The organism is Metallosphaera javensis (ex Hofmann et al. 2022), assembly GCF_022064045.1.
In the GTDB taxonomy this organism is placed as follows: domain Archaea; phylum Thermoproteota; class Thermoprotei_A; order Sulfolobales; family Sulfolobaceae; genus Metallosphaera; species Metallosphaera javensis.
The window spans coordinates 1-56,530 of the sequence record NZ_JAKNCW010000013.1 but is presented as its reverse complement, the minus strand read 5'-3'; the positions used below and the strand labels follow the sequence as shown (position 1 = coordinate 56,530).

The 56,530-nt window shown below is 47.6% G+C and carries 60 protein-coding genes (1 of these 60 cut by a window edge); 30 read left to right on the top strand and 30 right to left on the bottom strand.

Features of this window, described 5'->3' with window-relative positions; translation table 11 throughout:
• The 3 genes from L3N51_RS08925 to L3N51_RS08915 form a co-directional block, all read left to right on the top strand.
• Positions 1-399, top strand: partial view of a hypothetical protein gene (locus L3N51_RS08925; RefSeq protein WP_238026806.1) — the 3' portion only. Its footprint begins 261 nt before the window's first position; only the last 399 of its 660 coding nucleotides appear in the window; its start codon lies beyond the left edge, outside the window; its stop codon occupies positions 397-399.
• 44 nt (positions 400-443) lie between these two features.
• Entirely contained in the window at positions 444-1,016 is a 573-nt protein-coding gene (locus L3N51_RS08920) for an ADP-ribose-binding protein (RefSeq protein ID WP_238026805.1), read from the top strand.
• A gap of 105 nt (positions 1,017-1,121) precedes the next feature.
• Entirely contained in the window at positions 1,122-1,604 is a 483-nt protein-coding gene (locus L3N51_RS08915; protein ID WP_238026804.1) for a hypothetical protein, read from the top strand.
• Positions 1,605-1,877: 273 nt separating this feature from the next.
• Here the strand turns inward: L3N51_RS08915 and L3N51_RS08910 are convergent, their stop codons facing one another.
• Positions 1,878-2,957 carry an AAA family ATPase gene (locus L3N51_RS08910; protein ID WP_238026803.1) on the bottom strand — a complete coding sequence of 360 codons (1,080 nt, stop codon included), beginning with the start codon at positions 2,955-2,957 and terminating at the stop codon, positions 1,878-1,880.
• A 569-nt stretch (positions 2,958-3,526) separates the two neighbouring features.
• Here L3N51_RS08910 and L3N51_RS08905 point away from each other — a divergent pair.
• Both L3N51_RS08905 and L3N51_RS08900 read left to right on the top strand, forming a co-directional pair.
• Complete coding sequence (locus tag L3N51_RS08905) at positions 3,527-4,537, top strand: DNA double-strand break repair nuclease NurA (protein WP_238026811.1); 1,011 nt, start codon at positions 3,527-3,529, stop codon at positions 4,535-4,537.
• A gap of 109 nt (positions 4,538-4,646) precedes the next feature.
• The gene (locus tag L3N51_RS08900) at positions 4,647-6,212 is read left to right on the top strand and encodes an ATP-binding protein (protein ID WP_238026802.1); all 1,566 of its coding nucleotides are present in this window, start codon (positions 4,647-4,649) and stop codon (positions 6,210-6,212) included.
• Positions 6,213-6,375: 163 nt separating this feature from the next.
• On the opposite strand, the gene L3N51_RS08895 is transcribed toward L3N51_RS08900, so the two are convergent.
• A complete protein-coding gene (locus L3N51_RS08895; RefSeq protein WP_238026801.1) occupies positions 6,376-7,137 on the bottom strand; it encodes a sulfite exporter TauE/SafE family protein in 762 nt (253 codons plus the stop codon).
• Positions 7,138-7,292: 155 nt separating this feature from the next.
• Here L3N51_RS08895 and cobB point away from each other — a divergent pair, with 155 nt between their 5' ends.
• Positions 7,293-8,033, top strand: coding sequence for an NAD-dependent protein deacetylase (gene cobB, locus L3N51_RS08890; RefSeq protein WP_238026800.1), 741 nt, complete (start codon positions 7,293-7,295; stop codon positions 8,031-8,033).
• A 144-nt stretch (positions 8,034-8,177) separates the two neighbouring features.
• Positions 8,178-9,629, top strand: coding sequence for an MFS transporter (locus L3N51_RS08885; RefSeq protein ID WP_238026799.1), 1,452 nt, complete (start codon positions 8,178-8,180; stop codon positions 9,627-9,629).
• A 148-nt stretch (positions 9,630-9,777) separates the two neighbouring features.
• On the opposite strand, the gene L3N51_RS08880 is transcribed toward L3N51_RS08885, so the two are convergent.
• The gene (locus L3N51_RS08880; RefSeq protein ID WP_238026798.1) at positions 9,778-11,052 is read right to left on the bottom strand and encodes an MFS transporter; all 1,275 of its coding nucleotides are present in this window, start codon (positions 11,050-11,052) and stop codon (positions 9,778-9,780) included.
• Positions 11,053-11,289: 237 nt separating this feature from the next.
• Positions 11,290-12,138 carry a HepT-like ribonuclease domain-containing protein gene (locus L3N51_RS12685; protein ID WP_238026797.1) on the bottom strand — a complete coding sequence of 283 codons (849 nt, stop codon included), beginning with the start codon at positions 12,136-12,138 and terminating at the stop codon, positions 11,290-11,292.
• Positions 12,139-12,259: 121 nt separating this feature from the next.
• Between L3N51_RS12685 and L3N51_RS08870 the strand changes: the two genes are divergently transcribed.
• A complete protein-coding gene (locus L3N51_RS08870; protein ID WP_238026796.1) occupies positions 12,260-13,147 on the top strand; it encodes a pirin family protein in 888 nt (295 codons plus the stop codon).
• Positions 13,148-13,253: 106 nt separating this feature from the next.
• Positions 13,254-14,591, top strand: coding sequence for a dihydrolipoyl dehydrogenase (locus tag L3N51_RS08865; RefSeq protein ID WP_238026795.1), 1,338 nt, complete (start codon positions 13,254-13,256; stop codon positions 14,589-14,591).
• Here the strand turns inward: L3N51_RS08865 and L3N51_RS08860 are convergent, their stop codons facing one another.
• On the bottom strand, positions 14,592-14,825 hold the full coding sequence (locus L3N51_RS08860; RefSeq protein WP_238026794.1) for a hypothetical protein: 234 nt from the start codon (positions 14,823-14,825) through the stop codon (positions 14,592-14,594).
• Between the two features lie 123 nt (positions 14,826-14,948).
• Positions 14,949-15,311: a NifB/NifX family molybdenum-iron cluster-binding protein gene (locus L3N51_RS08855; RefSeq protein ID WP_238026793.1), complete on the bottom strand. Its 363-nt coding sequence runs from the start codon at positions 15,309-15,311 to the stop codon at positions 14,949-14,951.
• A gap of 108 nt (positions 15,312-15,419) precedes the next feature.
• Between L3N51_RS08855 and L3N51_RS08850 the strand changes: the two genes are divergently transcribed.
• On the top strand, positions 15,420-16,757 hold the full coding sequence (locus L3N51_RS08850) for an APC family permease (RefSeq protein ID WP_238026792.1): 1,338 nt from the start codon (positions 15,420-15,422) through the stop codon (positions 16,755-16,757).
• 82 nt (positions 16,758-16,839) lie between these two features.
• Here L3N51_RS08850 and L3N51_RS08845 read toward each other — a convergent pair whose 3' ends face one another.
• A complete protein-coding gene (locus tag L3N51_RS08845) occupies positions 16,840-17,250 on the bottom strand; it encodes a hypothetical protein (RefSeq protein WP_238026791.1) in 411 nt (136 codons plus the stop codon).
• A 180-nt stretch (positions 17,251-17,430) separates the two neighbouring features.
• Between L3N51_RS08845 and L3N51_RS08840 the strand changes: the two genes are divergently transcribed.
• The 4 genes from L3N51_RS08840 to L3N51_RS08825 all read left to right on the top strand — a co-directional run bounded on the left by L3N51_RS08840 (position 17,431) and on the right by L3N51_RS08825 (position 20,664).
• Positions 17,431-18,024, top strand: a complete 594-nt coding sequence (locus tag L3N51_RS08840) for a haloacid dehalogenase type II (protein WP_238026790.1) — start codon at positions 17,431-17,433, stop codon at positions 18,022-18,024.
• 262 nt (positions 18,025-18,286) lie between these two features.
• Entirely contained in the window at positions 18,287-18,973 is a 687-nt protein-coding gene (locus tag L3N51_RS08835; RefSeq protein WP_238026789.1) for a DUF929 domain-containing protein, read from the top strand.
• Entirely contained in the window at positions 18,970-19,509 is a 540-nt protein-coding gene (locus tag L3N51_RS08830) for an adenosylcobinamide amidohydrolase (RefSeq protein WP_238026788.1), read from the top strand. Before L3N51_RS08835 ends, L3N51_RS08830 begins: the two co-directional genes overlap by 4 nt.
• A gap of 174 nt (positions 19,510-19,683) precedes the next feature.
• Entirely contained in the window at positions 19,684-20,664 is a 981-nt protein-coding gene (locus tag L3N51_RS08825) for an NAD(P)/FAD-dependent oxidoreductase (RefSeq protein ID WP_238026787.1), read from the top strand.
• Between the two features lie 35 nt (positions 20,665-20,699).
• Here L3N51_RS08825 and L3N51_RS08820 read toward each other — a convergent pair whose 3' ends face one another.
• Complete coding sequence (locus L3N51_RS08820) at positions 20,700-21,629, bottom strand: hypothetical protein (protein ID WP_238026786.1); 930 nt, start codon at positions 21,627-21,629, stop codon at positions 20,700-20,702.
• 213 nt (positions 21,630-21,842) lie between these two features.
• On the opposite strand from L3N51_RS08820, the gene L3N51_RS08815 reads away from it, so the two are divergent.
• Both L3N51_RS08815 and L3N51_RS08810 read left to right on the top strand, forming a co-directional pair.
• On the top strand, positions 21,843-22,367 hold the full coding sequence (locus L3N51_RS08815; RefSeq protein ID WP_238026785.1) for an Hsp20/alpha crystallin family protein: 525 nt from the start codon (positions 21,843-21,845) through the stop codon (positions 22,365-22,367).
• 187 nt (positions 22,368-22,554) lie between these two features.
• Positions 22,555-22,896: a DsrE family protein gene (locus tag L3N51_RS08810; protein ID WP_238026784.1), complete on the top strand. Its 342-nt coding sequence runs from the start codon at positions 22,555-22,557 to the stop codon at positions 22,894-22,896.
• A gap of 219 nt (positions 22,897-23,115) precedes the next feature.
• Here L3N51_RS08810 and L3N51_RS08805 read toward each other — a convergent pair whose 3' ends face one another.
• Together L3N51_RS08805 and L3N51_RS08800 are read right to left on the bottom strand one after the other, a co-directional pair.
• Positions 23,116-23,907 carry a hypothetical protein gene (locus L3N51_RS08805; RefSeq protein WP_238026783.1) on the bottom strand — a complete coding sequence of 264 codons (792 nt, stop codon included), beginning with the start codon at positions 23,905-23,907 and terminating at the stop codon, positions 23,116-23,118.
• Positions 23,908-24,246: 339 nt separating this feature from the next.
• Positions 24,247-24,948 (bottom strand): hypothetical protein, encoded by a 702-nt coding sequence (locus L3N51_RS08800; protein ID WP_238026782.1) that lies wholly within the window; start codon positions 24,946-24,948, stop codon positions 24,247-24,249.
• 189 nt (positions 24,949-25,137) lie between these two features.
• Here L3N51_RS08800 and L3N51_RS08795 point away from each other — a divergent pair, with 189 nt between their 5' ends.
• The 4 genes from L3N51_RS08795 (at position 25,138) to L3N51_RS08780 (ending at position 26,721) form a co-directional block, all read left to right on the top strand.
• Positions 25,138-25,377 carry an antitoxin VapB family protein gene (locus tag L3N51_RS08795; protein ID WP_238026781.1) on the top strand — a complete coding sequence of 80 codons (240 nt, stop codon included), beginning with the start codon at positions 25,138-25,140 and terminating at the stop codon, positions 25,375-25,377.
• A complete protein-coding gene (locus tag L3N51_RS08790) occupies positions 25,343-25,576 on the top strand; it encodes a hypothetical protein (RefSeq protein WP_238026780.1) in 234 nt (77 codons plus the stop codon). The genes L3N51_RS08795 and L3N51_RS08790 overlap by 35 nt, the downstream gene beginning before the upstream one ends.
• Positions 25,573-25,710, top strand: a complete 138-nt coding sequence (locus L3N51_RS08785) for a hypothetical protein (protein ID WP_238026779.1) — start codon at positions 25,573-25,575, stop codon at positions 25,708-25,710. The genes L3N51_RS08790 and L3N51_RS08785 overlap by 4 nt, the downstream gene beginning before the upstream one ends.
• A 318-nt stretch (positions 25,711-26,028) precedes the next feature.
• Entirely contained in the window at positions 26,029-26,721 is a 693-nt protein-coding gene (locus L3N51_RS08780; protein ID WP_238026778.1) for a peroxiredoxin, read from the top strand.
• 390 nt (positions 26,722-27,111) lie between these two features.
• Here the strand turns inward: L3N51_RS08780 and L3N51_RS08775 are convergent, their stop codons facing one another.
• The 3 genes from L3N51_RS08775 to L3N51_RS08765 are packed head-to-tail and all read right to left on the bottom strand — an operon-like array spanning position 27,112 to position 29,518.
• Entirely contained in the window at positions 27,112-28,011 is a 900-nt protein-coding gene (locus L3N51_RS08775) for a hypothetical protein (protein WP_238026777.1), read from the bottom strand.
• A 5-nt stretch (positions 28,012-28,016) separates the two neighbouring features.
• Positions 28,017-28,712: a lycopene cyclase domain-containing protein gene (locus L3N51_RS08770; RefSeq protein ID WP_238026776.1), complete on the bottom strand. Its 696-nt coding sequence runs from the start codon at positions 28,710-28,712 to the stop codon at positions 28,017-28,019.
• Entirely contained in the window at positions 28,667-29,518 is an 852-nt protein-coding gene (locus L3N51_RS08765; protein WP_238026775.1) for a phytoene/squalene synthase family protein, read from the bottom strand. Before L3N51_RS08765 ends, L3N51_RS08770 begins: the two co-directional genes overlap by 46 nt.
• A 128-nt stretch (positions 29,519-29,646) precedes the next feature.
• Here L3N51_RS08765 and L3N51_RS08760 point away from each other — a divergent pair, with 128 nt between their 5' ends.
• The 3 genes from L3N51_RS08760 to L3N51_RS08750 all read left to right on the top strand — a co-directional run bounded on the left by L3N51_RS08760 (position 29,647) and on the right by L3N51_RS08750 (position 32,607).
• A complete protein-coding gene (locus L3N51_RS08760; protein WP_238026774.1) occupies positions 29,647-30,120 on the top strand; it encodes a porin in 474 nt (157 codons plus the stop codon).
• A 1-nt stretch (position 30,121) separates the two neighbouring features.
• Positions 30,122-31,504, top strand: a complete 1,383-nt coding sequence (locus tag L3N51_RS08755) for a phytoene desaturase family protein (RefSeq protein ID WP_238026773.1) — start codon at positions 30,122-30,124, stop codon at positions 31,502-31,504.
• A 197-nt stretch (positions 31,505-31,701) separates the two neighbouring features.
• Positions 31,702-32,607 carry an alpha/beta hydrolase gene (locus tag L3N51_RS08750; RefSeq protein ID WP_238026772.1) on the top strand — a complete coding sequence of 302 codons (906 nt, stop codon included), beginning with the start codon at positions 31,702-31,704 and terminating at the stop codon, positions 32,605-32,607.
• On the opposite strand, the gene L3N51_RS08745 is transcribed toward L3N51_RS08750, so the two are convergent.
• The 4 genes from L3N51_RS08745 to L3N51_RS08730 are packed head-to-tail and all read right to left on the bottom strand — an operon-like array spanning position 32,563 to position 34,964.
• Positions 32,563-32,826, bottom strand: a complete 264-nt coding sequence (locus L3N51_RS08745) for a hypothetical protein (protein WP_238026771.1) — start codon at positions 32,824-32,826, stop codon at positions 32,563-32,565. The two genes, L3N51_RS08750 and L3N51_RS08745, sit on opposite strands and share 45 nt — an antisense overlap.
• Positions 32,827-32,876: 50 nt before the next feature.
• A complete protein-coding gene (locus L3N51_RS08740) occupies positions 32,877-33,410 on the bottom strand; it encodes a hypothetical protein (RefSeq protein WP_238026770.1) in 534 nt (177 codons plus the stop codon).
• Entirely contained in the window at positions 33,407-34,147 is a 741-nt protein-coding gene (locus tag L3N51_RS08735; RefSeq protein WP_238026769.1) for a hypothetical protein, read from the bottom strand. Before L3N51_RS08735 ends, L3N51_RS08740 begins: the two co-directional genes overlap by 4 nt.
• Positions 34,116-34,964 (bottom strand): ABC transporter ATP-binding protein, encoded by an 849-nt coding sequence (locus tag L3N51_RS08730; RefSeq protein WP_238026768.1) that lies wholly within the window; start codon positions 34,962-34,964, stop codon positions 34,116-34,118. The genes L3N51_RS08735 and L3N51_RS08730 overlap by 32 nt, the downstream gene beginning before the upstream one ends.
• 227 nt (positions 34,965-35,191) lie before the next feature.
• Between L3N51_RS08730 and L3N51_RS08725 the strand changes: the two genes are divergently transcribed.
• Complete coding sequence (locus L3N51_RS08725) at positions 35,192-36,187, top strand: AAA family ATPase (RefSeq protein WP_238026767.1); 996 nt, start codon at positions 35,192-35,194, stop codon at positions 36,185-36,187.
• A gap of 59 nt (positions 36,188-36,246) precedes the next feature.
• Here the strand turns inward: L3N51_RS08725 and L3N51_RS08720 are convergent, their stop codons facing one another.
• Entirely contained in the window at positions 36,247-37,440 is a 1,194-nt protein-coding gene (locus L3N51_RS08720; RefSeq protein WP_238026766.1) for an MFS transporter, read from the bottom strand.
• Positions 37,441-37,551: 111 nt separating this feature from the next.
• Positions 37,552-38,541 (bottom strand): hypothetical protein, encoded by a 990-nt coding sequence (locus tag L3N51_RS08715; protein ID WP_238026765.1) that lies wholly within the window; start codon positions 38,539-38,541, stop codon positions 37,552-37,554.
• A 302-nt stretch (positions 38,542-38,843) separates the two neighbouring features.
• Here L3N51_RS08715 and L3N51_RS08710 point away from each other — a divergent pair, with 302 nt between their 5' ends.
• Positions 38,844-39,329 (top strand): CcdC protein domain-containing protein, encoded by a 486-nt coding sequence (locus L3N51_RS08710; protein WP_238026764.1) that lies wholly within the window; start codon positions 38,844-38,846, stop codon positions 39,327-39,329.
• Positions 39,330-39,368: 39 nt separating this feature from the next.
• On the opposite strand, the gene L3N51_RS08705 is transcribed toward L3N51_RS08710, so the two are convergent.
• Positions 39,369-41,390, bottom strand: coding sequence for a xanthine dehydrogenase family protein molybdopterin-binding subunit (locus L3N51_RS08705; protein WP_238026763.1), 2,022 nt, complete (start codon positions 41,388-41,390; stop codon positions 39,369-39,371).
• A gap of 256 nt (positions 41,391-41,646) precedes the next feature.
• On the opposite strand from L3N51_RS08705, the gene L3N51_RS08700 reads away from it, so the two are divergent.
• Together L3N51_RS08700 and L3N51_RS08695 are read left to right on the top strand one after the other, a co-directional pair.
• Positions 41,647-42,477: a DMT family transporter gene (locus L3N51_RS08700; protein ID WP_238026762.1), complete on the top strand. Its 831-nt coding sequence runs from the start codon at positions 41,647-41,649 to the stop codon at positions 42,475-42,477.
• On the top strand, positions 42,477-43,421 hold the full coding sequence (locus tag L3N51_RS08695; protein WP_238026761.1) for an iron-containing alcohol dehydrogenase: 945 nt from the start codon (positions 42,477-42,479) through the stop codon (positions 43,419-43,421). Before L3N51_RS08700 ends, L3N51_RS08695 begins: the two co-directional genes overlap by 1 nt.
• Before the next feature lie 37 nt (positions 43,422-43,458).
• On the opposite strand, the gene L3N51_RS08690 is transcribed toward L3N51_RS08695, so the two are convergent.
• The gene (locus tag L3N51_RS08690; protein ID WP_238026760.1) at positions 43,459-44,055 is read right to left on the bottom strand and encodes a class I SAM-dependent methyltransferase; all 597 of its coding nucleotides are present in this window, start codon (positions 44,053-44,055) and stop codon (positions 43,459-43,461) included.
• Between the two features lie 614 nt (positions 44,056-44,669).
• Between L3N51_RS08690 and L3N51_RS08685 the strand changes: the two genes are divergently transcribed.
• Positions 44,670-45,341 (top strand): GntR family transcriptional regulator, encoded by a 672-nt coding sequence (locus tag L3N51_RS08685; protein WP_238026759.1) that lies wholly within the window; start codon positions 44,670-44,672, stop codon positions 45,339-45,341.
• A 1-nt stretch (position 45,342) separates the two neighbouring features.
• Here the strand turns inward: L3N51_RS08685 and L3N51_RS08680 are convergent, their stop codons facing one another.
• From L3N51_RS08680 to L3N51_RS08655, 6 genes are all read right to left on the bottom strand, one after another.
• Positions 45,343-45,846 carry an NAD(P)-dependent oxidoreductase gene (locus L3N51_RS08680; protein WP_238026758.1) on the bottom strand — a complete coding sequence of 168 codons (504 nt, stop codon included), beginning with the start codon at positions 45,844-45,846 and terminating at the stop codon, positions 45,343-45,345.
• Between the two features lie 5 nt (positions 45,847-45,851).
• On the bottom strand, positions 45,852-46,319 hold the full coding sequence (locus L3N51_RS08675) for a hypothetical protein (protein WP_238026757.1): 468 nt from the start codon (positions 46,317-46,319) through the stop codon (positions 45,852-45,854).
• 24 nt (positions 46,320-46,343) lie between these two features.
• A complete protein-coding gene (locus tag L3N51_RS08670; protein ID WP_238026756.1) occupies positions 46,344-47,240 on the bottom strand; it encodes a DUF6282 family protein in 897 nt (298 codons plus the stop codon).
• A 326-nt stretch (positions 47,241-47,566) separates the two neighbouring features.
• Positions 47,567-48,058, bottom strand: a complete 492-nt coding sequence (locus tag L3N51_RS08665; protein ID WP_238026755.1) for a 4-carboxy-4-hydroxy-2-oxoadipate aldolase/oxaloacetate decarboxylase — start codon at positions 48,056-48,058, stop codon at positions 47,567-47,569.
• A 199-nt stretch (positions 48,059-48,257) separates the two neighbouring features.
• Entirely contained in the window at positions 48,258-48,422 is a 165-nt protein-coding gene (locus tag L3N51_RS08660; protein ID WP_238026754.1) for a hypothetical protein, read from the bottom strand.
• Positions 48,423-48,449: 27 nt separating this feature from the next.
• Positions 48,450-48,590, bottom strand: coding sequence for a PIG-L family deacetylase (locus tag L3N51_RS08655; protein ID WP_238026753.1), 141 nt, complete (start codon positions 48,588-48,590; stop codon positions 48,450-48,452).
• A 381-nt stretch (positions 48,591-48,971) separates the two neighbouring features.
• Between L3N51_RS08655 and L3N51_RS08650 the strand changes: the two genes are divergently transcribed.
• Positions 48,972-49,454 (top strand): MFS transporter, encoded by a 483-nt coding sequence (locus L3N51_RS08650; protein ID WP_238026752.1) that lies wholly within the window; start codon positions 48,972-48,974, stop codon positions 49,452-49,454.
• 121 nt (positions 49,455-49,575) lie between these two features.
• Here L3N51_RS08650 and acnA read toward each other — a convergent pair whose 3' ends face one another.
• Genes acnA through tcuA form a run of 3 tightly spaced genes read right to left on the bottom strand, consistent with a single transcriptional unit; the run spans position 49,576 to position 54,675 of the window.
• The gene (gene acnA / locus L3N51_RS08645) at positions 49,576-52,152 is read right to left on the bottom strand and encodes an aconitate hydratase AcnA (protein ID WP_238026751.1); all 2,577 of its coding nucleotides are present in this window, start codon (positions 52,150-52,152) and stop codon (positions 49,576-49,578) included.
• Entirely contained in the window at positions 52,149-53,288 is a 1,140-nt protein-coding gene (locus L3N51_RS08640) for a damage-inducible protein CinA (RefSeq protein WP_238026750.1), read from the bottom strand. The genes acnA and L3N51_RS08640 overlap by 4 nt, the downstream gene beginning before the upstream one ends.
• On the bottom strand, positions 53,281-54,675 hold the full coding sequence (tcuA, locus tag L3N51_RS08635) for an FAD-dependent tricarballylate dehydrogenase TcuA (RefSeq protein WP_428846161.1): 1,395 nt from the start codon (positions 54,673-54,675) through the stop codon (positions 53,281-53,283). The genes L3N51_RS08640 and tcuA overlap by 8 nt, the downstream gene beginning before the upstream one ends.
• 405 nt (positions 54,676-55,080) lie before the next feature.
• On the opposite strand from tcuA, the gene L3N51_RS08630 reads away from it, so the two are divergent.
• On the top strand, positions 55,081-56,235 hold the full coding sequence (locus L3N51_RS08630; protein ID WP_238026748.1) for a mandelate racemase/muconate lactonizing enzyme family protein: 1,155 nt from the start codon (positions 55,081-55,083) through the stop codon (positions 56,233-56,235).
• Positions 56,236-56,530 lie beyond the last annotated feature (295 nt).

Sequence of the window (56,530 nt, the reverse complement as noted above, 5' to 3'; positions counted from 1 at the left end):
CTGAACCCCGTAAACTTCGTTAAGGCCTCCAGGAAGGCCACAGCCAGGTTCGTGGAGAGCTGTGGGGAAAAGATGGATATCATGAAGCTGTATCATTCGGAGCTTGCAAGAAACGTGGATTTCAGGATATTCATGCTGGATATTGACGTAAGGGAGAGGGAGGTTCTAAGACAACTTAAGGGCATCAGGGCGAGACTGGTGATCACCACCAGGAGGGGATTCCACATTCACGTGTGGAAGGAGGACGTGGATGACCCCAGGAGACTCTTTAAACTTCAGGGAGTTGAGGTCAAGACCAGGGACGCCATAGAGTACGTGCCCCTTTTGGATCAGGGTAACTTCACTCCCCAGGCATATCAGGTGGAGGACGCATCTGAGGTAGAGTCGCTTCTTCAGTGAGGAAAGTCAAGCAAGGGGCTTCGGGGAGATGAGAATTTAAACATGTGCCAGGATTTCCTCTCGTGAAGCTCTTCCGCCTCAATTTCGATGTGGTGCTCACCAGGGGAGATATAACGGAAGTTGAGGTAGATGCCATAGTCAACGCGGCCAACTCTTACCTTTCCCACGGGGGAGGAGTGGCATGGGCAATTGTGAGGAAAGGAGGAGACGTGATCCAGAGGGAGAGCGATCAGTACGTTCTGGAACACGGTCCCGTCCCCGTGGGGGAGGTGGCGGTGACCAGTGCAGGGGCTTTAAGGGCCAGATATGTAATTCACGCCGTGGGACCGAGATATGGGGTCGAGGGCAAGGATAAGCTGTACTCAGCCGTGAGGAGATCGCTAGAGAAGGCAGAGGAACTGGGATTAAGGAGCTTGGCACTTCCGGCCATATCCACAGGAATATTCGGTTATCCTCACGAGGATTGTGCCGAGGTGATGGCCCGCGTGTTCCTGGAGTTTAAGCCGAGGAGTTTGAAGAAAGTGATTGTGGTCCTCTACGACGGGAGGGCATACTTAACCTTTGAGGATGTGTTCATGAGGTTGCTGAAATCGCGGGGATCTCACGAGGAAACATGAGCCCATTCGCGACCTGACTGGCTCCGTGAAGGTCTGAGCAGAGATATCAACGCTGATTGATCAGGATGTTCAATCTTTATATTTTCCTTGCATAAAGAGATGATAATGGCCATAATAGTGAGAAAGGTTCACAAGAGGGACGACGGAACCACCGTGTGGATAAGGGTTGGAGACTCGTCCCCAATTATAAAGGACGGCTCCGTGATAGACGGAGGTTTCTTCATCAGGATTGGAGACGACTCAGGGGACAAGATGATCAGGCTCTCGGATCAGGAGGCACTGGACATCGCCTACAGGATAATCGAGGCATATAGGAGACATGTTAGGACCTTCGCTAAGCTTGACGAGCTCTCCTACGAACAGTACAAGAGGACCAAGAGGGCTGAGAACGAAGAGGAAGAGGAGCTCACCCCTGAGATAATGGAGAGGGAGATCATCAATTTTCTCAAGGACCTGGGTGGGGAAAGCACACTGGAGGAAATAAGGAGTGCCCTGGGAGAGGAGTATGCAGCCTACGCTCGAGGTCCCATGAAGGACAAGAGGGTCAAGATTGAGGGAGGGAAGGTGAAACTCCTGAAGGGTGAGTGAATCGCGGAGATAGCGTTCTCCGGTTTGTGTCCGGATTATGAATTTCACGGGGTTACTCCGTGTCCTGCTTGTCACGCTTCACCAAGTGCCCTTTTTGTGACGCCTCAATCCCGCAAGGGATTTGATGGTCGTGAACCGGACCCCTAACAACATCACAAAATTACATAGTCTTCATCCCTATCTGAACTTTTCTGTGTCAAAATGACCACTTGCGAATGATCCCGCACCCCGTGACCCAACTTTAGAACGCACCTCAACTAGTCCACAGCTTCACTAGAACTCCTCCAGTACAGAGTATCTCACTATGGGATCGGCCACACGATAACCGTCATCAATCTTCTCCAAGAATCCGTTTTTAACCAAGTTTTTGAGGTCCCTTGACAGGGTTGTATTGCTCACGGTTCTTCCGGTGGAGGCAACCAGATAATCCTTTACATTTTTCCACTTTGCCTTCCCCAGGCTGGCCACACACTTTATTATGGGAAGGTAATAGGGACTCTTCATGAACAGTTCCTGCAACTCTTCCCTGATTAACCTGGTGCCCAGCTCCTTCACCTCCTGTATTGCCTCACCGCCCCTCTCCAAGTAGAGCTTTCCGAAATAAACCAGCCAGCCCACAATCCCATCAAGTTCCTCAACAGCCCTCTCGATCAGGGAGTCGCTAACGCTCATCCCCAGCTCCTCAAATCCCCTCCTCAAGAACTCCCTGGATCTCTCCCTGTTAAATGGCTTCAACTCAACCTCAACGTAATATCTTCCGTAGAGCTCTGACCTGGGGTCTTCCGCTCCTAAAAAGTCGTGAAGTAGTCCCACCTCACTCCCGGTTAAAACCAAGTTGATCCCCTTCAAGTGATCGTAGACGTAGGCAAGTATGGACCTCAACCCAATTGTCGAGAATCTCAGGTACTGTGCCTCATCGAACACGAGCGGGATGCCTCCCTGCTTTAGTCCAATCTCGTTCAGGACTGTTAGGATGTTGTTCAACTCTCTGCCCATTTCTCCAGGCCTTAGGTTCACCTTCACTGGCCACTTCACGCTAAGGTTCAGCCTACTCAGTATGTCCCTGACCTGTTCTCCCCTACTAATCTTAGTTAATGAGGAGTAGAGTTCCTCGACCAGCTTTTGAGCGTGAACCTTCCTAGTGTTGGAATCGAAAATCTTTCTAACATCAACGAAAATGTAATTCAACCTGAGCGAGTTGAGCACTGAGAGGATAAGGCTGGATTTACCAACTCTCCTGAGTCCCGTAAGTACAATCATCCTTTCCCTCAGGTTCTCCCGCAGTTTTCTCGTCTCATCTTCCCTGTCGAAAAGATCGTCAAGCGAACCCTTGGGTTGCGTATCGAAGAGCAAGTTACACCCCTGTAACTTAGTTACACCCCTGTAACTTAAATCTAACTGTCCACCAGTTTGGATTTCGTGAGAAACTGATCTTGAGACCACAGCTTAGTTTAACCTTGTTTTGACGTGATCCTTTCAGATACTCTCCGCGTAGCCCTAGGCCCACCAAACTGGGAGCAACGCCATCCTAGTTAGTATGTGGAGTATTTGAATGAATCAAGTTAGGATAAGCCTTGGATGAACCCATGGTGTCATGATAGATAAGGCTCTTTCAGAAAATCCACACTCCACATTCAAGTCGTCATAATTGCGTCTCGATCATCTACCACTGCGTCCGGACGTATTGACACAGACCGTGAAACAATGAAGAGCTTGGCCAGATCGCGTGTGCAACGCCTAACAGTAGGTGCTGTGCGGATTCAACCATCTCAACCTGAATAAATTATCTCCATATTTTCCGTTAAATTTGATTCCATTAGGGAAAGTCCTCACTGACTTATACGCGAACTTGCTACCCCACCCTGGAGGGGTCAGTTGTCCCAATCTTTATAATACTTGTGGAATATACACTTTTGATCAAGGTGGAAGTCCACGAGGTAATCAGGGACCTGATGGCAACGCTTTCCCGACTTTCCAAGGAGAAGCTGTTTCTGGGCGTGACCCTCCAGGAGGTTGAGGACTCCACTTCGGTTGAGGTTGAAGGTCCCCTGGAAAACTGTGAACCCTTCACCTCCTTCTCCTATCTGGATACTTCCTCCCGTTATATGACCGTGAGGGGGGCCAACATATACATGGCCTCCCTTTACGCCAACCTGGAGGGGCAACACATGACTGTGCCCCTAAACGCGTCCCTCCCCTTCCTTGCGATTAAGGGTTCGAAGGACGTTATGGAGATGATAGAGGGCTCACCGCTCTCCTCCATTGTGAGGACCAGGAACGTCAACGGGGTCCCCTACGATCCAGGTTACAAGGATGACAACATTCTGGACGAGCTGAGGATATTCCTTGAGAACAGGGCAATAGAGAGGGCTAGGGTTGCCATAGTGGACGGTCCCGTCTTTCCCGGGCCCTACCTGCCCCTGGTGGGTGAACCATACAGGTCCGCGTTCGAGAAGCTGATCCACGACAGAAAGAGAGATCGCCTGGTGGGAGTAGTGAAGAGGCTCTCCATGTCGAGGAAACTCTCCAGGGTGAAGGACCTGTGGCGAGGGGATGGAGCTCCAACCGATGACGTGCTGACCCTGGAACTGGGAAGGGGAAAACAGGTTTACATCACTCCTGTATTGAGGGAGGAATTCCAGCTCTCCAGCATTTCACTTCAACGTTACATGGTTTACGTGAAGGTGAGGGATTCAGCCTTCAGAGTGGAGAGTCCCTCCAGGGATCTGCTATGTCAGGGAGTGGCCACGTCCCTGGCCCACGCGTCCTACAGGGGTATACCCGCCTTCATAGAGGCTGCCGACAGGCTCTCAAGGAAGTTGAGCGCATCCACCTTCGTTCTGTCGTTCATCTATGCCAGGGGACAGGTTGATGTCACCTATGACGACTGGAACAGGTTCCAGCAGGCCAACATGGATCTGGAGATGGGGTAGTGAAAAGAGGGAATCCCGTTAACGTGGTCTGGATGCTAACTGCCAACCACGGGATGAGGCCTCTTCGTGACTCCCAAAGAGTTAAAAATGAAAAATCTCCTTAAATCCCATGAGCCTTGAGGAAGCCAGGAACAGGGCCAGCAGGTACGGGGAAGTCGTGGGACTGATCAGCAGGGTCACGCCCATCTCCCACGGGAAGGACAACAATGAAATTCGCGCCGAGATCCCCTATGAGGTTTACCTCAAGAGGAAATTCCTCATTGGAAGTTACGTGGGTATATCCATCCCGGTATCCGGTACCCTCATGCTGGGGAGGATAACCTCAGTTGAGAGGGCAGACATCCTTGCCATTTCCAGGATTCCAGCTCTTTCACCCGTGGAGGACACCTCCGCCATAACCACGCCTCTATCCCTCACCATAGAGCTTCTCTCGGAGAAGGTGGAGGGCGAGGTCGTTCCTCCCAGTTCCCCAGTGGATCCCCAGAGTCCCATCTTCGTTCCTAACACGGAGTTCATAAAGGAGATGCTGGGTTTACCACCTGATGGAATCACCGTAGGGAAACTGGTAGAGGGGTATAAGCTTCTGGACGTTCCAGTGAACCTCACCGGGGAGGCATTGCGACACCACGTCCTCGTGGTGGGGACCACTGGCGCGGGTAAGACCAACCTTCTTCGCCTCCTGATAACCAGGAGCAATATCCCCGTCCTCGCCTTCGATATTCAGGGCGATTACGTGAGGACGATGGCCACGATTGGGGGAACCGTCCTGGTTCCCGTGACCAGGGAGATGGGGAGGGTGACAGATTTCATCTCCCTTTTCTTGAGGAGAAGTAACCTGCAGGACTACAAAATAGCCAGCGTTGATGGGCAGAGGGTTACCCTCACCAACGGGGAGAGGACCTTTTACGTGGAACTGATGGGGTTCAGGTTGAGAGAGACGTACAGGGAGATCCCCGATGTCTCGCCCATCTTCTCGGGACAGGGAGCCTACTTCTTCAAGATGATTGCTGAAAACTGCCTCACGGAGATTGATAACTGGATCGAGGAGTGCAACCCTCTTTTCAGCGAGTTTCACGTACATCAAACCACGGCGGAGAACATTAGAAGGTCAGTGATTATGTTGCAGGAAACGGGAATTCTGGACATCCCCCTGGAGGGGGGATATCTGGGAGAACCTGACTACGAGGACCTTGTGAGGAGGAAGGCCATCGTGGACCTGAGGTGGGTGATGGAGAAGGGAGTGTCCACTGCGACAACGACGGCCTTTCTCGTGGTGGATCGGATATTCAGGTTGATAGATTCCAGGTATAAGAACGAGGGAGTAGAGACGCCCTATCTTCTGGTGTTTGACGAGGCTCATGAGTACTTCCCTCAATCAAGGCGAGATGAGGAAAAGGAGGGGCTGGAAAGGCTAATAAACAGAATATTGAGGCTGGGAAGGGTCAGGGGAATTGGAGCAGTGCTAGCTACTCACAGGCCAACGGACCTCAATGATCTCATCCTTACCCTGACCAACACCAAGATTGCCATGAGGGCAGATGAGGATGCACTGGAGAAGATCGGTATGGAAGAGTACGCCAAGATCCTTCAGGCCTCTCCTCCGGGTTACGCGGTTATGAGAACCTTCTCCCTCAAGGTACAGGATCTGGTGTTCAGAACTGACAAGTATCAGTGATGTGCAACGGTCAGACCTCAGCAAAAAAGCATGGAGGCCTGACGCCTGTCGTGGTGATTGGTGCTTTGTGTGGTTTTTAACAGTGTTCTGTGAATAGTGTCCACGCCACTATAAAAGCAATCAAAACTACCAATGTATCTCCCAACCGGCATCCCGTGCTAAATCAGGCGGGAATTATCCTGAGCACCTCGCTGAGGGAAGTTATCACGAAAACGCTACCCAGGAACATGTACATATGAGAGGGCTTCATACCGTTGGCCAGCCTGGCGAAGAAGTAGCCAGAGATAAGCGCGGTGATCCCTATCACCAGTGAAGCAAGGAGGTTCACCCTATCCGCGAGGGAATATGCCAGTCCACCGCTCAATGCAGATAATAACATGGCCAGCGTTGCAGTCCCTATCATTTTCTTCACGTCCATGGAGAAAAGTATCATCATCACTGCAATGAACATGATTCCCCCACTGGCTCCCAGCGTTCCTGTCACGACTCCTATGATCACGCTCATGACAGGAGCCAGTACGTAGCCCCAGAGTCCCAGATTCCTTCTTCTGATCTTCAGGGACGGATTTCTGGATCTCCGGAAGGAGATGTAGGCCATCACTGCGGTGAAGACCGTGAAGGTTCCCTCCAGCAATTTATCTGGAGTGATGAAGGCAATCCTTGATCCAAGCTGGGCTCCCAGAATTGCCCCAACACCCATCAACAGGGAGGTCCTGAGGTCCACGTTCCCGTGCCTGAAATAAACGAATATGACTGAGAGTGTGGTGATTATGTCGACCCAGAGGCTTGAGCCTACGGAATCAACAAAGCTCAACCCAAGGTAGGACAGGGCAGGTACTACGATCAGGACGCCACTTGATCCCGTAATTCCCGTCAACGCACCAACGGCAATTCCAACGAGTACGAGGATTAATATCGATATCATGATAACCATCTAACAAACTAAACGGATTAATATTCCTAGTGATCCAGGTAGCGTCTCGAGTGTCGCGAAAGCATGAACTACTCCGCCCTCAAGGATGAAGTGCTTGCAGGTTAAGACTCCCAAAGAGTTAAAACATGAAGGGAGGAGAGTAACTCATGGAACTCGCTGAACTGCTCCTCACCTCCACTCACGGGATCGCCTTCACCGGTGCTGGGATAAGTACTCCCTCCGGAATACCTGACTTCAGGGGTCCCCAGGGCCTATGGAAGAAATATCCGCAGGAACTCTCCTCCGCCTCTTACCTTAAAAGCGACCCCAGGGGGTTCTGGGAGTTCTACGCCTTCAGGTTAAGGGCCATGGACTCGGTCTCCCCTAACCCTGCCCATTACGCGCTGGCGGAGCTGGAGAGGATGGGCCTCATCAAGTACGTGATCACGCAGAACATAGACGGACTTCATCAGGATGCCGGTTCAAGGAACGTGATAGAGCTTCACGGTACCTCCCGGAGATTCTACTGTGAGGAGTGCGGGAGGCAATTTGAGAGACGGGAGGTTCTGGAGAAGGTACAGAGTGGAGAGTTACCACCCCGTTGCCAGTGCGGAGGTCTCATAAGGCCCGCAGTGGTGCTCTTTGACGAGCCAGTACACCGGATAGGGGAGGCCTTAACAATCGCTCAGGAGTCAGACCTGGTTCTAGTGGTTGGATCTTCCCTGACGGTTTACCCCGCGAACCTGATTCCACAGGTGGTGAAGGAGAACGGTGGGAGGCTTGTAATCATAAACATGGAGGAGACTCCCCTAGATCACGTGGCGGATCTGGTCATTAGGGAGAGGGTGGAGGAGGTCCTTCCCAAAACTGTGAAAAGAGTCAAGGAGATTGTGGGATTAAGCAATTGAGAGGTTTCACCGTTCACTCCGAACGCGGAGTTTTCTTTGGTTCATTTTCCTTCCCTAACTAATCCTGACCGGTTCTTGCGCTTTAAAAACTCGATCTAAAAGATATATCGAAAAGTTTAATTCGCGCAAAAACATTTTCTTGTCATGAATCCCAGGGGAGTTACAAGAACTCTTCTCTCCCTCACCCTCATGTTGATGCTAGTGAACTATGTGGAGACCATGGTCATACCAGCGTTACCCAAGATAGAGGATCAATTCTCCACCACAGCGACGACAGTTGCGTGGGTAACCTCGGCCTATCTCATCGTTGGGGCTGTGGCGTCTCCCATTTTCGGCAAACTAGGAGATAGATACGGTAAGAAGAAGGTTTACCTCATCTCCATTGGGTTCTATTCGCTTGCTGTTCTCATGGCCGGTTTCTCACCCAACATCTACTTCCTTATCTTCTCAAGGGGAGTTCAGGGTATAGGTTACTCCACCTTTCCTCTGGCAATAGCCATAATCACTGACCTCTTTCCCAAGGAGAGGGTTGCATGGGCTCAGGGAATCCTCAGCGCGACGCTGGCCGCAGGTCCTGCCCTGGGCCTTCTTGTGGGTTCATACATAGTTCAGGATCTGGGATGGCCCTACGCCTTTCACACAGCTTTCATCCTATCCGTGATCCTTCTTGCCATCTCGGCCAAGTTCATCGTGGAGATTCCTGAGAAAACTAGGGAGAAGATAGACTACCTAGGTGCAACCTTTCTCATGCTCACTGTGGTGCCCCTTCTGGTTTACCTGTCCAACGGCCCAAACGTAGGATGGACGACCCTGAGCCAGATTTCCCTGATTGTGGTGTCAGTGGTGGCTTTCCCCATTTTTGTGATGGTTGAAAGGAGGACCTCTGAACCGTTAATGAGGCTTGACCTCTTTAAGGTGAGGAATCTCATGGTAGCGAACGTGGCCGGCCTCATCTCAGGCACAGGAATGTTCCTGATGTTTACGGGACTGGTTTACTATCTCCAGTTACCTCAACCCTACGGACTGGGCCTGACCATAATTGAATCTGGCCTTCTCATGGCGCCTGTGGCCCTGGTCATGATGACCCTGGGCCCCGTTGTGGGCAGGGCAATTAACGTAATAGGTCCCAAACCCCTTCTCGTGGTAGGGTCCCTGGTTAGCATGCTTGGATACTTCTTACTGGACACCTTCAGATACAATGAGTATGAGGTGCTGTTTGACGTGATCGTGGCCGCAGCGGGGCTGGTAAACTTGATAATTCCGCTGGTTAACATGGTCGCTGTAGCTCTACCTGAGGAGCAGAGGGGAATAGGAATAGGAATGAATACCCTGATCAGGACCATTGGGAGCGCCATAGGGCCAGTGATATCCACTGTTTTCATGGATACCTACACTACCTGGTTGTTGTATGATGTGAATGGTCAGTTCTTCCCGGTGGCACAGGTACCGGATTACTCGGCCTTTCACTACATGTACATGGTTGCCATAGTCCTCATGTTCTTCAGCCTGATAGCGTCTCTCTTCACGAAGAACTACGTCATAAAGGCTAGACAGGAGGTGAAGAAGGAGGCCATTGAGGCCAGACACCCAGGATGATTTTTCACGTCCTTGGGGATTCTCAAGGTCAGGAACTTTTCAATAGTGAAAATTGATTCTTTCATTTCTTGCAAGCACAGACTTCCCCAGTCTCGTGTTAGACCTTCCCGTAGCAATGGACTTACACTTCCACAGCAAGTACAGGACCTCATTGCCTGCTTTTCACTTCCTTTAATCCCAGGGACACCTCCTCCAGTTCCTTCCTTTTAGTCTCCCTCAACAGGAGGGCCATCCCGAGGGCTATTGCAGAGATTACCGAGAACACCAGAAGTGAACTGGACAGCCCGAGGGCCTTGACCATGCTCGGGAAGAAAACCACCCCCAGGACCGCTCCCATCCTGCTCACCGCAGTTGCGAATCCCTGAGCGGAGGACCTCACAGGGGTAGGGAAAACCTCAGCTGGATAGAAGAGCGTTACGGCCCCTGCCCACTGCTCCATGGCCACGAACACCGCAAAATAGGGTACGAGAGCGACCCCGGTTATCTTGAGGAGGCCTCCTGCGCCAAGGAGCAGGGCCATTACCCCCAATCCAGTCAGGAGGACCGCCCTTCTTCCCATGGAATCTATGGCTACCTCTGCAAGGACGTACCCAACAATTGCCCCAACTGCAATTATCATGGTGGCGTAAATTACCTCGTAGTTGGAGGGAAGCGAGAATTCCCTGAAAATGGCGGGGTAATACAGTCCTATGCCGTAAGATGCCACATCAAACAGGAACCAGATGGTTGAGACGAGGAGGAGGTAGGGAAGTAACTTAATTCTGAACAGGTCCAGGAACCCCCTCACTCCCTTGTTCTCCTCCTCCTGCGTTGGCATACCCTCACCGCTCAGCTTACCCTTACTTATTAACCACCTGGGAGACTCAGGAAGGGAGAACCTGGCCACTATCACTGGAATGGAGAGAAGCGCACCAAACGCGAAGGAATACCTCCAGAAGTATCCCCCTGTGGGGAGAAACACCAGGTTAACCACTGCGGAAAGCAGGGTTCCCACCCAGTACATGGAGACCGCCCCTACCAGATACCTTCCCCTGGACTTTGAGGGTGAGTACTCTGCCATGAGGGAACTGCTCAGGGGATAATCTCCACCAATACCAACGCCTAGCAGTAACCTGGAGAGGAATAGCTCCAGGAAGTTCTGTGAAAGCGCAGAGGTAATGGCGAAAACCGTGAAGATGGCCAGGTCAAATCCCATGAGCTTCTTCCTCCCCATCCTGTCAGAGAGAAGTCCCAGTAGCACTGAACCTACTATCATTCCCATGAGGGATGCTGAGCTCACCAACCCCTCCTGCAGTGGACTCAGATGGAGTTCCTTGGGGAGGAAAAGAAGCGCAAAGGATATCACGGATAGATCGTATCCGTCCAGAAGAAATCCAGCGGAGGAAACGAAGAAGGATTTTAGCTTTCCGGGAGGACTAGACACACTCTTCTCTTTCAGTCCACCCTTAAATGCTTTCAGGGATGAGGATAGAGAATTCGTCAAGACGAGTTTAGTGGGGTGAGTGGAGGTTCATCGTTAAGTGGCCAACCTGGGCTGGACTGGGGAGTTTTTAAGAGTCACAACCCATTCGTAAAAGGTCCAGACAGGAGAGCAAGGTCATCGACTTTCCAGGACTTTAAGCAACTAACACAGCACGTCGCTTTCCCGATCGCCTCTGCCTCAAGGATCCCAGTACTCCCTGGCCTTCTCCTTCAATTTCATTGCTATTTCAAGGAGCTTCATGTACTCCCTTCGGTTCAGTATCTCCTCTACCGTCTTTAGATCCATCTCTGAATATTCATGAACTAAGTTGTTCCTAAAGTTTATGACCCAGTTCATGAAGTTCTTGTCTTCCTTATCAATAAGTCCTTTACTTTCTAACTTTATTGGAATATCTTTGTATTTCTGAGCTTTAACATTCATTTTAAATAAAACACTTGCTCCAAGATCAATGAGAGCCTGAGCCTGTATCTGAAGAGAATGAAGAACTACCATCTGATCCTCCCAACCAGTCAGCCCACCGCGCCCAGATGTAAAGTTATTTAGCTTTTCGGTTATGTTTTCTATGACTTTCAGCAGATCATTCAACGGCCGCGGCTTCATTAACATACCCATTGCCCCTTCTCCCGCATAGTTTGTTATGCTCCACCTCTTCATGTTCGTCTCAATCTTCCTCATGTCCATGAGGAAGTCCTCACAGATGGATGCCCTTCTGTACATTCTGTCGTAATCCTCGAGATAAAGGATTAGGGAGTAGCTAAAGACCTCGTGAACTTGAGAGCAGTCAGTGCTATCAGATATCATGACGAGGTTGACTTTCTCGAGGTCTAGGTATTTCATCAGGTAGTGGAGGAGGGAGCGGTACATTTCTGGGTCATCGCTCTTGAATTCCGCTGCTACACTTACATCTTCGCCCTTACCGTTCTTGGCGAGTGACCCAAAGAGAACTGCGTAGTACACGTTGAAGTCCCTCCAGTTAAAGGCCCTGAGCCTTTCCAGATATTGCGAAAGTTCTAGTAAGTCTGACACACATAAATCAAGCACTGGTCGCTTATTAGCTCTGCCCCCAACTTAACGCCGGGGAGCCATTTACGCATGGACTTGCCCAAGTTGAAGCAAGCTTAAATACTTTACTTGGTAAAGTTAATTTATGCTTAGAAAAGTCTCGTATATGTTAGAGGGTAAGGAAACCAGGGATGGGGCTGGAGTTAAGCTGTACAGAGTTTTCGGCGGACCTCATACCTATTCCTTGACCGATCCGTTTCTTCTCCTGGACTTCTTCGGCTCAGATAACGTGGAGGATTACATAGCGGGGTTTCCGTGGCATCCACACAGGGGTATTGAGACCCTAACCTATCTCATCCAGGGAAAGGTGGAACACGAGGACAGCACTGGAGGGAAGGGGGTTCTTTACCCTGGGGACGCACAGTGGATGACCGCAGGTAGCGGGATATTCCATCAGGAAATGCCCAAGCCCTTGAGCGAGGAGGATGTACTTCACGCCACGGTACTGAATACCATGAATAAGGGGCTTCAGTTATGGATCAACCTGCCAAGGAACATGAAGATGACTGACCCCGTGTATAGGGATGCTAGGAGAGGTGATATACCTGAGGTTAAGATAGATGGCGGAAGGGTCAAGATTATCACGGGGGAATACGACGGAGTTGAGGGTCCCGTGAGGGTCACCAGCCCGGTTGATCCAACCTACTATGAGGTGAAACTGGAGCCTGAGAAGGAGTTCAGGGCAAGGGTGAAGAGGGGTTACACCGTGCTGGCCTTCGTTGTGGAGGGAAGTGCAAAGATGGACGATAACGTGACTCTGTCGGAGGGTCACCTGGCGATCTACGACGACGGTGATGAGCTCCAGATAACCACGAAGAAGGGAGCCCACTTCATAGTCCTGTCCGGGAGGCCCATCAATGAACCCATAGCCTGGTATGGTCCCATAGTGATGAATACCGAGGAGGAGTTAACCCAGGCCCTGCTTGATCTGAGAAGAGGTACCTTCGTGAGGAAGGCCCCCATCACCCAGTGAGATTATCCCGAAGAGTCCTGGCAGTAATAGGGGCATCTGCCTCGTCGTTGATTGGGTTGGATCTAAAACTAAATAAATATTTAACTTTTAATTCGTGTTTTATTCCATGACTGACTTCGACGCCATAATCCTTGGTGGAGGAGGAGCAGGTTACACCACTGCCTTTGAGCTTTCCAGGGGCGGAATGAAGGTCCTGATGCTGGAACCTAAGGGCGTTCTAGGAGGAAACTGCCTATATGAAGGCTGTATACCCTCCAAGACCTACTGGTATGGAGCAAGTGAAATTGAAAGGTCCAGGAGAGTCCCCTTCATGAAGGCGGAGATATCCTTCCCCAAACTCGTGGAGTGGAAGGATCAAGTACAGGAAAGGAGGTTCAGGCAACACGACGAGGAAATCAAGGAACATGAGAACTTGACCTTCATCGCAGATTCCGGGGTAATGGTGGATCAGCAACACGTCAAGGTTAGGGATAAGACGTTCAGTACAAGATACCTCGTGATAGCCACTGGGGCCGACCCTGTAGTACCCAAGGGGTATGAGGGCGGGATCACCACCCACGACCTGCTAATGCCCAAAACAACCATAAGGGAAGTTCCAGAGAAGTTTGCGATCGTGGGAGGAGGATACATAGGGGTGGAGATGGCCTCAATCTTCGCCAGACTGGGCTCACAGGTTACCTTGTTTGCGTCCCATCTCATCAAGGAGGTTTCGCAGGAGGTTCAGGCTCTTCTGGAGAAGGAGTTGACCAATGCGGGAGTTAAAATAGTGAAGGAAAGGTCCTCGGGCATCCTCAGGGAGAACGGGAAAACGGTCATTACGGAGAAGGGAAGATATCAGGGTTTCGATGAAGTGCTTGTTGCTGTGGGAAGGAAGCCCAATACATCTGCGGTGAACGGAATTCCCCTGGGAAAGAGGGGCGAGATAGAGACTTCCCCCGGGATGAGGACCGTACTGGATAACGTATATGCGCCCGGGGACGTGAACGGAAAGTTCATGCTATTCCACATCGCAGTGCTTGAGGGATGGGTGACCGCACAGAACATTCTCGAGGGAAACAGGGAAGTGGTAGAGATGGATTACAACGCTGTCCCCTTCGCTGTTTACTCCTTCCCACAGGTAGCATGGGTGGGACTCTGGAAAGAGCAGGCCATCGCCAGGGGTTTTGACGTGGAGACCAGAAGATACGATCTCTCCCTGGATTCCAGGGCACAGATAGATGGATTCGCAGAAGGATGGATGGAGGTGGTCATAGAGAGGGGAAGCCAGAGAATTCTTGGGGCACAGGTTGTGGGAGAGGATGCGGACATGTTAATAGGGGAACTGGCCCTGGCTGTTGGTGAGAGACTAACCAGTTATGAGCTGGCCAGAATCAGTCAGCCACATCCCACACAGCTTGAGCAAATCACCTCACTGATGAGGAGAGTGGTGAGGAGAGCGAGGTAATCACGACAAATCGATGATGTTTGCCCTCTCCTTGGCGAAATATAGGAATTCATCTACTGACATATCTGCGATCCTGGACGCACCGCGAAAATCACCGCTATCCACGTAATACTCCAGGGCTATCCTCAGTTTTGGAGGAAGGGAGTTGATGAAGTTCCAGTCGGCAGATTTCCTTCTCATCTCCCTGGCCTCTTTTTCGGCCTCCATTCTTCTCCTAAGCCACTCCTCGTTCATTGTTTACAATATCTCCTTAAAGAATAAAAGATATGTGGGACTTTGTTGCGTACAGGTTGAGTGTAGGGGACCCAGGAACGTTAAATCATCCTCAAGATGTCCCTAACCCTTGAACTTGACCGCTCAGTGTCCTCTAATCCTCTCCATGATGGCCTGCATACTTGAATACAGGACCTCTCCCCTGGTAACAGGGGAAAATTCCTCAAAGATTCCCTGACCAGGTCTTCCAACCAACATTTCCACGTTATTCCTTTTCAGGATCGAATACGAGGGATAACACAGGGAACCATGTGCTGCTATCACCCTTTGCGCCCCCAGCCTGACGCATTCCCTGGCCACGGCAGGTCTCTTCATTGGAGAACGGAGAGCCGGGTTTTCCTCCCTGGTCATTATTTCCCTGTTCCTGTCGTCAAACAGGATTAGGAATTTTCCCCTGGAGAAGACCTCAATCTTATCCTGATCGTCCACAACTGTACAAATTTTCATAGGAGTGAGAAGAACTGGTGGCTAAAAACCTTAGCTTAAGCGTGCCTTTCCACTGAGGCAGAGTTCCGGACCTAGACCATTTAAATATCCTTGTGTGCACAAATTGTTATGGAGAAGATCAGTGTCGCCTACGCAACAGCGGTTAGCTTAGGGGCCATAATTGGATCGGGGATTTTCGTCCTCAGTGGAACCGTCATCTCCCTGGCCGGGATTCTGTCAATTCTGGCCTTCGCCTTTGTGGGCTTTCTGGCCCTCATTATTGCGTTTGAAACAGGCGAGCTCACATCCCTCTTTCCTGACCTTAAAGGATCAGCCTATTCCTTCGCCAATGAGGCCTTTGGTACGCATTTGGGTTTCGTCACAGGGGTACTCCTCTATTTCAGTTACGCCTCCAGTATAGCAGCTATCTCCACTGGTTTTGGATCATATCTTTCCTCTATAGTGGGCGGGGATCCAATCATCTATGCAATACTGCTCATACTGATCCTGTCGGTGCTTAATCTGATGGGTGTGCAGAAGGCAGCCGAGGCCGACTTCTACCTGGTCATGATAAAGGTGGCTATCCTTGTAATTTTTTCCGCCTTTGCCCTCCTCCTTGTGAACAGGGTGAACCTGGCCAGTCACTTCACCATCCCCGCAGACGCAGGATATGGCTTTCTGGAGTCTTTCCAGGGGATAATCTTCGCGTACTCGGGCTTTCAAAGCGTTTCAACAATAGCATCAAGTGTGAAGGGAGGAGGAAAGGGAGCAGCCAGGGCAATAATATACAGCGTGATCATAAGCCTGGTACTGTACGTGACCGTGGTAATTTCCATGATGATCCTGGTCCCTGCAAACCTTTACAGAATTAGCGCGGATCCCCTATCCTTCGCCCTATCCTACGTGCATGCACCACAATGGCTTTACCTTGTAGTTGGAATTGGGGCACTCATTGCCACAACCTCTGCAACCCTGGCCATGATCCTGACTTCGTCCAGAATGATCTATCAGCTTGGAGCGGATGGACTACTGCCAGGGATTGTGGCCAAGTACAACAGGGAGAGAGATGTGGCAAGTAACGGAGTGATAATTTCAGCTATCATAGGCCTCGTCACGCTCTTTGCAGGGAACGTATACGTGATAGCTGCCATCAGTAACTTTGGTCTCCTTTTCTCCTATCTTGTTACGTCCCTGGCGGTCATCCACCTGAGGAAGAGAACCAATCCAGAGTTCAAGACTCCTGGCTATCCCTATCTGCCCTGGTTCTCGGTGGTGGGACTTCTGGTCATCTTTGTGGGAATGCCTAAGGAGGCTCTGCTCATAGGTGCCCTTTCAACAATGGTACTGCTCGTGGTATACTCCTTGATGAGGGAAGGTAAGAGGGAGAAACCGGAGAAGGTGAGGCTGTTTGATGTTCTGCTCAGCTGGAAAGAAAGGAGAGATCAGGGGATGAAACAGGGATCGTGAACAGGACGTGGGACCAGCTTGGAGTTTTGATGATGCCTGACCAGGACATGATTAAGAAGCATGAATAAAACTTTACGGGGCGCTAATCCAACTCCTTCTGAACTTTCAGGACCCTCCTCCACAGACCTTCCTCCACGAGGGAGGAGATCCAGTTAAACTCCAGGGATTTCAGGAGAGTCAGGATCGCTTCCCCATCCGGGTTACCTTCTCTCCATTGATTGAAAAGAGTTAGAGCTCTCACGGTCATGTTCACAATTCCCGGATATCTCACCTCAAGTTTACGGGAAACGTCAATCATGTAAGCCTTGGGCACCGCGCAGTAGGTGTCTTCCCTCCTCAGACCGTGAACCACCGCAAGGGCCTGCAGTAATCTTCTCTCACTCTTGTAAGCCCTGAAGGCTGAGAGTCTCAAACAACCTCTCCTCAATCTACTCACTGCCACAAGGAAATCATTCAGGCTCATCCTTGCATAATCCCTTTCATTTCGCGTCATGAAGAACCTGAGAATGGCGAGTTAATAGCTTCACCTACATGAAGCTCACTGCGATGGACTTCCGGCCGGTAACTCAAGCTGGAGCTTTTCAAGCTGTGCGTCTCGCGCGGGAGAGGGTTTTGTCCAAACCAAAGGTTAACCAATTTACAATCTTTTAACTGCGCAATTCAAGACATGACCATGAGACTCATACTCGCATTCGACGTTTTCGGAACGCTTCTGGATACCTCAAGTTTTCCGCCGGAAATAAGGAGAAGACAGCTGGAACTTACATGGGTCTACACAACCATGGAGAAGTTTGTCCCCTTCAGGGAGATCACCAGACAGGCCATTCAGGAGTACCTCCTCACTCACGAGGGATCGGAAACCGATCTGATGAACGCCTGGTTGAACCTGAGGGCTTACCCCGACACCAGGTTCTTGAAGGACATATCAGAACTTGCCGACGTTTTCGCGTTGAGTAACGGTTCGGTAGAGGAGGTTGAGGAACACCTGAGGAGGAACGGGGTGCTCCAGTATTTCAAGGGAGTGGTTAGTGCCGAGGAGGTTAAGGCATACAAACCTTCCCCCAGAGTCTACAAATACTTCCTGGAGAGAGCCGGTTACCCTGCATTCCTGGTCTCATCAAACTGGTTTGACCTCATGGGGGCGAAAAACGCCGGGATGGGGGCCCTCTACCTGAACAGGAGAATGGAGAAGCTCTCCCTGGTTCAGGTTGACATAATAGCAAGGGACCTGGAGAAACTGGCCCTTTACCTGAAGGAGAAGGCGTAAACGAGAGGGTTCTCTGGCCTCTTCAGGAAAAACTCCAACATGTGAACGCATCCCAATTCATTGTTTGTACCAAGTTTGAAACTAGGGGCTACTTCATATTTTGTTATGTATTTAAGGAGCCTTTAACCTGAACTACACAACAAACTGAGCCGGGCCCTGAAACTAATCTGGTGTCGTCTTTCATCGCTCTTCTCCCCGCTTCAGTTAGACCTCCATCGCCAAGTTACGGCAACCATTTTATTTCATACGCGGAACTTTTCTCATGAATCAGAAAGTCATCGTGATCGGGATTACCATAATCGTGGTACTGATCCTGGTTCTAGGAACACTCCCCGTGTATGGAGTTCCGCTGGATACGCCGTTCAGGGTTTCCCCGCAACAGCTCACCAACCAGACGTGCGTTCTCTTCATTTCCTGGTATGGATGTCCCTATGGAGCTACGGACAGCTGGGCACTCTATCTAGCCCTGTCCCACTACGGAAAACTTAACGTAACCCTGAACCACTCTGACCCGCTGGACGAATACCCCAACACCTCCGGGCTTATCTTCGAAGGTTTTACCCCAAATTCAACGGTGAGATTCAGGGTGATATACCTCTACAATGAATATCTTAACGCTTCTGCCAATGGCACGCCCATCAACAATTACGTGGAGTATGGCCTTCAGCTGATCAGGGATGAGGCTCCGTGGGCCTACCCTCTGGTCAACAGGTATGAAGTTCAGAGCTTTGCCTCAGGAGAGTTCTTCAGACCTGCAGTGGACCTGGGTAGTCCATCACACATACCCTCCACCATTATCATATCCGGGCCAAAGGGAACCTACATGGTGATTGGTTACCTGTATTCTCCCTCTACAATAACCGGTTACTCCCCGGAGCAACTGCTTCACAATCTCACCAGCCTAGAACCGGTGGTGAGTGCGTCGGAGGAGATAGAGGGATTGCTATGATGAAAGTGATGCATCTCCCCCTCAAGAGGGAATACATTGTCCTAACCTCGGCCCTCTACCCTGAAGGGGTTGGCAGGGCCAGGGGAATATGCGCCATATTCGTGGATAAGGCCTACTGTAACAAGGATCCGTGGAGCGACGTGAGATCTCTCTGCGCTGAGGGCGAGATCGCCTTCATCACAGCTGCCACCGCTTACTCCCATGAGGAAAGATCCTGGGGCGAGCTTTACGTGAGTGCGGGAGTTGGGGAGAGCGGGGAGGACGCAGGCTGTACCATCAACGTGGGGGCATTTGTGAACGAGGGACTGAACCTGAATGGTCTTGTGGACCTTGTGAGGACCGTAACTGAGGCAAAATCAGGGGCCTTGAGGGATCTGGGACTTAACCTCACCGGTACGGTGAGCGACGCAGTGGCGGTGGGCAGTACACCCGGGGATGGATATTTCGCCGGTCCAGGCACGGCACTGGGCAAGGAGGTTGCAAGGGATGTGAGGCGAAAGATTGTGGAACTGCTGAGGTCCACGTCCAGTGATTAGCGCTTCACGATCATGACAGGAAGGGTAAATTTTGCGTGCTTTCTCTTAGTATTTTTCATTAATTTTTATCGCCTGGCACGATCACCATTCAAAGGAATTCGAGAAAGAACTTACATAAAGAACTGCTGAAGAGACATCAGGCTAGATCGTGAAAATCCATGGGGGAGATTTCATTTGTCCCCTTCTCAAGTCACTTTTTCCCTTCTCGTTCTCCTGATTCCCGTCACTAACACGGAGTCGAGTGCCTTCCCCGGCATGAAGCCCTATTTACCACATGAAGAAATTTCTTCCATGAAAATAGCCGTAGTTGGCGCGGGACCGGCAGGACTCTTTCTGGCCAGAAACCTGAAGGAGGACGTGGTTGTTTACGAAAGGGAGAAGAGGCTCGGCACCAAACCCTGTAGCTGGGTTGTCCTGTCCTCGGTGGAGGACCTCCTTTTAAGGAATGAGATCCTGTTCAAGATTACAGGGTACAGGATCTTTCTTGACAACAAACTCATCCACGAGGTTCATTCCAGCGAACCCTTCGCGTACATAATAGACAAACCCAGGTTTCTGGAACGCCTGAGTGAGGGAGTTGAGATCAGGTGGGAGAAAGGAGAGATCAGGGGAAACGAGGTCAATGGTATCAGGTATGACCTTGTGGTTGACGCAAGGGGATATCAGGCCCTCTCCCACGACACCGTTCAGGCAATCCAGTACGATACTACCTATCATGCAGAGGAGAACGTGCTGAACTCCTATTTCTACTCAGATTTTGTGGGTTACGGATGGGTTTTCCCTGGTCCTCACGGCGCCAGGATAGGGATTGGTGGTGAGGCTCCCTTCACCGTGCTCAGGGAGAGACTCAATTCCCTCCTCGCTGGGGAAAAGGTTAGCTACGGAGTGGCCAGGATCTCCATGGGAGGTCTGAAGCTGGGGAACGCGGTGGGAGAGGCAGGTGGCGCGGTGTTTCCCATCACAGGGGAGGGAATAAGACCATCCCTGATGCACGCGGAACTTGTGGCCAGGAGGATTGCTGGCGAGGAGGTGGACCTGAGGAATTCCAGCCTCTTCAGGATTATGAATGCCCATCTCAAGGTTGTGGAGGAGGCGAGGAAACGTGAGAAACCCGGGGAATACGTAAGCAAGGTGTTCATGGGAACGTTAAGGTGACAGCTCATGATCCTGGAGAGTTTCACAACTTCAATCTATCCAGACTCCACAAGCTTCTCCACAAGGATGATGCCAGGCTCCACATGAACTCTCTTCTCCCCTCCCCTATTTACCACCAGGTCACCCGGGTTCAGGATCAGGATGGTCCCAGTTCTCCTCTCAAAGGAGTCCAGAAGTACGCCCGTGGCGTTCACAGGTCCCCAGGTCAGGGGGCCCTCGCTTCTTCTCAGATACTCGAGGAACCCGTCAATGTTTTCCCTCACCTTCCTGGCTCTAACCTGTGCCAGTATGTGAAGTACGTCCAGGGGACTCTCCACCTCCCTCTCTATGTGTTCCTCATCCTCGGAGATGTGCTCCTCCGGGTCTATCCTCCCGTAACCCTCAACGTACTCAACTCCGTTCTTCCCTGCAATGCGGAGGATCTCAGCCTCCACTTCCCTGAATTTCTCCTCCAGCTTCTCCACCCCCTCAGGGTTCCTGTCCAGAACACGATACATCTCCATGTAGTTCCTAGATAGGAGGGCCAGCTCCTCCACCTCACGGTCGCGGAGCGAGTTCACGAACCTCTGATATACGTTCTCCGGTTCGCTGGTGTTCCTCAGGTACATGTAATCCCTTGCCTCGAACTGGATCAGTTCCTTGTTAAGGATGTGCTCCCTCAGACCTGACATATCCCTGAAGCTCTTTATGATCCTTAGGGCGATGTCCAGAACTCCCACCGACACGCCCTCCTGGAAGGGAAAGGGCTCGCTATATAGGTAATCTATGCCCAGGCATTTCCTCACGTCGGTGCAGTGCTTGTTCACCTCAAGAACGTAGACCACTCCATTATCTTCTCCAATGACGTAATCCCTCAGGGGATCAACAGTTTCCACGTACGTGTATCCCTGAATCTTGTAGGTATTTTCAGCTATGGCCATTGCCATTTCGTACCTGTTTTCGTGGAATTTATCCAGGAATTTCATGCATCTACATGAATACGTGAGATTATAAGCATGGACTGACCGGTCAAGATACGGACTCGAAGGCAAATTTTCTAGGAAAGGAACTCTTTCCGTCTAGAACGTGATCAGTGAGGATAAGGAGTCCAGAAGGGTCTTAAATCACCCCGTTCCTTCCTTTACGGAAACAAGAAATCGTAAAGACATGTTTTTAACTCTCAAATCCACACCTTATTTATGTTTGGATTTGGAAAAAAGAAGGACAAGAAGAAAGATGAGGAAAATAATGAACAGACGGGGCCCGTTGATCCGTTCTCCAGCTTTGACGATATCTTTAATCAATTCCTGAAGATGCAGGAGGAAATGATCAAACAGCTCATGGAGAGTGGAGACGTCAGGACATACACCAGGAGAGTGACCATAGGTCCGGACGGACAACCGAGGATTGAGGAATACGTCAATGGAGTCCCGATCTCCCAGGTCAAGGAGAAGGAAGTTGAGCCTCCTGAGGGAGACTTCGAGGTGGTGGAAAGCGGGGATAAGGTTATAGTTACCCTTGAGGTTCCAGGCGCGAAGAAGGAGGAAATTCAGGCAACCCTAAAGAATAAGGTGAAATTGATAGTGGAGTGGAATGGGAGGAAGAGCGAGATATCCCTTCCCGGTCCGGTGGAGCCAGTGTCAACGAAGCTCAATAACGGGGTCCTGGTCTTCACCTTCAAGAAGGCTTACAAGGATGGTGAAGAGAAGCTCAAGATTCAATGATTCCATGTGCAGTAGCATAATTTTATGAACAAGTCTTATCCATCACGGCATGTTTTGACTAAAACCGCATTTCAATCCTCCCTTTGAACCTTTTTGATGGCCGTCTTCACTCCCCGAGGAACGTTATAATCATGAAAATGCTATTTATAAAAGAAAAACTTAAGATTGTTAAAAGAGTTTTTAGTTCATGGCTAAATTCCTACTTGTGGTAAAGTCCCAGGATCAGCCAAATGTAAATACTGCAGTGAACGTGGCTAATGGTCTAAGGATGATGGGTGCGGAGGACGTGAGGGTTGTATTCCTGGGACCTGGAATAACCGCACTTGACAAGAAAGGCAAGCTCTCAGAGATAGTCAGTAAAAACCTGGATGCGCTCAGGAAGAACTCGGTCAAGGTGTACGCCTGTGAGATGGCAATGAAAAACTATAACGTTAGTAGGGAGGAACTGGTTCACGCAGATGAGATCAGCAGGGGAGCAGACGTCATAGTAAAGTTCGCTAATGAGGGCTACACCATCTTAACATTTTAAGATAAGCGTGGTTCTTGCTTTTTTGTTGCCCTTTTTATACAAACAACGTAAAACTTGTAAAGATATACCTTAGGGTTAAGTTCAGGTGTGACAATGTGAATACCAGGACAAATTGAAATCGAATCGATTAAAACCTCATCGCGTAGAAAACTCCAGGGAAGCTCCACGTCACCCCTAACAACCATGCTCCCTCGGGATACTATACTGTTTAGGACGTGATTACCTTGGCCTTCTCCTGTATCTATCCTCCAGTTCTTCAAGTAGGGTGACCTCATCATTATATTTATATAGGTTACTATCTATATACTGAAATTTTTTCTCATCCCTGTAAGTCACAGGAACACGTACGCGAATTCTGTAAGATTGCCTCGTTTTATCCTTTTCCAGCGCAACACTGAGAATGTCCTTTAGATAGATCTCCACGAAACGCGGTCTGGGAAGTGCAATGAGATAAATGAGGCTATAGTTCAGACCAAGACGGTATAGCACCTTCATCAGTTCAAACTGTCTGTTCTCTATTTCGATCTTATAATCAACCCGGGGACCGAACTGGCTCTTTACCTCTGATACTATGACTTTGTCACTCCTGACTCGCAAGAGTTCGAAGATATTTCTCTGGACGAGATTTGATATAACGAAAAGCTTCACATTGATAGGGTCGAGTGGATCCAAAACCGTACTGATGTATCGATCTTTAAGTATTGACCAGAGCTTTAGGTCATACCATCTCCCTTCTTCAAATCCGTAAATTATGGCCTTGATCGTGCTGACTACCTCTGAGTAATGATGTTTCACATCAAGGTAGGGTGGTACCTCGTTTCTGCTCAGTACGTCGAAAAAGGAAATCAGGGCATTCACTGCGGTGTCTAACCCATCTCTTTTCCACGAGTAGATCTGGTTATGATCGTAGGGGAGGCAGATCTCACCACGTGATTCCAGAGTCTTTGCTACCAATTCCTCCATGTAGAAGCCAAAGGCCTGTCTGAGCATCTGCCTTTTAGAGAAGTACACAGTACAAATAATTTAAGCCATATTTAATCTTTTAAGATCCTCAATCCCTCCATGGGCTCACAAAGTCCTGAATAATGGACCACATTCATGATTATAATGACGTAAGGGTCCTTCAGTATACTCTTGATTCCTGTCTAAACTCTCCAAATCGTGAGAGAGCTGAGTATAAAAATCCAACCACTTTAGTTGAAAGACTACGAAGGAAATGGAGTCTGGAGGACTAGGGTAAAATCCATCAGTCCCAAGTGAATACTTTAAAATCTGACTCATTAAATTCAAGATAAGAGATGGACTTAAACCTCCTTGGTTCTTCACACGATGGCACCCAAACATTCCAGATTAGGACTCCGGCGTTAGCTCCATAAGCTTCCCTTTCTCGGCCTGACCAAGGCTCCTGCACCCAACCTTACTCAGGGAGGAGGACATCACATACCCCTTTCCAACATGAAGGTCGTAGTATGGGTCATTTGAGTTGGCCCAGTTGAAATAATGAAGGCTTGCCCTGGAGAGAGGAGATCCAACTCCCCGTGGAATTTTGAGGACCAAGAGATTCAACGCAGTCCGCGTGTAAGGAATCAGCTCGTTCACGCTGTTAACTCCCTTCATGGAAAGGTATCTAGCAACTAGCTCTGAATCAACCACTCCCTCAACCGCCATTCCAATCTCCTTTCCAAGGGAGAGGTTCACGCTCCCATTATGGGCCACGTAGAGCAATTCCCTGTCGTTGGATTCCAGGTAGGGATGGGAGTACATGGAGGATACCAGAGAGGGATCACTAGCTTTCCTAGCGTGAATGATCACCATCATCCTGCCTGAAAGGGAGTCTACCAGGTTGATGAGAGTGCTTCTCTCGGAGGGTTCAAACACAGGCCTTGAGCTCCTGTGGTGAATTAGCCTGTCCTCCGTGAGCGCCACAATACCCCATCCGTGAGGATGTGACCATCCCTTGAGTGGGTCGTCCTCCGCTGCCTTCACCAGGCAATCCGCAAGTTCCCTTAACGTTGCCCTGTTACTTCCGTGATATGCTACCATCCTGCACATGTGAAGATATTGAAATTGACTTGATTTAAATATTGCTTCCGGTAATTCTGCTCAAGCTTGTTAATTTTTCACATGATATTCAGTTCCTGGACCTGAATCTGCCACCATGGGAATCTAGCACAGGTTAAGAACCCGTATTGGTCCAATCAGCGTAATCCTTTTATTACCTGTAGTCTATATACAGGGTACATGAAGACCATTATGATCAGAGATGACGTGTATGAGAGGCTTCTGGAAATCAAGGGTGACAGGAGCTTTAGTGAACTGATAGATCAGCTGATAAGGGAGTCCAGGGATTCAAGGAATAAACGCCTCATGAGGTATTTTGGAATACTGACGGATGAGGAGGCGAATAAACTGGAAGAAGAGGTCAAGAGAGCTAGGGAGAAGTTAGATGAAAGTATTAGCCGACACGTCCGCTCTGATTGAGTTCATGAGAGGAAATGAAAGGGCAAAGAGTTTTATCACTGGCGCGGAAAAGGTCTACGTGAGCTCCTTGTCCCTTTACGAGATTCTGGTGGGTAGAACACCCAGAGAGGAGATATTGGGCCTAGTCTCTTCCCTTGATGGAGTTCTTCCGCTGACCGGACTGACGGGGTTATTGCATCCTCCATATACAGGAAGTTGAAGAGTGAAGGAAAGCTAATAGGGAGCATTGATATACTTATTGCCTCCCAGGCCTTGACTAGGAAGCTGACGGTGCTGACCAAGAACAAGGACTTCCAAAACGTTAAGGACGTCAGGGTTGTGCTGATTGAATAGGGCTTATCCATCAGGGGTTGAAGTACTATTCTTACGTCACACTGGTTTCCTTGATCAAGATTGAGAGCAATTTCCGGTCATTTTTGCTCAGTTACACCTGTGCAGTTTTCAGGTGTCCCTGAGAACTGGACAAGGTCGTGATACTCTCGCCCTTAACGCGGGATGGAGTTTCTGCCTCTTTCTCATGGGCTAACCTCAGTAATCAAGAGGAATCTTTATCCTACTACCTCTCCTTATCGGCCTTTACCAGTTGTATTTAATCTAAACTAGAGGTTAATCTTAAATAAGAGTTACTCTAAATTACATTTAGATGGAAAAATGGAAACGCAGGAAAGGATACCCCTAATAGGTGAAAAGTTCCCGGAGATGGAGGTGGATACAACCCAGGGTAGGATGAAACTTCCCGAAGTATTTTCAGGGAAATGGTTCGTGATCTTCTCCCATCCAGGGGACTTTACTCCAGTGTGCACCACGGAGTTCTACAGTTTCGCCAAGCGATACCAGGAGTTCAAGAACCTGAACACCGAGCTGATTGGCCTATCCGTTGACAGTAACATAAGTCATATTGAATGGGTGAACTGGATAGAGCAGAACCTGAAGATTGAGATTCCCTTCCCCATAATTGCAGATCCAATGGGTAACGTTGCAAAGAAACTGGGGATGTTGCACGCCGAGTCCTCAACGGCCACAGTGAGGGCTGTGTTTATCGTGGATCCTAAGGGAATAGTGAGGTTAATAATGTATTATCCGCTGGAAATTGGAAGGAACATAAGCGAAATATTGAGAAGCATTAAGGCGTTGCAACTTGTGGATAAGACCGGGAATGTGATACCAGCCAACTGGCCCAACAACGAAATGATCGGGGACAACGTGCTAAATCCACCGCCCAGAACCGTGAAGGACTCCAGGCTGAGATTACAGCAATTCAAGGGATTTGCGTGGTGGCTGACTTACAGGGAAGCTGATAAGAAGGAGGTAGAGGAGGCAAAGAAGCTATTGTCCCAGAACTAGTCTCAAGTAAATTTCTTTTTTATTATTAGTGTGTGGAGTATTTGAATGAATCACGTCGGGATAAGGCTTAGCTGAGCCACGGTGTCACGATGGATAAGGCTTAGTTTTCAGAAAATCCGCACACCATTATTATATCTAAAAGTGAACACTGTCTGCTGATCAAAAAGTGACGACGTTCCAGATTTCATTACCTGTCCCTGACTGTGAGTACAGGAGAACTCATCCGTGAAGGGTCAATTGACTGCGGAGAAGGGTTTAGTTTGAATGTACTAATCATCATTGCCCTGAAGGGCCAGGTTTTCGAGCCCACAACGTGGAATCTTTGGTGGTAACTGCGCACTTGCGGATATGGTGACCTTCTTCATGGGCAGGGAAACCTTAAAGGAGAACTCAACTGTGACTTAACTCGCGCTCAGTTCCAGGGATGGACAGAACGCCTTTCTCCAGGAGGTAGTTCAGATAAATCTCGTTCACGAAAGTCCTCACAAACCTCGCCTCTCCAAATCCCAGGCTTGCTCCCCTCTGCTCTTCAATTCCGTAGTTAATAACCGCATATCTGGATGTCATGGAGAGGACAAGGTCCTCATGGGAATTGATGAAGGTCTCGTCCAGTGGACTTCTCCTTGGCCTTATCACGGCGAAGCTACCCGCATTGAGGACCCTGTAACTCTTTCCTGCAAATCTGGCCATCGGTCCCACCATGCTCTCTATCATGGTTACGAACCTTACCCCCAGCCTCTCCCTGAACTTAAGCAGTTTGCCGTAAACCTTGGCCGGGGCAAGACCCGTTAGCTTCCCGAAAACGCCCATTCCCGTCACGAACCAGGGTTTGGGATCCATCAGGAGCACGTGATAGGTGTGGTAACTTGAGGGTGAGGCCATCACCAGATCCACGCCGGTGACCGAGTCCAGCTGATCCCTCAGCTTACTCACGCTCTCCACCCTGGTGAGATCGTCGTTTGATATCACCACCCACTTTGGCTTGAACTTCAGAGCCTCATTGACCCCTGCGTTCACGCTCCTGGCGTAATTGAAGAGCGGTCCTCTGCTCTCCACGAAAATGATATGCAATCCCTGAAAGTGCTCCCTCGTCCTTGAGGCTAGCTTCCCTGAGGCGTCCGCAGTGGGAACCACTACCACGATCTCGCTATCTCCCTCAACCTCCACAAACCTCATATCTGCGCTGGGCCTTCCCTTCATCCACTCTATTATCTCGTCCCTGGAGAAGGTGGAGTATATCCTCTCCACGTCTCCGGGAGATCCCCTGAAAAGCTTCTCTATCTCCTCCATGATCATCACCTCACGTTTGCGGTCTGCCTCCCCAGAAAGTACCTGTAGAAGAGGGTGTAAAGGGTCAGCATGGAAAAGGAGTAAATGAAATCCTCAACCGGGATCGTTATCACCCTGACTCCCAGTATGCTTCCGGGACCATACTCCACCACGGGAAGGGCTGTGAGAAAGAAGTCAAACACCAGGAATGGAACGTAACTGAGGGCCATGAAACGCCAGAAATTCAAGGACTCCAGCATTCCCCTGTCAAGTAACCAGCTCGCAATCAGGGCCATTCCCATGTAAAGCAGGTCCACGAAGGTGTAGGAATGTGCAAGGAAGAGAGGGGAGATTGAAAGCGAGGCCACTCCGGCCAAGAGGCTAATCCATGAGGCCCACCTGACGCGCGAGTCCCTTCTCCTTCTGAGAAAGTCGTATATCATGATGGTGGCAAAGGGAGTGACCACAAAGAACATCACCTCCTCAACCGGCAGGTTAACCACGTAAAGCCCCAGCACGTGAGAGGGATTGAAGGCCCACGAATCACGATAAGTGGCTAGGAAATCCCAGAACAGGTAGAGCGGAGCAACCACTCCCACTGATTTCATGAGGGCAACATAGTTCCTCCCTCCCATCCACAGCGAGATCAGCAGGGTGGGGAAGAACATCATGGAATCTATCTCAGCATAGGCAAACCTGCCAACGAGGAAAGGGATCTCCATACGTAAACACCCACAGAGTTCTTCATGACTGAGAGAACTATCTTCCTCTTCTTGGGTTTAACCTTTCTGGACAGGACGACGCAGGGGGAGGAGCTGATCCTCAATCCCGTCCACTTATACATCTCGGAGGCGGTCTTTATGGGTACGAGGTATCTGCTGGGGATGAACCTGTAACCCCTCTCTGCCTCCCTCTCAAATTCCAGGTATCTCTCAACCTGAAACCTCATGAAGTCCTTGAACTCGTCGGTACACTCCAGCCCCTTCACCCCAAATCTCTCCATATCCTCAACTGGAAGGTACTGCCTTCCCAGGTACTCGTCCTCCTTTACGTCCCTGATGAAGTTGAGGTACTGCATGCTCCTTCCCAGCATCTTGGCGTAGGGCTCCGCCTCGCCTGGCAGATCCAGTATCTTCATCATGAAAAGCCCTATCACCTCCGCCGATCCATACATGTACTTGAGGGTCTCATCCAGGGTATAGTACACCCTCTTATGAAGGTCGCTCTCCATGGCGTTAAGGAACGCCTCTACCCACTCCTCCCTGAAGCCCTTCCTCTCCTTGAGCTCAACGAAGTTCTCCAGTACCACATTTCCCGTCCTCCTTCCATCCCTCTCCATCTCATACATTTTCCTCATCTGATAGAACTCATCCCTCCTCTGGGGAACGCTGTCCACAAGGTCATCAAAGACCCTCACAAACGCGTAAAGTTTGGTCACATCCTCCCTAATCCTGGGAGGAAAGAACAGAGTGCTGTTGTAGTATGTCGTGCTCCCACGCTTGAAAATTTCGTCAAGCTGTTTGTTCAAGTTGTATCGTGTTAAACCCTGTTAAAGTGAATTAATGCATTTGTAAGAAACTCTTTAATTGACGACTATAGGGAACTGAAAGAAAAAATCTAATTCATATTTAAAAGGGGACCCTCGCCCCTACAATTATGATCATTGAAAATATGCTTGAATATGCAGGAATTTTCGCCCTCACCTTCGTGGGGATGGAGTTCGTGGCAAGGGGAATGCACAAGTATGTGATGCATGGGGTGATGTGGTCCGTTCACGAGGATCATCACAGGGAAAGGCAGGCGGAACTGGAGAAAAATGATCTCTTCGGGCTCCTTTTTGCTGGAGTTGCCATTTTCCTGATATTTCAGGAGATCCTCCACGGAAACCTGCTGGCCCTGAGCGCTGGTCTGGGCCTCACGGGATATGGGGTGGCCTACTTCTTCGTGCACGACATGATAATCCACGACAGGCATCTACACCTCAGGAGCTGGGGAATGAGGCACAGCCCATTCAGGGAACTGATCCTGGTTCACGACGTGCATCATGCTGAGGGAGAGGGTAACTGGGGGTTCCTCTTCGTGATAAAGGGACTGGACAAGATACCCCCGGAACTGCAGGTGAAGAAGTGACATGAGGGCAGTGATAGTGGGTGGAGGGATAGGTGGACTGTCCACTGCCCTTCTCCTGAGGGGAGAGTTTGAGGAAGTAGTTGTGGTGGAGAAGAACTCCACCGTGGGAGGGAGAGCCAGGTCCTTCAGGGCAGGGGAGTTCAAGTTTGACATGGGACCCTCCTGGTATCTCATGCCCGAGGTGTTTGAGAGGTTCTTTCGCGAGATAGGGGAGAACCCTCATCCCGTGGTTAGGGTGAATCCGCTGGTCAGGGTTGACAGCGGGAAACTGGGAGAGAGGGGAGAGAGCGTAACCTTCCATGAGATCACGGAGGAGATGAGGGATTACCTTGAGGACACTGGTTACATGTATGAAGTGGCCATGAGGAAGTTCCTGAACAAGGAAATGACCATACTGGACTTCCTGGACAGGGAAGTTCTCTCCAATCTGGGGAGGATTCCCCTCTGGGAGAGCCTGGACAGGTTCAATTCCCGATATTTTCGCACCGACCTCATGAGAAAGGCCATGGGCTTCTCCTCGGTGTTCCTGGGTGGCTCTCCATTCAATACGCCTGCAGTTTACGCAATGGTGAACTACACCATATATGGACAGGGGGTATATTACCCCAAGGGCGGATTTGAGGGATATGTGGACAACCTTTACCAGATGTGCAGGAGGGCGGGAATCGAGTTCAGACTTAACTCTCCCGTGACCAGGGTGAAGGTTGAGGATAGGAGGGTCAGGTCCGTGATCACTCCAGATGGGGAAGTGGAGGGAGACGTGTTCGTGTTTAACATGGACTACCACTACGCGGATACCCTCCTTCCAGATGAGTTCCAGGTGGAGAGGGAGTGGTGGAGGAAGAAGCTAGCCCCATCAGCGATCCTTGGTTACCTGGGAGTGGAGGGAGAGATTAACCTGCCCCATCACACGGTGATAGTGAACGGGGACTGGGCCGATCACTTCAGGTCACTGGAGGAGAGGAGATTGCCCACACCGGAGAACATGTCCTATTACGTCAGCTACAGGCGGGCAACTGACGATAACCTGCTGGGAAGGGACCTGGTTATACTTATTCCCGTGGCGCCCGGGGTCAACACCAAGGAGGAACTGGTTAAGATAGCGTTGAGAGACCTTGAAATTAAGACGGGGAGCAAGATTCAGGTAAAGTACTCCAGGATTTACGGTCCCGAGGACTTCGTGAGGGATTACAACGCGTATCAGGGAACGGCATTCGGGCTCTCCCACACTCTCGATCAGACTGGCCCCTTCAGGTTACCCATGAAGAACAGGAAACTGAGGAACCTCTACTACGTGGGCCAGTACACCCAGCCCGGAATAGGTGTTCCAATGGTAACCCTGTCCTCCATTCTAGTGAGGGATAGGATTCTCAGGGAAATGTGAATCTACAAACATCCTCTAGACCCAACAATTCGAGCCACTGATTCTTGAAGATATGAATCACGGGAGTGTGCAATGGCATATCTATCCCGATGATTGCGTGTCACCTCGCCTGCCGTGTCGGAAACCACAAGCATCCGATTCATGTCGCCCCTGACCAGATCTTCTTTACCTATTATCCTGTTCTCCTCAGTTATTGTATGCCCCTGAATCCAGAAGTAAAGAAATTCCTCTCCCTCTTACCTCCCCAGGACCTATCCCGCGACGTTAGGGAGTTAAGGAGGGCCTGGGACTCGGCCTTCTTCGCAACGAGGGAGAAACTGGAGATTGTTCAGGACCTCGAGATACCCACCAGGGATTCCAGGATCAGGGCCAGGCTTTACGTTCCCTCTAACAGGGAGAATCTTCCCGTGCTGGTTTACTATCACGGTGGAGGCTTCGTTTTCGGTAGCATTGAGAGCTATGACGGTCTCTCTAGCCTCATAGCCAAGGAGTCCGGAGTGGCTGTCCTCTCAGTCGAGTACAGACTGGCCCCAGAGCATAAGTTCCCCACCGCGGTGAACGACTCCTGGGATGCTCTTCTCTGGATCTCGGAAAACGGGAGCAAGCTGGGTCTGGACACCTCCAGACTAGCAGTTGCCGGTGACAGTGCAGGAGGGAATCTGTCCGCCGTCATGACCCTCCTGGATAGGGATCAGGGAAAACGAATGATCAGATATCAGGTCCTGATTTACCCTGCAGTCAACATGGTGGATAACTCTCCTTCAATTCACGAGTTCGGCGAGGGATATTTCCTCACCAGGTCCATGATGAGCTGGTTCGGATCCATGTACTTCTCCTCGGGTAGAGACGCAGTATCCCCCTACGCCTCACCCGCCCTGGGCAACCTCCATGACCTGCCTCCCTCCCTGGTGATAACGGCAGAATACGATCCCCTGAGGGATCAGGGGGAGACCTACTCTCACTCCCTCAACGAGGCTAGGAACGTCTCCACCCTGGTCAGATATCAGGGAATGATTCACGGCTTCCTCTCGTTCTATCCATGGATAACTGCGGGTAGGTTAGCCATTCATCACATTGCCGGAGTTCTGAGATCCGTCCTTTAATCTGCCTTTGCACATGTCCTCAATCACCGAGATCATGGCAACAACGACCAGGGTCTGGGTATCTATGCTCTCGTCGTAGGACGCGTTCTGAAAGTACCTGATTCTCCTCCTAGTCTCCTTTAACACGTCCTCCAGGTAACCCGTTCTTTCTGAAATCCTCTCAAGTTCTGAGAGGAATCTATCCACCGATCCCGTATACGAGGGAATTGTTCTTCCCATGGGTTTACTTGCACCCCTCAGCTTAAATTTTCAGAGAGGGATTACCGAAACTAAATTGAGAAGTTGAGACGGGTCTCCAGGATGACGAGGATCAGGCCCAGAGCCGTCAGGATCCCTCCCACGCCCTCCACCACGGCTGGATCCTGTACCAGGTCCATTCTGTCCACCTCCACGTGAATATACACAGGAGAGGTGACGTTGCTGGACACGTTCTGAACCAGGTGATTTACCACCTTCTGGGTAGTGACGTTACCGCACTTCAACGTCTCGTTCTGCGTGATTACCTCCTTGGCAACGGTGACTATGATCTCCTTATACCCCTCTATGCTCCAGTTTCCCGGGGTAAGGGGCGAGGAATAGGGAAGCTTGACCACCCTACTCCCATCGTGATTTATGAGGACGTAGACCGTAGTGTTTGTGGCGTTCTCAGAGATGGAGATGAAACCTGACGCTGTGGGCGGGACGTCCAGGTTCACGGGGTGGGGTCCCAAGGTTAGAGTGTACTTCACGTGTGCGTTAATGCTCACACTGCCCAGGGCAAGGATCGCTATCCCCAGGGCGAGTAGGAGGGTTCCAATCTTCATGGCTCTAACCCCCTGAATCTGAAGAAGGCGAATAGAAGGGCGAGAACTGCCAGCACCCCATCCACCCAAACCCCCGAGATTATCTGGGAGATCAGGTTTCTTCCCAGCGAATCTGCTATCCACAGCACGTAAGGGTTGGAGAAGGAACTGAGGTAGAGGAGGGAAGTGTTTCCCTGTATTAGCTGGTAATATCCCAGGGCACCCCCAAACACAAATATGGATCCAAGAACGAACATTGAGGTCAGGGTTGCAACACCAGGACTCTTCAGGAGGATGGTGAGAAGGAACACCACGTTGAGGGAGAAGAAGTATCCCGAGGTGAAGGTGGCCAACAGCAGGGAGGGCACGCGTATCCCTGAGAGCTGGGAATAAAGAAGCGAAGTCACGAGCCACAGCGCCCACGGTATCACCACGTCCGCGAAATATATGTAAAGGAAGAGGATCTCTCTCCTCACGGGCATGGTTAGAAATGAGATTATGCTTCCCTTATACACGTGATCTCCCGTGACGAATATGACGTTCCTGAGCCCCAGGGCGAAGGCCAGGGTCTCCGCCACGCTGATCACAGGAGTGAAACCCAGCACCACGCCCAGGAGGCTGAAGTTCCCCCTCTCGTAAAATGCGGAGAGGAAAATGTTGGCAACCAGCATGGTTGGCAACACCAGCTCAAGGGTGGGCTCCCTGTACCTCTCCCTGAAAACTATCCTAAATATTTGAAAACCTCTTGAAAGCCTCATCAAGGGACGACCTCCTCACAGTGATCACGCTAATGTGGTTCTCGTCCAAAAGGTCCACCACTTCCCTCAGGTTACCCGTGACCTTGATGTATCCTCCCTCCATGGTTCCCCTTCCAAGAACCTTGATTGCCCTCTCAGGATCGTCAACGAGAAGGTAAATCTCTCCCTCCTCAACCCTCAATGCCTGATTTATTGTACCAGAGAAGGAGATCTTTCCCCTGTTTATGAAGATCACGTGAGTTATCACCTTCTCCAGTTCAGAGAGTATATGAGAGGAGATGAAGAGGGTAACTCCCCTTCTGTGGAGCTTGGAAATGACGTCGTAGAATTCAAGCCTGGCCTTGGGGTCAAGGTTTGCGGTGGGTTCATCTGCTATGATGAGTTCAGGGTCCCTTATGAGGGCTGACACCAGTTGAACCCTCTGAGCCAAGCCAGAGGAGAGCTGAGAAAGCCTCTTGTCGGCGTGTGGGGTGAGCGCAAACTCCTCCATGAGATCCCGGGGATCCCTGCCGTATACCTTCCCCACGTCGGTGAGGTATTCCCTCACCTTAACCTCCTGCGGGTGATAGATTGTGGTGAAGATGATCGCTATTCTCTCGTAAATCCTCGGGTTGTTCCATGGGTCCATACCCATCACCTCCACCTTACCCGAGGTTCTCCTGAGCAGTCCTGTGAGAATCTTGATTGTGGTGGTCTTGCCTGCACCGTTGGGACCTATGAAACCCGTAATGGACCCCTTCTCCACGGAGAAGCTTACTGAGTCCAGCACCGGTCTCTTGCCGTAAACCTTGGTGAGGTTCTCAACAAGAATCATCAAGAATCATTATGGGTCAATCTTCTACCAGTTAATATATTTCTGCCCATATTCTCCCCCAGGGAGTTTACTGTAGATCTTGTTAGTAGTTTTGTAAGTTCCATCACACGGGATGACAGAGACTTGACGTACAAACTCTCCTGGTTATACCCCTATTAGTTACTAATATGGCATCTATTCTCCCTGGAATAAGGGAAGAATTTAAGGGAGTACCCCTATTAGTTACTAATATGGTATGCTCATTATTCGATCCCTATCCCAAGGACGACAGGAAGAACTTCTTTGATAGGGACGGGCTGATCGAGGACGTTAAGAAACTGGTGGAGGCAAAGTTCTGGCCCCTGCTTGTGGGGCCCAAAAGGGTGGGCAAAACCTCGATAGTCAAGATAGTTACCAAGGAGCTCGACGGAATTTACCTTGACGCCAGCGGTATCTCCTCCATCAGGGAGCTCACCAGTCGACTTATTGATAGGATAGAGATGCTTTCCCTAAGCCTAGATATCAGGATCCTGAAAGTTGAGGTCCAGAGGAAGCCTGTAATCACCCTGGAGAAGGTTCTCTCGAAACTGGGTGACAGGGTTCTCGGTGTAGATGAGGTTCAGAACATAGCAACTCCCTGGCTGACCTCGGTTCTCTCAACGGCCTACAACTCCAGTGATGTAAGGTTCATCTTTACAGGATCCATGATTGGAATGTCCAAGGTATTGGCCGGTGGAGGGAAGGGAAAGAGCAAGACCATAAAGGGTAGGCCAATTGTGGAGAGGGAAGTGACACCCCTGAACCTGGAGGAGGGGATCGCCTTTCTCAGGGAGGGTAAGAGAAGATGTGATGTGAACATGACCGAACAGGAGATGACGGACGCCTCATTGACGTATAGGGGGATAGCGGGTTGGCTCACGTACTATGGCAATTTCAGGAGCCTCGGGTACGATCACGAGAAATCCAAGGAAGAGGTGGAAAAAATTGCCCTAAAGCTCGTGAAAGAGGAATACGAGAGGCTTGGAGAGATTGAGAGAGCAGTCCTAAGGGGATTAAGCCTGCTAAACTCTCCGAGCTGGAGGAACCTTAAGAAGGTGACCGAAGCTTTACTGGGAAGAGAGGTGAAGGACTGGAGCTTCACCCACGCCCTTAAACAGCTAATCAATGCCAGAGTTGCTAAAAAGGAAGGTGAAAATTACTCGCTGGTGGATCCCATGTATAGGGAACTCCTGAAAACTGGGGTTTGATCCGAACGATCGCCCACCATGAAGGTCTTTGATCTCGTCATCTCGTTTCATGCCCCTGTCTACCCCTCAGAGATAACCACCTTACCTGTTACTGCCTTATCAACTCCCCTGAAAAACTTGAAGTACAGGAACGAGTTAGCTACCGTGGCAACGAAAGCGGCCTCAAAGGGGATCGCGAAGGACACAGCGTGCAACAGGTAGCCGGAAAGCGACGTTGAGGCAGCAGCTGGAATAAGTCTACCAGCCTGATTCGCACCTGTGGCTGTGGCTCTCCTTCCCTCTCCCACCAGGTTCATCATGAGCGCTTGCTGAGCTGGCAACGCTATTACCCTGAGTGGAGTGAACAGCAGATAATCAATTGAGGCTAGGTACCACACCCCAAGGAAAGGAAACAGGAGAACTAGGACAGCTGAAATGGTCCTTGTGGTTATGATCAGCCTTACGAAACCCAGCCTCTCTGTGAGCGCTGGAGTTGCCAGCATGAGGGTGGCCGAAATCACTCCTCCAAGTGAAACTAGGTCCCCAATGAAACCCTGAGATAAACCATAAGCCTCGCTGAAAATTATGGGAATGAAGGGAACGATCAACCCCTGTGATACTCCGTTCAGGATACCGGTGAGGGTGAATTTCTTTATCGTTTCGTTATCTCTCCTTGTTACCTTGGGCTCCTGTTTCCTCTCCCTTGGCTTAAAGTTCTCCTTCACGGGAAGAATGGCCAGCGCAGATAGGGCAGATACCAGAAAGGAGATCACGAAGAGCTCGAAGTAGCTTGATCCGTTGGCTAGCAGAGCTCCTGCAGAGCCAGCGTAGCTGGAGATAATGGTGAACCAAGAGAATATCTTGGTCCTTTCTTCCGGCTTAACCTTCTCGGTGAGAAGCGCGGTCTGCATGGGGGCCACACTCGCTCCAACACCTCCACCCACTAGTCCCCCTGCTATCCCGAAACCTCCCAGCGCAGAGGATAACATGAGAAGGAAGAAGTTTGAGGTGAGTAGAAGGATGAGGATTGATAATGGAAGGAAGGAGAGTGTGGCCAGAAGTATCTTTTTTCTTCCGTACCTATCAGAGTAAAATCCCAGCACCAGGGTAAGCAGGGGCGTAACGAAGGCCCCCACCCCGAACAATATACCCACCTGCAGAAGGGAGAGATGTAACCCGTGAACGTAATACAATCCAACAATTACCGCCAGAAGCCCGGCGGCGAAGCTCCTTGCAACCCTCGAGATCATTAATAAAAAGACGTCCCGTTTCATAGACTAAATGGAATGAATGAACATTAAATATTTTATGATTAAGGTTCTAAACACTCTTGATGTCAATGGAAAGGCTCTAAACCAGCATAAAGGGGTACGGAAAGTTAGACATCATTCCGGTAAGGGCCACCTCCCCGTGGAAAAGCCGTAGAAGTCCTCATACACGATATAGTCAAGATGAGCGTCATTCAGGCTCTGAATTAAGGACATGTACTCATCCCTGTTTTCATAAACACATCCCACCGGAATCATGCCCTCATAGTAATCCCTGTACATTATATAGTTCTCTGAAAGTATCTTTAAGGTCCTGCTCGTGGTCTCTGCCTTGTCCTTTTCATCGCAGAGTATGGTTAGGGCGAACATGGTCTTCCCACTCAACTTCGTGGAGTCTATCTGGGGGTAAAGCCAGAACGCCCTCAACTTCACCATGGAGTCCAGGATCCTCTTAACTGTCCTGTATCTAGATTTTCCCTCCCCTTTCATCACCTTATTAGCTATCTTGGGAACAGAAAGTGACGTATCGTCCCACAAAGATCTCAGGATTTTCCTCTCCAGTGAGTCTCTCTCTTTCAAGTTCTTCAGGACCCTCTCTTCCTGATGGGTCTCTGGTTTCACTGAGATAAAGTTCGCCTTAACTATGGTATTATCCATTATCTCCAGGTTCCTGTATTTTAAGGACATGTACTCCAGCTTCTCCCTCAGTGTGGATTCGTGAGACACTATTTCCATGACCACAAGGGATGTATCCGAGGGAGGGCCCGTGTTGGCTCTATAAAAGCTCTCCAGGAATGAGGGAGGTTCCCTTCTCACATCATCGTAAATTGCCTTCACCTCACGGGAGGGAGTCAATCCCAGCAGGATGAACTTGGAGAAACCCAGATAATCCAGGTTGAGGGCTATGTACAGTTTCTCCGATACGAATCCGGCAGATCTCATCTCCTGGAGTCTCCTGTCCACCTTACTGAAATTTATTCCAAGCTTGCTTGCGATTCTAGAGGAGGTGGGGTAATGAAACTGCCTTTCCTCACCGGGAAAATGAAGTAATCTAACAATGTCCCTTGAAGTATCATCAAATTGCAACAATTTCGCCTTTTCTGACACTTTTGTCAAAGTAAATATTAAACTTTGCTCAAGTTTAACGAAAACTTGTCAATTCTTTTAAATTTGAACAAAATGTGAATAATGAAATATCACCTAGCAGGCTTGCAGTGTGAATGGCAGGCTCCGTGATGCAAACGAGGCTAATATTTAGAGGGAAATTGAAAACCACTTAGCTTTGGGCGATCATAACTTTAAGTTGGTCTAGTAACCCTTAAAAGATCATATATGCTTTCTGGAACAAAACATTATTGCATAAGAGATTTTATTATCTTGTTAATGAAATAACTAATCATGTGACTAATATGGCTTCAGTAAATGATGCTTCTGGCACAAATCTCAGTATTTTAATCTATATATTTATTATAGCAATCATCGTATTTATTGGATTCCTAAGGAACAGAAATGGGAGAAGGTACCGCCCTAGAAGACTCCTTATAAGGCCAATTATTTATCTTCTTCTTGGATTAATCATTTCATTGGAGAACATTTCCTTTTTACCCTTTGTAATTGTCGCTGTATTTGCCGGTTTCTTAGTCGGAATGAGATATGGGGAATCTGTAACGCTGTTTCATAAAGATGAGCAATTATACTACAAAAGGTCATCGTTTATTTACGGGGTTTGGCTAGTCCTGCTCTTGGTGAGATTGTCGCTTGAATTCCTGTTTCCTACAAACATAACCATTTCCTTAATCATTGATTCCATGCTCATGTTTTCAGCGGGTCTTTTGATAGGAGAATCCTATCATGTTTTAAGAATGGCTAACTTTATGAAGAAAGGATTAATATAGTGAAATAATATAATAAGATTTAAATAAATTCGTTTTAATTTACCATGGTTCAAAGGGTAACGAGCTCAACTTCTTTCCCAGAGCCTTCTCTAGAGCCAGGAAAGTGGCTGGAAGGGCGCCAGTGGTTCCAGCCTCGCCAACACCCCTTGATCCTGAGAAGAGGGATGACCTGAACTCCACGTACTCCGGAGTAACCTTCCTAGGACCTTCTACAGCAGTCAACATACCGCAATCCGCCACTGAACTGCACATGGGGTTACCCCTCTCATCAAACTTCATGGCCTCCATCATAACTTGAGATACTCCCTGAAGAACCCCTCCAATTATTTGGCCCTCCACTTCCTCGCGATTGAGAACTCTTCCCACATCATCCACAGCGTAGTATTCCACCACCCTGAACATGCCCGTTTCGCGATCCAGTTCTACCCTGGCCACATGGGCTCCTGGGGCAAATATGTCCTCGGCCCTATAAAACACCTCCACTGCAATCTCCTTGCTCAGGTCAATCTTCCCACCCATTCTCCTCTTTAGTTCTTGGGCAGCGGCCAGAGCAGCCGAGCTTCCAACAGTGCCTCCTCTTGAGCCGAAACTTCCTATTCCCTCCTTCACTCCCTCACTGTCACCGGTTTTGACCTCGACCTTATCAGGGTCTATTCCCAGTTCCTCAGCCACTAGTCCCTTAAAGGAAGACTCATATGCCTGACCATGAGCTCCCAACCCTAGGTGAACTATTACCCTCCCATCCCTGACCTCTATCCTAGCGCTCTCTCCCGGTGAGGTCCTCACTATCTCGGTGAAGGTCACAAGGGATACTCCCCTGGATGTTTCTCTAAGCTTTCTGTAGTAATTGGCTGCCCTATCAAATACCTCCCTGTATCCTGCTGCGTCATACCTTAAACCAAGAGGTGTCACGTAACCTGAATCATCAACGAGGTTCTTCCTCCTTATTTCCACTGGATCCATCCCCAGTTCCTCAGCCAAGTCCTCCACTAAGGTTTCATGAATGAGCGCAGCCTCAGGTCTTCCAGCTCCCCTATAGAAGCCCATGGGCGGAGTATTGGTGTAAACCGTGACCGCCCTTACTGAGGCAAACTTTAACTTGTATGGACCATTGGAGAGTCTGGCCACGAACTGAGATGTGAAATAGTTTATTCCGTAGGCATATGCCCCCATGTTTGCTATTACCACTCCCTCCATTCCCAGCATCTCACCGGATCGAGTGGCGTAGAGCTTCATGTCAGATACCTCTCCTCTCCCCTGCGACTGGGCGTTGTTTAGTATCTCAGATCTAGTCTCAATCCATTTCACGGGTCTCCCTAGCTTCAGTGAGGCTAAGGCAGCTAAGGCATATTCAGGGTAACCTCCGCTCTTGTTTCCGAAACCACCTCCCACGTTCGGTGGGGAACTGACCTTGATCTTCTCAGGCGGTATACCAAGTAGCTCATGAAGGTCGTTCCTCACCCCGAAGGGAGCCTGAGTGGATACCCTGACGTTTAGTGTGTCTCCCTCCCACCAGCACAGAATCCCCTTGGGCTCCATGGGATTTGTTGCCACCCTGCTCTGCTTGATCTTCCTTCTCACAAGCACGTCAGCCTTTTCCTTGAGGGAGAGATTGCCTCCCTGAAGGGGTTGATCCATGAAAACGTTACTCCTGAGCTCCGGGTGAATGGGCTCTGTTTCAAGGGCCCTTTCCGGATCAGTCACGGCCTCTAACTCCTCATAATCCAGAGAAACCTCATCAGCCAGATCTTCCCCCTCATACCTATCCTCAACCACAAAGGCCATCACGGGTTGACCCACGAAGTTCACCCTTCCATTTGCCAGCACTGGCATCCTCACCACCTGAAGACCCTCGGATGGACCGAAGAGTCTCACCGGCATCCAATTCTTTACCTGTTCCCAGGTGAAGGCGAGTAGAGCCTTTTCTGGTCCCGACACCGACTTGATTATCCCCCTCGCTATCGGAGATCTGACCACATGAAGGTAAGCCGTATTAGGGGGAGTTATGTCGTCTATGTATACGGACTTTCCCACTATAATGGGGTAGTGTTCCTTTAACATATCCTATATCTACGCGAAACGCGTATTAAGCTTAACTACCTGAATATTAACTTTCTTTTGATTCTTAAACTTCGCCAATAGGTCTTGTCAGGAGTTCCGATACGACTTTTTTGTTTTCCGGTTGAGGGAAGTGACGTAACTGTGTAACTTATCAATGCCCTAACGCCCCTAGATCAAAACTGCATGATAAACCCAGATCGATTTCAAAAAAGGAAAATAATTAACCATTTAAACTTTAATTTGATACTAATTCTCTGTGTCTAATGCCTATCTCAAGGGTTTTAGATGGTTAGGACCACTGGCCATAGTGTGGGGGTTAACCTATCCCCTGACCAAGATAGTGTCGGCAGACGTTTCTCCCCTGATCATTACCTGGGTCAGATTTGCTGTTGGGGCACTCTTCTTTCTTATCATGTCCGGTTTCAAGGTATCTGCCGGGAGGAAACAGCTCATCACTGCGATCTTCAACTTCACCATCTTCATGCTTTGCCTTAACGTGGGTACCTCGATTTCCAGTAACCCAGGACTTGCAGCACTGATGATATACACTCAGCCAATATTCGTAATAATATTTGAGAGAATGCTGGGAACTACCATCTCTACTAGATCAGTGGTAGGGATTGTCTTGGGAATATTGGGGCTTGCTCTGTCCATCACATCAGCCAGTCTAGATGTGGGAATCCTGATTGCACTGATCGGAGGAATAAGCTGGGCAGTGGGAACTGTGTACTACTCAAGGAACCTTACGGGCGAGAGCGTGCCCAAGCTTAACGCTTTCATGAGTTTGGTGTCCTTACCAGTGGCGCTTGCTGTCACTCCCCTGGACTATTACTTTACCTTCACTCCCCTTACCCTAGCTCTACTAATAGCTCTAGGCGTGCTGGGGCAGGCTGTGGGGTACATCCTCTGGTTCAATGCGTTAAAGGAAATGGGAAGCATCAGGGCATCTGCCGGTTCTCTTCTTGTACCAATTGCGGCATACATTCTCAGCTTTCTAACCCTTGGCGTACTTCCAAGCCTGGGAGAGGCCGTGGGATCCGTGATAACGCTGATAGGAATATATTTGACCATTACGTCAAGAAAATAATGTGGGTCACTCAGTTTTACAACGTGAGGGTGTATTACGGGAGGGGAGCCCTGGACTCCTTAAGGGATCTGGAGATGAAGGAACCCATCGTGGTGACCACCGGGAGCCTCTTGAATTCCTCCCTTCTAAGAGAGGTTACATCCAGGGTGGATAATCCCTTGGTGATAAGGGGACCATCACAGCATACGCCTAAGGCAGAGCTTGAGGTTCTCTCCAAGATAAAGGGAAGGAACGTGATATCCCTGGGAGGAGGAAGCATCATCGATGCGGTCAAGATTTCCTCTCCCGCCTTTCACGTTTCCGTTCCGACCACATTGTCGGGAGCAGAGCACACTGCGGTTGCCGGATACACTGATGACGGCATCAAGAAGACAGTGAGGACAAGACCACCTGACGTGGTCATCCTTGACCCGCTCTCGTTAACAGGGACTCCTGAGAGGCTAGTGGTAACCACCGCATTCAGGGCATTGGATCATGCGGTTGAGGCAAGCTACTCCACGAAGAGTTCTCCCTTTACCGATGCTCTCTCTGCGAAGGGATACGAGTACCTTGTAAACTGCCTCGTGAAATGGGACCTTGAGCTCTGTCAAGTGGGTACCTGGCTGGCCTCACTCTCTTTCATGTATGGGGGTAGAGGATTGAGTCACGTCTTTGGATACGTTTACGGACCAGCCTTCAACATTCCCCACGGCGTCACGTCCTGCATATCCTTGATTGAGGCCGTGAAATTCAATGGTGGGGCCCCAAAGTTGGGTAACGTTGTGGAAACACTGGAGAAAATCCTTGAGAAGTACAGGATTAAGGAGAGCCTCTCTAAGTATACTACCCTTGAGGGGGCACTTACTCACGCCAAGAAGTTGAGTGAGATGACCAATGCCTCAGAAAATCCTAGGAAAATGAGCGTTGAGGAGGCCAAGGAATTCATCGAGACGGTCTATGATTAATCTTTGTCGATAACATCCTGTTTAGCTAGGAGCAATGCTACCTCTTCAATATCATTCCTAACCCGCCAGCATCTTCCGCCACTCTAATCAGCTTGACATTACTCTCCCTAGCGAAATCACGTGGAGCCCTTGTAAAATCCAAGTTATCAATCAATAGCACTCCTCCCTGCCTAAGGTGAGTCCAAGCAATCCTCAACTCAAACATCACGTTCTCGTAAGTATGTTCACTGTCATGAAGGAAAATGTCGATCTTTCCAGCTTGATTCATCAGTTTAGGTAACACGTCCTCACTTCTCCCTATGTACAGCCTCCATTTTCCCTTCAGTTCATCGGGAACAAGAAAACCGACTGGTTTACCGTTCTCTAGGATATCCCTCACATCCACAGAGTAGAGGATCCCCTTTCTCAATCCCGAGAGAATCATTGTTGTGGATACTCCTGGACCCACCCCTGTCTCGATTGCGACCTCAGGGTCCAGATACCTCACAAGAGAGTAGAGAATGAGACGCTTCCTCTCGGTCAATGCGTAGGGAAAACTGGAGCCCAGAACGCTCCCAAGTCTGTCGCTGATCTCCTTTGCCTCTCTCCAGTAACCCTGTAGGTTCACTCCCAGTACTTCTTCCAGTTTTTCCATTGCTGTAGATATGTCATCCGTGTTATTATTCATGAACTATCCAAGGGACGCCACGAAAATAGTTGTGTGAAATTTCATTGTTCCACAAGTGCTAAATATTATTCAATGTAAATCGGTAACTAAATAAAATTAATTTAGACATCTCTCCTCTAGGTGGTCCTCATGCTATTTCTCCCTATACCATCTCTGATACTGAAGGAGAAACTCAAGATTAACTTAACTCAATAAAAACTTTTCAAAATTTGATCCATCAAATTAATAATCTTTTATTCAATTAAATAGCTATTAGAGTGGACAAATATTTCTGAACTTAGCTGATATATTCCACGTTATGTTAAAATCTCTGGCGAATTGAGCATCCGTAAACAAGACCTATGTGCCTTTACAATGTCAGTTCGGACCAATCGTTTCAATATCCCCATTTCAAATTTTCAGTGACTCGAAAATTCTCCTTATGGCTTTCATAGTCCTTAATCAAAGGGGTTAACGAGAGTTGATCAATTCCAGCCTGGTTACCACCTCACACAGGAATCACAGAACTCCTGCCACATTCCGTATTTTAGTTAGACGGGAAAATCTTATATATGTCTCGAATCTAAATAGATTATCTGGAGATGAGTAGAATGACGCAGATTAGGAGCAAGAAGAGCGATTCCATCTACGAGAAATTGAAGGCAGACATTCAACGTGGGAAATTCCTTCCCGGTCAAAGACTTGTGGAAGATGCTCTGGCTAAGGAATACGGGTCAAGCAGGAACACCATTAGACTCACCCTCACTAGGCTGGAGAATGACGGAATTGTTAAGAGAACGTCTAACGGGGTCATCGTCTCCCTCATTGACCTGAAGGAAGCTGTGGAAATCCTAGAGGTTAGGGAGGTCCTAGAAGGTTTTCTGGCCAGAAAGGCAGCTACTAGGATATCCGAGGAGAGCCTCCAGAGATTAGAGGCAACACTGATGGAGATGAAGACTGCCCTAGAAAATAAGGAGTACGTGAAGTACTCCCAGCTTAACGAAAGGTTTCACAGCATAATTTACGAGGCCTCGGGGAATACCACCGCCCAGCTCCTCCTCTCCAGCTTGAAGCTCAAGATGATCAGGTACCAGTTTAGAACAGTCATGATTCCTGGAAGGGCTGACGTCTCATGGAATGAACACTTCAGGATTTTCCAAGCCTTGAAAAATCACGACGAAAATGAGGCAGAACTGTGGGCTAAAGCTCACGTTAAGAACGTGAGGGAACTTATACAAAACAACAAGGAATTGCTTGATCTAGTAGCCACGTAATCTAGTACCTGTAGGGAGTCAGGGGAGGTAATCCCTTAAGGAACCTTATAACCTCCTCCATTGCCGAATTCGCGTTCTTTATGGAAGCCTCGAACGTTGAACCCCCTATGTGAGGAGTAATAATCACGTTTTCCAGGGTAAGGAGAGGATTATCCAGTTTAACCGGTTCCTCCTCAGGGGTATCAAGGGCTGCCCCCGCTATCTCTCCCCTCCTGAGGGATTCGTACAGTGCCTTATCGTCAACAATTCCTCCCCGGCTAACGTTTATCAGGATGGCAGTGTTCTTCATGGATTTAAGCCTTTCACGATTAATGAGATGTCTGGTCGATTCCGTCAAGGGCACATGAATGGAGACAACGTCAGATCTCGAAAGAAGTTCCTCAAGCGAGACAGATTTAACCTGATACTTTTCCATCGTCTCGGGTGAAACGTAAGGATCGTAGCCCAGAACCTCGCAGTTGAAGGCTGTGGCAAGTTGAGCAACCCTCCTCCCTATACTTCCCATTCCCACTACCCCCCCCAGATCTTTCCCTCCAGTTCGCGACCCATGGTATCCTTAGGCTTAAGTTCGCTCCATCTTCCCGCCCTAACGGCGGAGGTCAGGGGGATTACTTTCCTGAACAGAGCGATGGCCAACATAATTGTCAGCTCCGCGACGGCCACAGAATTCCCTCCAGGGTTATAGGTGATTAAGATCCCCCTTTCCTTTGCGGTCTTTAGATCAACCCTGGTCTCATCCACACCAGCGCCGGTTCTAGCTATGAGCTTAAGGTTTCTAAGCTCACTGATTATCCTGGAGGATATCTTGGCTTTCCTATCCACTATGGCAACGGCATCCTTCAGCATGGAGATAACCTGATCCTCAGGAAGGTAGGGATCGAAATACACCACTCTGGCCAAAGAGTTCAGCTCCTCAACCTTCTCCTTGTCCAGTTCCTCCACTATCACTGAAGAGTCCACGCCAACTACGGGCTTCATGATCCGTCAACCCTAACAGCTAGATCACTCCAATAGTCTCCTAGGATTATCCGCGACCATTCTGTGTATTTCGTCTCCTGAGAACCCTGCCTCCAGCAGTTTCTGAGCAAACATAATCATTCCCTCCACCGGATAGGGAGCGGTAGGTTGACCCAGATCGGTTGATAGTACGTTGTTCTCCACTCCGGTCTCCCTTATTCCCCTTATCACCGTTTCCCAGCTTGTTTTCCCTGAGTAGGGTGTAGTGAAGCATCTCTCGAACACGGGATTGTGGTCCAGGAGCTTGACCTGTTCCTCCACAGTATAGAAAGTTGAGGGAAACTCGGGATGGGTCACAACAATCCTCTTCACTCCGTACTGAGAGGCCAGGGGAATGAACCTCAGACCGTCCTCCTTACTTATGTGACCTGTAGCCAGCACCATGTCATATTTCTTTATGATATCCAGAACATCATAAACCTCCTCCCTCAACTCTTGGTTTTTCCAGATCTGTATGGGGACTGCCTTATTCAAGGATTTCAGTTCCTTGCTCAGCTTCGCCCAGTATGGAGCCTTTGACCAGTCATTAACGTCAGTCCATCTTCCCTTCTCGTTTATGGAATCTATGGTGGGCATCCAAACAACCTTGGCTCCAGACTTGGCGCTTACCTCAACTGCTACGGGGTTTATCCCACCAACTCCCCAATTCAGGACGAGACCACCATATGCCTTGAACCCCTCCACCACATAACGTACTAGCGAGGCACGTTCCGCAGTGGGCATGTAATGGGACTTGAGAACAAAACCCTCCATTCCTACTTCCTTGGCCATCCTTGCGAATTCTATATCGTTCGCCTTCCTGGGAAGGAGATCTGGTGCAGAATGAAGATGTATATCATATCCTCCGCGGATATACTCCTTCACTTGTTCCGGGGAAACCATAATATCACGTGATGACATAGTAACAACTAGATAATAACCTTTTTACGAAGACACGCGTGGATTAACTACATTCCTCACAGTTAACTTGGGAACGCCTGTTCCCACAAGGTTCAGGCTGAAGTGACCCTAAATCTGTAAATGAGACAAATGATATAATGTGTGGAGTTACTGTAATCAAAGACCTCTAGGTTTCTGCGAGATGTCAAATTAAAAGAGAACCGAAGACGTCACTTAACAGATACTCCACACACTACAAATAATATCCAATTTCGCTATACCCTCGAAATAGAGAACGAACAAAAAAGCCACCTCTCACTCTCACGATCTTACTCCAGTTTGTCCACATAATTAACCCCAAGTTCCGCCAATACCTTTTTGAATCCGTAAATATCCACCGTTAGCTCTCCGTTAAGTATTCTCTTTCTAGTTATCTCTTCCTTGGATTCTCTCTTGGATGCATTCTCAAGCACTGTATCTATTTCGTTTCGCGGGATTATCACCACACCGTCGTCATTGGCAAGCACGAAATCACCGGGATTAACGTTGACCCCACCCACAACTATTGGAGCGTTGACCCATCCTGGGGTGTTCTTAGAAGTCCCCACAGCGGTAATGTACCTTGACCACACGGGATATTTCATTTCCCTGAGTCTTGCCACGTCCCTCACTCCTGAATCTGTTGTGAGAGCCGACACTCCCCTGGTGATGATGGCATTGGCCAACAACTCGCCGAACATCCCATTTCTTGATCCCCCGCTTACGGTGGTCAAAACTATCACGTCTTCAGGTCTAGCTACCTCTAAGGCAGCGTGAAGCATGAGGTTATCTCCATCTGCACATCTAACCGTTATCGCTGTCCTTGCAGCCTTGAGCCCGGTTGAATTGGCCTTATGTCAGGTGAAAATAAGCCCAGTTTGTCCTGGGATTCCGAGATTGTGGCGACTCCATAATTTAATAGTTCTGTGATCCTCTCCCTGTCCTTTTCGGATCTCGAAATCTGTCTCACTATCACGGGCTTCATGGGAAGTCCTCTCCAATTACTGGATTGTACATGTAGAAGGCCTCAGCATACTTAAAGTAGGACGGATGATCTCTCAAGTCCAGTAGCTCCATCACTGGATTTCCCAGAGCTTCCTTGACACATTCGGCCTCTTTCCTCCTTATGGCCTTTACTTCATCCATACTGTTGGCTCCTGCCTTCCATGCACCTCACGATTCTCCCCTCTTACCAAAGGTGAGAGCGACCAAGGCAACCTCATTTCCCTGTTTTAAATATTTGGCCACTGTCACTGAGGCCCTCCAGACCATGTCCTCCAGATGAGCTCCTATTAGGAGAAGTTTCCTAGCCATTCTTAACACCTACCCAAGTTGTACCTATGATGATTGCTAGCTTCAAACCGGTTTCCCTTTATGCATGAGATTCGTTCATTGTAGACTTTTCTTTATATCGTTTAGACTTTATAGTTTACGCTTATTTTCCACACAAAGTTGATATCAATCTCACCGAGAGAATCTTAAAAGATCCATGCTAAGACAGAGTGGTGGTCTGGACCTAAACCAAATAGATCAACATATTGGCTGACCAGTTTTAGTGAACAAAGTTGTTTACTAATCATGATTGTTATGATGAAACTTATCAGGCATAAAATCTGAGAATTAACTAAGTTGTTCTATACCATAAATAATAAAATATATATAACGAATGGTATATTAAGATGTAGTTGGTGTTGAATGGGAGAAGACAAGGGTATCGTAGGAAAGGTGATTCTAGCTAGCTCTCTGGGCACCGTAATAGATTACTATGATTTATTCATAGTTTCCACTGCAGCGTCTCTGGTATGGCCCTCCATATTCTTTATCGGACTCAATGCTGCAGCTAAGGCCAGTCTAACATTAATCACATTTGGTATTACCTACATTATTAGGCCTGTTGGAGCTTTCATATTTGGACACTTCGGAGATAAGATAGGAAGAAGGGATATGCTCGTCTGGACGTTGGGACTGACAGCCCTAGGCGTGGGAGGCATAGCAGTATTACCTGATTCCAAGGTCATAGGAACCTCACTGGCTGTGTCAATGTTGGTCCTATTCAGGATGATTCAGGGAGTAGGTCTAGGTGGAGAATGGGCGGGAGCATCTTCCTTTTCCATCGAGTTTCTATCGCGGTCTAAGCACAGGGCATTCCTCACTGGGTGGATACAGAATGGGGTTTAACATAGGCGTCCTTCTGGCATCCCTGGCCTTCACAACTGTTGCCTAAGTCTACAGTAAAGCAGAACTGCTGAGCTTCGCGTGGAGAATACCATTCATAGTGGGAATGGAATCGCCTTTTGGGCTAGTGTCCAAATACTAACTTCTTTATGATATTATAAGCACCTCCTTCCTTAAGAAGCCTAACTTCAGCCTCTGTATGTAAATCAAGCTTTCCTTCTAACATCACTTTGCCACTATCAGTATCTATCTCGATCGATACAGTTTTGTTTTCAAAATCAATATATTTAAAACCAAATCTTTCTTTTCCAGTAATTCCCATTTCTCTCCAGCTAGGAATCAACACCGGCAAAATCCCCATTAATACTAGGTTCTCTCTAAATATTCTTTCAAAACTCTGAGCTAGGATCGCCCTTACACCTAAGAGTTTTATTATTTTTGCAGCAGTATCCCTAGAGCTGCCTATGCCAAATCTTTTACCTGCCACAATGATAAGAGGCGTTCCTTCGGTTTTATATTTGATAGCGGCATCGTAGAAATACATTTTTTTGTTAGAGGGAATATGAAGTGTGATACCACCTTCTTCGTCTACTAGATAGTTTCTAAGTTTAGGATGTAGAAAAGCAGATCTTACATAGATCTCATGGTTAGCTCTATATGAACCTAAGTTACCTATAAGGGAGAAGCCCTCTTGTTGCATATAATTCGATACTGGCGAATTGGGCGGTATAGGACCAGCTGGTGATATATGATCTGTGGTAATATCATCCCCAAATAACCCTAGCACCCTATAAATTAAGTGTTCCACATCAAAAGAACTTAAGATGCCACTTTCATCAAACCAAGGTGGTCGTTTTATATATTGCTTTACTAAAGACCAATCAAAGGTTTTCCAGACAGATAAAGGAATTTCGTTCCATGTAGCATCTCCCTTTGACATAGAATCTTTAACTTCTTGATAATATTTAGACATATTCTTAGATATATCACTTAGTATACCATTAATCTCATCAGATTTAGGCCAAATATCCTTTAAGTATACTGGATTACCGTATGGGTCCAACCCTATGGGTTCACGGTTCAGGTCTATGTTGATTCTACCAGCCAAACTAAAAGCTACTACCAGTGGAGGAGACGCTAAATAGACACCTTTTAGCAAAGGATGAATTCTGCCTTCAAAATTTCTATTTCCTGATATTATCCCATACACTTCTAAGTTGTTATTTCTAATATCATTCTCTATCTCAGATGGTAATGGACCTGTATTCCCAATACAAGTAGTACATCCAAATGCCACAATGTTAAAGCCTAATGTTTTTAAGTATTTTAGAAGACCTGAACTTTCTAAGTATTTTGCAACAATTCTTGAACCAGGTGCCAAACTAGTTTTTACAAACCATGGAACGGTAAATCCTTTTTCCACAGCCTTTTTGGCTAGAATCCCTGCAGCAATAATTTCTGTTGGATTAGCGGTATTAGTACAGCTAGTTATGGCGCCTAAAACTATATTACCATCACTAATATATTTTCCTCGTTTTAGCCTTTCGGGTAAAATTCTAAGTTTTTCTAGCTCTTTTAGTTGTAATCTCTCGTGTGGATATCGAGGTCCGGCTATGGATGGTTCGATATCTCCTAGGTCTATTTCCATTATGCTGTCATATCTTATATTATCGGATTGACTATGCAGATAGATAATATTCTGATTCTCTATATATTTCCTGATCAAATCAATATTCCGTCCTGTCATTTCATAAAACTCTAAAGTATTTCTGTCAATTGGAAAATACGCTACAGCAACACCATATTCGGGAGCCATGTTTGAGATAGTTGTTCTATCATATGCGGATAGATAGGTTATTCCTTCACCAAAGAACTCAATAAACTTATCTATAAGATTTAATTTTCGTAATTTTTCTGCTAGATATAAGGAAATGTCCATGGCCATTACTCCAGGCTTGAGTTCGCCAGTCAGTCTGATTCCGATAACCTGTGGAATTTTCATATGATAAGGTTCATTAAACATGAGTAACTCCGCTTCTACGCCTCCTATCCCCCAACCCAGAATCCCTATTCCATTAATCATCGGTGTATGAGAATCGGTACCTAGTACTGAATCCATGTAAACTATATTCTCACCATTTATTATTCTTTGTGATACTATAGGAGATAAAAATTCGAAATTAATCTCGTGTATTATACCGTAACCAGGCGGAATTACATTCAAATTCTTTAAGGATTTTTGTGCCCATCTTATGAGCCTAAATCTTTCAACGTTTCTCTCTATCTCTCTCTCCATATTAAGTCTTAATGCGTCATCGGTTTTGTAGTAATCTACCTGGACAGAATGATCTACCACCAGATCTATTCTTTTAAATGGATTTATCTCACCAGGATCCTTTCCATTACTCTTGGCTACGTCTCTTAACGCTGCTAAGTCTGCTAGAACCGGTACACCGGTATAATCCTGCATTATTAGCCTGTCTGGATTAAATTCGATCTCTTTTCCTGTATTCCACCGAAGGATATTGAGTAATTCATCATCGGAACACCCTCCTCTTAAACCACAACTCACTATGGAATTTTCTAGAAACATCCTTCCTACATAGGGCAATTTCGCGATCTCCTCACCATATAACGTCTCAACTTGCCTTACAGGAAAATATAATTTATCAGACATTAAGTGTTCTTTTTTAATAATCATCTATAATCACCTTTTCCCTTTTTATATGATATAAATACAGAATTCTTTTCAATATTATATTTATATGTAGCAAGATATCTATAAACTATGTGTGTAAGTTTACTAAACGGAGCTAGCACGAATAAAGGCACAGTTATTGAAAGGTGAAGTATTAATAGTACTCCCATGAAAGGTTGGTTTCTAAGCAGTAATAATAAAAGACCTGTTATCGATATAAATAATAAGATGTAAAGAAGCCAACCATCCATAGATATCATTTCCCTATCTATCAACATTTTGTTCGATTTATTTTTCAAAATAATTAGAGAAAATACAGACAATAATATCAATAGACCGCCTACTACGCCCGTTATAACCACCGGAGATGATACAGGGTAAGGTGGATTGACATGCAATATGTTCTGATAAATTGAAGCTATGACCGTAGCTATGAAATCTAAAACAAATCCTCCAACTAGGAGACTATGCGCTAACATTCTAGAGATTGAGCCTTTGCTATTAGGGTAATCGCAACCTACTCCTCCACCTCTAAACCATTTATGTGCAACTTCCTCAGAAAATGTTGATAAATGGATCTTTAGTTTAAATAGATCATTTAGATCTTCTCCTATAGACTTCCAATATTTTATACCTAGACCTATCATAAATGCTAGCGCATATATTCCAAGTGCAAGTCCTATTATTTTTATATAAATGTCCGGTATAACCTCGTAAAATGTTGTTTTAGTCCCAAAAAGGGCACTTGAGCCCTCATATATATATATAAATAGTGCATTTATTACAAACACAATTGCTGCAATAACTATACTTATGGTTGTTATATTTGAAGTTATTTTACTAAATAAATTAGAATTTACAACAGATTTATGGATAGTAGACCTTACTTGGCTATTTACTTTTGGGATATTGAGGGAGAATTCGTGGGGTACGCTATAGGGACAGGCATAGAAGCAATCTCTACAATCATGACATAAATATGCGAAGTAACGAATGTCATTTTCTGATATTAATGTCCTGAGGCTTATTGTATCCCATACTGGGCAAAAACCTTCGCAGTGTCTACAGGCATTACATATTGTATACTGCCGTTGGGCCTCGGAAAATAGATCGGATACAACATGTTTAACTTCATACATTTTTTGACGCCTCCTCACCTGCAGTCATGCCTGTTATTGAGCCTATGACTAAACCCGTACCACCTAAATACCCTTTCCCAAATACGTTGCCTGTTGTTAATTCTCCAGCTGCGTATATATTTTCGAATGGTTTTCCCTCTTTATTTATCACTCTTGCGTCTAATCCTATTTTAACACCCATGTAAGTGAATGTGATGCCAGGTCTTAATGGCCAAGCATAAAATGGTGGAGTAGAAATTCGCTTCGCCCAATGTGACTTAGGAGGTGTAATCCCTCTTGTCGAGCATTCATCGAGGGTTGACAGGTCGTAACGACAACCCGTTAATATACTATCGTTGAATTGAGTAATAGTTGAAAGTAAATTATCTTCCTCTATATTAAGTAGCTTAGCCAATTCATTTATTGTATTTGCCTGGATTGGACTATACATGGGTATTAAGCTTTCTCCAAGCATCGTTGAATCAATGATAACATATGCTATTTGATCTGGTTGTTCTAAAACAAGTCTTCCCCACATGACATATCGTTTTATCCATAAATCTTCACCCTCGTCATAGAATCTTTTTCCCTGCTTATTTACAACAATGCCTATGGGAATTAGATCGATCCTTGTCACAAATCCTCCATTGAATTTTGGAGCTCTTGCATCAACCGCTGTCCAATGGGCGTCTCTGGGATCTTTTACATTCTCTGGGGGTATTGCTCCTAAATTGTATAAAGCCTTTAATGGGAGACCGTCATTATAGCTAACTCCACGGACAATTATGTTTGAAACTTTACTTCCTAGGAATTCACTTAACCACTGTAGATTTCCCTCAAATCCGCCAGAGGCGACTATCACAGCTTTGGCTCCGAACGTTGTAATTTCATCGTTGCCAATATTAACTATTACCCCTCTAGCCAAATTCTCTTTTAAAATAAAATCTCTTACTGTAGCATTATATATGATTCGAACGCCGAGTTTTTCCGCATATTCGTAATATGTTTTGATTAATTGCCCTCCCCCTCCCATAATAAAGGCGTTAGTTCCGGAGTAATGAAATGCTCCTTTAACCGCCTTCTTTAATTTCACTTTATGATTTTCCATCCATTTCGGTAGATCCTCTGACCTTTTGACGATATATTTGCTTATTTCCAAATTAGTTTGACCATTAGTAATATTTATTATATCCCTTATAAATTGGTCTTCAGTGTATTCTCGAGTAGTGAATTCGTCTGGCTCCTCATGGACATATCTTATGCTTCTTGTAAACTTAGAGTTTCCACCCCTAAACTCCTTAGGAGCCCTTTCTAGTAGAAGTACCTTCTTACCATTTTCAGCAGATGTTATTGCTGATACTAATGCTGCATTACCACCTCCAATTACTATAATATCGTACTCATCCACCATATAAGCTGTTACTCTTGCCGATTATAAAAATTTTACGCATAAAAAGGGATGTATACGTGAAGATACTAAAAAAATTGTTTACATATTTTTAATATTTATCATTATAAAGAAGATTTCCTGTTATTAAAATAAGTATTTCATAGCCGTATTTTATTGAAGAACCTATAGTATCGATAAATCGATATATTTTTAAAGTTCAAGAAATCCGATAAATGTTATCCCGTCACAGAATGAATTTATACTTTAATCACAATATTATGAATAAAATGAATTAATTTAACAGGTTACTCAAGATCCGAATCTCTGCTTTAAACTCGATAGTTATCAGCCCCTTAGGTTTTACAGTAATGTTTATTATCAAAATTTTCATAAGACTATCAATAGTTCATAGGTGAATCCAAGATGAGAATACAAGACGTTAAAGTAATTCATGTAAGATTACCTCTTAAATCTAACTATAAGAGCTGGACTGGAGATCATATAACTCAAGACTCGATTATAACTGTTATATCCACTGACTCGGGTGTTGCAGGTATAAGTTCGATCGAGCCAGATAGACCAAACTATTCTGAACAAAGCTGGTATGAAATTCTTTATACTATAAATGAGGACATAAAAAATTTACTGATTGGTGAAGATCCATTTGATATTCCAGAAATAATCATGAAAATAGATAAATCAATTTATGGAAGGTTTATGAGCAAAGCAGCAATAGATATTGCACTTAACGATCTTAAGGCCAAGGTCTTAGGTATACCACTCAATTCGCTTTTTGGTGGTGGTAAGGATATGGTGGAATTAATAGGTTGGATAGGGTTGTTAAATAGTCAAGAAACAGTAGCAGAGGCAATTAAATACATTGAAAAGGGATTCAAGACGTTGAAAGTGAAAATAGGAAATAATATTAGAGAAGAAGTGAAAAGAATCAGAGAACTGAGAGATTCCATTGGATATGACGTCAAGATCAGAGTGGATGCCAATCAGGCATTATCGTCAAAATCAGCAATAAGGCTAGCAAGAGAACTATCAAAATACGAGATAGAATTATTCGAACAACCAGTTTCGAGGGATGATATAGAAGGAATGGCCTTTGTGAACAAAAATAGCGATATTCCAATTATGGCAGATGAAAGTGTGGTAACACCTAGGGATCTACTTAGAGTGGCAGAAGCCCAGGCAGCATCTATAGTCAAGTTAAAAGTAATGAGACAAGGAGGCATAACTAAAACAAAGTTCATGTTCGACTTATGCGAGTCGATTGGGTTAGAATGCATTATAGGTCATGGATTTTCAACTAGTCTAGGAGCGTTAGCAGAAGCACATTTAGCCTTTACTATCTCATCAATAAAAAGAGCCTGTGAGTTTATTGGACCGCTTAAATTAATCAGGGATATATCTAAACGATCTATTGCTCCCTTAATGGAAAAAGGATTTATCACCAGAAATGAAGTTAACTCCCTTGGAAACGGACTGGGTATTACTCTAGAGGATATTTTAGACATAAATCAGTTAGATACAAAAGATAAATCTAATCAATTTGTGTCAGATTTTCATTAAATTTATATTTTATCAAAAGAGTTAAGATTATTTAAGTCGGTTCAACGTTTAGGGCCATTCACGTCTCCATTGCGAATTGAATTCTAGTTCCTTCATTTCTTATTATTCAATGTAGGATTAATTGAGTAAAGTCGTAGTTTGTGGAGTTTGAGTATGTCCAACAATATTGCTATAATAGACAAAATTTAAGTTGGGCCAGGACGGGTTGGGGCCATTCAGGTTTCCATTGCGAATTGTAATTAGTTAATCTACGTGGGATGATCAAAATCAATCTATCATTTTTCAGTAATACTTT

What these genes read in the sequence shown, in the direction of transcription:
- L3N51_RS08770 (WP_238026776.1), bottom strand. Translation starts at nt 28,712, where the DNA reads ATGGAGATCCCTTTCCTCGTTGGCAGGTTTGCCTATGCTGAGATAGAT.
- L3N51_RS08675 (WP_238026757.1), bottom strand. Translation starts at nt 46,319, where the DNA reads ATGAAGCCCGTAGTTGGCGTGGACTCTTCAGTGATAGTGGAGGAACTG.
- L3N51_RS08865 (WP_238026795.1), top strand. Translation starts at nt 13,254, where the DNA reads ATGACTGACTTCGACGCCATAATCCTTGGTGGAGGAGGAGCAGGTTAC.
- L3N51_RS08850 (WP_238026792.1), top strand. Translation starts at nt 15,420, where the DNA reads ATGGAGAAGATCAGTGTCGCCTACGCAACAGCGGTTAGCTTAGGGGCC.
- L3N51_RS08855 (WP_238026793.1), bottom strand. Translation starts at nt 15,311, where the DNA reads ATGAAAATTTGTACAGTTGTGGACGATCAGGATAAGATTGAGGTCTTC.
- L3N51_RS08750 (WP_238026772.1), top strand. Translation starts at nt 31,702, where the DNA reads ATGCCCCTGAATCCAGAAGTAAAGAAATTCCTCTCCCTCTTACCTCCC.
- L3N51_RS08900 (WP_238026802.1), top strand. Translation starts at nt 4,647, where the DNA reads ATGAGCCTTGAGGAAGCCAGGAACAGGGCCAGCAGGTACGGGGAAGTC.
- L3N51_RS08670 (WP_238026756.1), bottom strand. Translation starts at nt 47,240, where the DNA reads ATGGTTTCCCCGGAACAAGTGAAGGAGTATATCCGCGGAGGATATGAT.
- L3N51_RS08665 (WP_238026755.1), bottom strand. Translation starts at nt 48,058, where the DNA reads ATGCTTCACGCTGCCTTAGAGGTAGCTAGACCTGAAGACGTGATAGTT.
- L3N51_RS08775 (WP_238026777.1), bottom strand. Translation starts at nt 28,011, where the DNA reads ATGGAGGAGATAGAGAAGCTTTTCAGGGGATCTCCCGGAGACGTGGAG.
- L3N51_RS08790 (WP_238026780.1), top strand. Translation starts at nt 25,343, where the DNA reads ATGAAAGTATTAGCCGACACGTCCGCTCTGATTGAGTTCATGAGAGGA.
- L3N51_RS08835 (WP_238026789.1), top strand. Translation starts at nt 18,287, where the DNA reads ATGAATCAGAAAGTCATCGTGATCGGGATTACCATAATCGTGGTACTG.
- L3N51_RS08740 (WP_238026770.1), bottom strand. Translation starts at nt 33,410, where the DNA reads ATGAAGATTGGAACCCTCCTACTCGCCCTGGGGATAGCGATCCTTGCC.
- L3N51_RS08800 (WP_238026782.1), bottom strand. Translation starts at nt 24,948, where the DNA reads ATGTGCAGGATGGTAGCATATCACGGAAGTAACAGGGCAACGTTAAGG.
- L3N51_RS08820 (WP_238026786.1), bottom strand. Translation starts at nt 21,629, where the DNA reads ATGAAATTCCTGGATAAATTCCACGAAAACAGGTACGAAATGGCAATG.
- L3N51_RS08830 (WP_238026788.1), top strand. Translation starts at nt 18,970, where the DNA reads ATGATGAAAGTGATGCATCTCCCCCTCAAGAGGGAATACATTGTCCTA.
- L3N51_RS08710 (WP_238026764.1), top strand. Translation starts at nt 38,844, where the DNA reads ATGGCTTCAGTAAATGATGCTTCTGGCACAAATCTCAGTATTTTAATC.
- L3N51_RS08755 (WP_238026773.1), top strand. Translation starts at nt 30,122, where the DNA reads ATGAGGGCAGTGATAGTGGGTGGAGGGATAGGTGGACTGTCCACTGCC.
- L3N51_RS08680 (WP_238026758.1), bottom strand. Translation starts at nt 45,846, where the DNA reads ATGGGAAGTATAGGGAGGAGGGTTGCTCAACTTGCCACAGCCTTCAAC.
- L3N51_RS08690 (WP_238026760.1), bottom strand. Translation starts at nt 44,055, where the DNA reads ATGGAAAAACTGGAAGAAGTACTGGGAGTGAACCTACAGGGTTACTGG.
- L3N51_RS08840 (WP_238026790.1), top strand. Translation starts at nt 17,431, where the DNA reads ATGAGACTCATACTCGCATTCGACGTTTTCGGAACGCTTCTGGATACC.
- L3N51_RS08845 (WP_238026791.1), bottom strand. Translation starts at nt 17,250, where the DNA reads ATGACGCGAAATGAAAGGGATTATGCAAGGATGAGCCTGAATGATTTC.
- L3N51_RS08860 (WP_238026794.1), bottom strand. Translation starts at nt 14,825, where the DNA reads ATGAACGAGGAGTGGCTTAGGAGAAGAATGGAGGCCGAAAAAGAGGCC.
- L3N51_RS08915 (WP_238026804.1), top strand. Translation starts at nt 1,122, where the DNA reads ATGGCCATAATAGTGAGAAAGGTTCACAAGAGGGACGACGGAACCACC.
- L3N51_RS08725 (WP_238026767.1), top strand. Translation starts at nt 35,192, where the DNA reads ATGGTATGCTCATTATTCGATCCCTATCCCAAGGACGACAGGAAGAAC.
- L3N51_RS08885 (WP_238026799.1), top strand. Translation starts at nt 8,178, where the DNA reads ATGAATCCCAGGGGAGTTACAAGAACTCTTCTCTCCCTCACCCTCATG.
- L3N51_RS08685 (WP_238026759.1), top strand. Translation starts at nt 44,670, where the DNA reads ATGAGTAGAATGACGCAGATTAGGAGCAAGAAGAGCGATTCCATCTAC.
- L3N51_RS08660 (WP_238026754.1), bottom strand. Translation starts at nt 48,422, where the DNA reads ATGGATGAAGTAAAGGCCATAAGGAGGAAAGAGGCCGAATGTGTCAAG.
- L3N51_RS08720 (WP_238026766.1), bottom strand. Translation starts at nt 37,440, where the DNA reads ATGAAACGGGACGTCTTTTTATTAATGATCTCGAGGGTTGCAAGGAGC.
- L3N51_RS08630 (WP_238026748.1), top strand. Translation starts at nt 55,081, where the DNA reads ATGAGAATACAAGACGTTAAAGTAATTCATGTAAGATTACCTCTTAAA.
- L3N51_RS08895 (WP_238026801.1), bottom strand. Translation starts at nt 7,137, where the DNA reads ATGATATCGATATTAATCCTCGTACTCGTTGGAATTGCCGTTGGTGCG.
- cobB (WP_238026800.1), top strand. Translation starts at nt 7,293, where the DNA reads ATGGAACTCGCTGAACTGCTCCTCACCTCCACTCACGGGATCGCCTTC.
- L3N51_RS08640 (WP_238026750.1), bottom strand. Translation starts at nt 53,288, where the DNA reads ATGTATGAAGTTAAACATGTTGTATCCGATCTATTTTCCGAGGCCCAA.
- acnA (WP_238026751.1), bottom strand. Translation starts at nt 52,152, where the DNA reads ATGATTATTAAAAAAGAACACTTAATGTCTGATAAATTATATTTTCCT.
- L3N51_RS08655 (WP_238026753.1), bottom strand. Translation starts at nt 48,590, where the DNA reads ATGGCTAGGAAACTTCTCCTAATAGGAGCTCATCTGGAGGACATGGTC.
- L3N51_RS08815 (WP_238026785.1), top strand. Translation starts at nt 21,843, where the DNA reads ATGTTTGGATTTGGAAAAAAGAAGGACAAGAAGAAAGATGAGGAAAAT.
- L3N51_RS08745 (WP_238026771.1), bottom strand. Translation starts at nt 32,826, where the DNA reads ATGGGAAGAACAATTCCCTCGTATACGGGATCGGTGGATAGATTCCTC.
- L3N51_RS08695 (WP_238026761.1), top strand. Translation starts at nt 42,477, where the DNA reads ATGTGGGTCACTCAGTTTTACAACGTGAGGGTGTATTACGGGAGGGGA.
- L3N51_RS08705 (WP_238026763.1), bottom strand. Translation starts at nt 41,390, where the DNA reads ATGTTAAAGGAACACTACCCCATTATAGTGGGAAAGTCCGTATACATA.
- L3N51_RS08650 (WP_238026752.1), top strand. Translation starts at nt 48,972, where the DNA reads ATGGGAGAAGACAAGGGTATCGTAGGAAAGGTGATTCTAGCTAGCTCT.
- L3N51_RS08760 (WP_238026774.1), top strand. Translation starts at nt 29,647, where the DNA reads ATGATCATTGAAAATATGCTTGAATATGCAGGAATTTTCGCCCTCACC.
- L3N51_RS08810 (WP_238026784.1), top strand. Translation starts at nt 22,555, where the DNA reads ATGGCTAAATTCCTACTTGTGGTAAAGTCCCAGGATCAGCCAAATGTA.
- L3N51_RS08870 (WP_238026796.1), top strand. Translation starts at nt 12,260, where the DNA reads ATGCTTAGAAAAGTCTCGTATATGTTAGAGGGTAAGGAAACCAGGGAT.
- L3N51_RS08735 (WP_238026769.1), bottom strand. Translation starts at nt 34,147, where the DNA reads ATGAGGCTTTCAAGAGGTTTTCAAATATTTAGGATAGTTTTCAGGGAG.
- L3N51_RS08795 (WP_238026781.1), top strand. Translation starts at nt 25,138, where the DNA reads ATGAAGACCATTATGATCAGAGATGACGTGTATGAGAGGCTTCTGGAA.
- L3N51_RS08780 (WP_238026778.1), top strand. Translation starts at nt 26,029, where the DNA reads ATGGAAACGCAGGAAAGGATACCCCTAATAGGTGAAAAGTTCCCGGAG.